The organism is Legionella quateirensis (assembly GCF_001467955.1).
In the GTDB taxonomy this organism is placed as follows: Bacteria; Pseudomonadota; Gammaproteobacteria; order Legionellales; family Legionellaceae; genus Legionella; species Legionella quateirensis.
In genome coordinates, this window is sequence record NZ_LNYR01000038.1 from 96,898 (window position 1) to 147,160 (window position 50,263).

Here is a 50,263-nt window from a genome sequence, read left to right on the forward strand (position 1 = left end):
GAGTGCAAAAAAACAAGGGTTCACCCATTTAGTAACCGGAATCCATGAGCGCGACGAACGTGCTCCGCTTCTTGCTGAGTTTCCAGGAATTCCCTATGCAGGCCGCCTTTTTTTGGTCGATTATGATAACCATGAAGACCTTGATGATCGTGTGCCTTATGTGGAGGTTGCCACGTTATGAAATACGTCATTCATTTTCTTCTTTATACGCTGATTACGGGTATTCTTTATTCTTTGGCATCGAATCATCCAATTTATGAGCCTTTTGTGATTAATGAACTGGTTATTGATAATTACATCCCCATGATTCCTCAGTCAGTGTACATTTACATGAGTTATTTTTTCTTGCTTCCAGTTTTAATTTTTGTTGCCAGAAGTAAACCGGGTTTTACTACAGTATTTTATATTGCTCTAGCTTGTGGCGTGATCAATGTTCTGATCTACACCTTCGTTCCAACCCGATTATTTGAACGAATTTGGGCTCCGGAGAATTCCTTTTTAGCTTATTTACAATCTAAAGACACTATTTTGTGTGCTTTTCCCTCTGGTCACGTGGCACTCCCATTATCCATTGCCCTGGGAGCGTTTATGATAGCCTGTCAAAAAAGGCTACCCGAAGTCACCTCATTTTGGCGCAAGGTTTCTGTATTTTACTTCATTTGGTTTTGTTTGCTGGCTTCGTCAACCTTGCTTACCAAGCAGCATTTTGTTTTGGACGTGGTTTCTGGCGTTTTATTGGCAACCATCGTTGTATTGACTGGAATGTATTATTTATATGCAAAAAACCAAAAAAAATCACTAAATGTCCGGTCCCTTTGGGCATTGGTGTCCGAATTCTCATTAATTGCATTGGCTATGACTCTAATAATAAGGTATTGGCATCCTGTGACCATTACGTTGGGAATCGTCTTTATAGCGTCTCGGCAACATGCGCTCCTGGCACTATATCATGATGCAGTGCATTACCTGATTTCTTCAAATAAGCGGTTAAATGACTTTATTATTAACTGCTTTGCTGGCGTACCTTTTTTTATGCCGGTTCATGGATATCGTTCCTTACATTTTAGCCATCATCAGCATTTGGGAACTGTAAACGATCCAGAAAAACGGTATTTATATCGAAATCAGCCCTGGAACTATCAAGCCTTGAACTCTGGTTTATTACTTAAACAACTGTTGGGTGATTTATTGCTTTGGAATTCACTCAGGATGTTGTGGCTTTTTATCAAAGATCGAATTTCCCATAATAACGATATAAAGCTGCCTGTTACCTCATATTATAACGAGCTTTATTTTCAATTTATGTTCCTTTTCGTAATGATTGGCATTAGTTATCAATATTGGCCGTCAGCGGTAATCCAAGTCTTATTCTTATGGTTTCTTCCCTATTTAACGGTTACCCAATTGTTACAGAAGATTCGCAGCTTTGCAGAACATGCACCAATGAACAGTGATGCGGATTCTGGTAGCTGTTCATGGTCACCAGGTTGGTTGGGCTCATTTTTTATTTGGCCTTACAATATTAATTATCATAAAGAACATCATCGTATTAGCAATATCAGTTGGGATGAACTGCCAAAGAGGTTTTCTAACGTGGAACAACGTCCAGGAAAATCATTAATACAACATATATGGAGTGTAAATAAATAAAATGAGAGAAACTTACAAGGTAGAAGGCATTGATGAAATCAGTCATGTTGAGCCACAATACGATTCTTTAGGGCGCTACAGCACCATGAATTTAGTCGTGCTGTCTCTGCAAATAGTCGCTTGGTTTATTTTATTAAATACCATCGATCAGCATTCCTTACCCGTTGTGGTGCGAGTAATAGCAGTATTTTTATTTTGTATGCTCATGCAGGGGGTTTTTACAATGGTGCATGAATTTTGTCACCGAAATGCTCACCAAAATAAGAAATTAAATTATTTAATAGGATGCCTTTCCTCTACTCTTTTTGGTACTTCAGCTACTTTTTTAAGGGTACAACACTGGGGGCATCATCGTCGTAATCGCACAGAAGCTGAGCGAGCAGAATTCATTCATGATGGTGAAAGAAAATGGGGGAAAATCGGACGATATTATTTTGCCATTTTAGGCGGGATTTGGATTTTGTGCTTCCTGTTCCCGATGATAACTCCATTTATCCCCTATTCTTTTGCAGAAAAAATAGCTCGTGATAAACGCTTTAACACTTATTCAGCCGCCTTTGAGGAGTTTACTCGCGCTGATTGGTTACGCATGCGCATAGAAGGCGGTTTTTTGTTTGTTTTCTGGGCTTCAGTAGTTTATTTTGGCCCTTGGCATTGGTCAACTTTAATGTTGGCTTATGGTGCCTTCGCCTTTTCATGGTCTACCTTGCAATGGGTCTATCATTTGCATACTCCCATTCATGTTGTTGAGGGGGCATATAATCTCAGAGCACCTTGGTTAGTAAGAGTGTTGTTTCTTAATTTCAATTATAACCTTACCCATCACCGCCACCCTGCAATGCCTTGGCAAGAGCTCTATCGAAAGAGCAATCAAGTAGAAACACAGCCACTTTGGTATCGTTATCTTCTCGTGTTTCGTCCGCCTGTTTTTTTTCCTCAAGATGTATCTAAATTAGAGAAGAGATACTTCTAATGGCCCTTAAAAAAACATGGAACCCTGAAGGGTTTGACACTTATTTAAGCCATTTTCCAAACACGCCTGACCTTAAGCTGGCTGCTTCACAAAATATTACACATCAGTTCTGTGATATTTGGAATTCGGGATTGACGAGTTTGGAAAAAAGCCTTGATGGATTAAACAAAAACATCACGATTGTATTTGTCAGAGGTTACTTGGGTCGTTACATGTTAAATAGTCTCAAAGAGCCTGCCAATTTATTAAGACGGTTAGGCTATGATGCAATTATAATGCAACAAACGGCAGGGGGTTCCTACAGAGACAATGTCCAGCTGATACTTCAGCAATTAAAGTCTCGTCACAAGCGGAGTCATTTTATTTTCTGTGCCCACAGTCGAGGCGGATTGGAGTGTTTGAGTTTATTAACTGAAAACGAAGACATTCGCATTAAAACGAAAGCATTAATTATGTCTCAGACTGCCCGTGGCTCATCTCATGTTTTGGAAAGCATTTTACACGGGGAACACCAAAAAACAAATTATTCATGGTACCGTTCTTTATCTGAAAAAATGCAATGGGTGATGCTCTCTGCTATCAGGGCTAAAGTGGGTGGAGAAGAGCTCACTTCCAGAATATGGCCTAATCTCATCAAGAGAGTAGAAAACCAGCAATTCAATTTTCCGGTGATTCAAACAGCCTCCTGGTCTACACAACCGACCTTGTGGCTTGATTCATTCCATGAGCGATTAAAAGAGATTCGTCCTGCATGTGCCCATGATGGCCAATTTTTCTTACAAGATTTAATTTGGCCAAAAATCAATCATGTATTGCTCCCCAATCTGGATCATGCTCAACCAGTTGTAGGCGGGTTAAATTTCAATCACAAACACTATTGGTTGACATTAATTAACATGATTATGAGAAATACGATATAAATCAAGGAGTTGTACTCATTTGGACTAGTACAAAATGAATTAAACTGAATCAATGGTACCGAGAAGAGGACTCGAACCTCCACGGGGTTACCCCCACTAGCACCTGAAGCTAGCGTGTCTACCAATTCCACCACCTCGGCATAGTGCGCTACGTTACGCAAAATATAGGGTTATGTCAATTATTTTTTTATTTTGAGTAAGGTAACCCAGCTTTAAGTATTCGTTCTCTGACACCTTGCCATTCACTTTGTTCTGGTGGCAGTTCAATTGCGATGCAGATGGCATTGGACGCGTCGGCATACCTGAGCTGGTAATATAAATCGTAGGCAGCTTTTTCAGGATTGTCAGCTAGAAGATGAAAATGGTTGATTTCCACTCCTGGAGGTTGTTGACTGGCGATAACATAAACATCGCCCTCTCTTCTCTGGCAAAAACGTGAAAGGGTTTCAAACTGGTCAAAATAGTACAGGTTTTTCTGGGGTTGATAGTGACTCTCTAACTTACCAGGAACTCGAATGGTGTTTTCTTTGGGGGCGTAACGAGTAGGAATGACCGCTGCTATTGCTTTTTCATCAATTAGACCATGACGCAAAATTTGATAAGTATCGGGATCTGTTGCATCAATTATAGTGGATTCAATGCCAATACTGCATCGACCGCCATCCAGAATTAATAATTCCTGATCTTTAAATGATTGCTTTACGTGTAAAGCAGTAGTTGGGCTGACTTTGCCAAAAGGATTTGCTGATGGAGCAACTATAGGGGTGTCGAGCTTCTGTAATAATTTTTGGGCAATCGGGTGAGCAGGGCATCTTATGGCTACGGTGGATTGGCCGCCAGTAATTAATGGGTTAATTTGGTTTTCTTTGCAACGTAATACCAAGGTAAGAGGGCCTGGCCAAAATTTTTTAATTAATAATTGTGCGTACTCAGGGATCTCCTCCACAAGCTCTTTCAAATCCCAGTGCTCTGCTACATGAACAATTAATGGATGATTTAATGGTCTGTTTTTCATGGTGAAAACAGCTTTTATAGCCTTTTCTCTATTGATCAGCGCTGCTAATCCATAAACGGTCTCTGTTGGAATGGCAACAGGTTTTCCATCCTTTAAATCAAGAATTGCTCGATTCAGTCTAGTGGTTATTAGCGACATAAATGGGTCTCATTAGTAGTTTTATATAATAAAGGAAACAGGCCGAAGAGAGTGGGTAACAACAGAGCATTATTTTTACACAGATCGCCCCGGTAATGGAATAGTAAAGAATAAAAATAACTTTAAAAGAACCCATTGTGCTCCAGATCTAATACTGATTATTAGATTAGCAGGTAAGTATATCTTAACTGATACAAAAGAAGAGGTGTTTCATCTTTTGACTAGGTATTGGATGAGCTGCTGACTTTAAGACTGGTGGATTATCAATCCACCAGTCTTAATCATGGTATTAAGATGAATGATTCATCTGAACAAAATGCCCAACCTTAATCACTTATATTTAGATATAGCTCTCGTAATGGGGAGTCCACATTGTTGCATCAATGGCTTTATCAATTTCAGTGTCGATCATCGCATTGATATGCCCTTCTTTGATGCCCTGATTGATTACGGCTTTGGCTATATGTCGGCTCACTGTTCTAATTGACGAGAGTTCCGGCAAAAGACGTCCTACTCCAGTTTCTACGGCTGGTGCCAACTCACTTAAGGCAATAGCCGCAGCCATCATCATGTTATCCGTGACTCTTTTCGCTTTACCTGCAACAACGCCCAAACCGACACCCGGGAATATATAAGAATTATTGCATTGAGCGATATCGTATTTTTGACCGTTAAACTCTATCGGATCAAATGGACTGCCGGTTGCAATTAATGCCTTTCCAGAAGTCCAGTTTAACAGGTCCTCAGGAACAGCCTCTACACGGGAGGTTGGATTTGATAAAGGAAATATTATGGGTCTTTGACAATAACCAGCCATTGATTTGATCATGGATTCAGTAAACTGTTTGGGTTGTCCTGATACACCAAGGAGAATTGTCGGTTTTGCATTGATGATTACATCGTTTAAGCTGATTTGCTCTGAATTATGTAGGTCCCAGTTTTTTAATGATTGCTGGGGTTGAGTGAATCCTTTTTGAAACGGTAACAGATCGGTCATGCCGTCATGAAGTAAGCCATTTCTGTCGACTAAATAAAAACGAGATCGGGCTTCAGCCTCTGCCAAGCCCTGGCTCATCATGGCATGAACCAGTTGTTCACTGATGCCACAACCTGCAGAACCTGCCCCTAGCAGTGCAATGCGCTGATCTTTTAAGGGAGTTCCAGCAACTCGCGTTGCAGCAATAATCGCTGCGACAGCTACGGCAGCCGTACCTTGTATGTCATCATTAAAGGTACATAATTGATCTTTATAACGTTCGAGTAATGGATAAGCATGTTGTTGGGCAAAATCTTCAAACTGGAGTAAAACGTGAGGCATATGCTTTTTGATACTTTGTACAAATTGATCGACAAAGTCGTCATAGTCTTTACCTGAAATACGTTCATGTCTCCAGCCAATGTATTCAGGATCATTCAAGCGTTCCTGATTGTTGGTTCCGACATCCAGAATAATCGGGAGCGTTTTAGAAGGCTCTATACCACCACAACTGGTATAGAGGGACAGTTTGCCAATAGGAATCCCTAAACCTCCTGCTCCTTGATCACCTAAGCCAAGGATTCGCTCACCGTCGGTGACGACAATAACGCTTATGTTTCGTGATGAGGCAATCGATTTGATTATCTCATCCATTTTATCCCGGACTGGGTAACTTAGAAATAAACCTCTCGGTTGTCGGTAAATATGAGAAAATTGCTCGCAAGCCAAGCCGACTACTGGTGTATAAATAATGGGCATTATTTCTTCCAGATTTTCAATTATAAAGCGATAAAAGAGTACCTCATTATAATCTTGAAGAACTCGTAAATAGATGTGCTTTTCTAGTGGAGTTTCTTTTAATTTATAAGCATCACGGCAGCGGGCAACCTGTTCTTCAATAGTCTCAATAGTTGAAGGAAGCAGGCCATGTAATCCATATTTATCCCGTTCCTCTGTGCTAAAGGCGGTGTTTTTGTTGAGCAGACAATCTTTTATTAATTCCATCCCATGTTTTGTTATTTTTACAGTCATTGCAACACTCCTTGTTATTATTCACAGGAATTACGAAAAACATCCAATCGCTTGATACATCTAGTGTAGTTGATTTTTATATATTTTGTAGTGATATTCTGTTTTGCCTTTTAACCTTCATCAGCATAAAATGATTTTATTTGTCATCAGAAGATAGGGATGCATAGGGTGTTACTCACGTTAACAGAAAAAATGATGGATGGCTGCTTTTCTATGGTACCAAGGCAGAAGCCACAGTCAATGCATGTTGAACATGCAAAGATAATTGCGCATAGAGGCGCCCATAATAATTCCAGAGGAATTATTGAAAACACCCATGAAGCATTCCATTTGGCAAGAAATGCAGGGTGCTGGGGAATCGAATTCGATGTACATGCTACCGCAGATGGAGTCTTTGTTGTAAATCATGACATAACACTTAATCGATTGTGGGGGCATGATGCAACCATTTCTGATTTGACATTTAACGAGTTGCGCTCTCTAGTACCGGATATTCCGTCCCTTGCAGAAGTGATTGCTGAGTACAGTAGTGATTTGCATTTATTCATAGAATTAAAATCACCATTTAAGGATGAGCTCGCTTTAATGAACATTTTGCGAGGATTGTCACCCGCCAAAGATTTTCATTTGTTAGCTTTAGACGCTTCTATTTTTGATTCATTGACTTTGTTCCCCAAAAAATCATTATTATTGGTTGCAGTCCATAATAATGTGAACCAATTTTGTGAATTGAGTATCAGGGAACAGTACGGTGGCGTTATGGGGAGTTATTTGCTTTTAACTAATAAAAAAAGAAATAAACTAAATGAAGCCAATCAAGTTTCCGGGGTGGGCTTTGTGAACTCCAAAAACAGTTTGTACAGGGAGTTAAACCGAGGAATAAACTGGATATTTACAAATCAAGCGATAGAGGTGAGTCAGTATTTGCACCAGCTACGCTCGGAAAAAAATAAATAAGTACAGTTTTGGTGATGTGCATGAAGTGGAGCCGCTTCAGGACAGTAATTTAAAGACAGGAGTGTTCGAATAAATGGTAGAAGGTATTATTCATTTTTATAAAGCGTTTAAAAACTCCTGGAATGGCCTTAAATATGCCTGTCGTTTTGAGTGGGCATTTAAATTTGAGCTGGTGCTTGTGATCTGTGCCATACCTTGTGCCTTTGTGCTGGGGAATAACGCTGTAGAGTGTATACTGTTGATTGGATCAGTCTTAATGCTTCTTGTTGTTGAGTTACTTAATTCAGCTATTGAAACCACTGTAGATAGAATTAGTTTGGAACAGCATCCTTTGTCAGGTCTAGCTAAAGATCTTGCATCTGCAGCAATTTTTGTTGTTGGGATTAATGCTGCGCTTACCTGGGGTATTATCCTCGTCTATGCGTTGTTCTGATCAAATAAATAAGGGGCATTGTAAAATGCCCCTTATTTTTAAGCGGTAAATTGATTAATGGTTCGCGTTAAACGATTGACCAGTTCATCGATTTCATCTTCACTGATAATTAAAGGCGGTAACAGCCTGACTACGGTATCTGCTGTGATATTAAACAAGATTCCATTGGCAAGACCGATAGCTCGCATGTCAGTTGCGGGTCTGTCCAGCTCTATACCTATCATATAGCCTTTGCCTCTTATGGCTTTAACATGAGGATGTTCCCCCAGGTTGCTAATCAATTTATCCATCAGCAGCCCGCTGTTTTTGGTGACTTTTTCGCAGAGTTTATCGCGTTCGATTACATTTAAAACGGTCAACGCGGTCGCGCATGCCAGAGAATTACCTCCAAATGTTGAACCATGATTGCCAGGTTTAAACAGATCTTTAGCCCTTTTACTCATGAGACAGGCACCGATGGGTATCCCATTTCCCAGTCCTTTGGCAGTAGTTAGAATATCGGGTTGAATAGCGTAATGCATGCAGGAAAACAGTTTACCGGTTCGGCCATTACCTGTCTGGATTTCATCTAAAATAAGCATCCAGTCATGTTGTTCGCAGAGCTGGGCTAATGATTTAAGGTATCCCTCTTCCGCGGGATAAATTCCGCCCTCACCCTGAATAGGCTCTAACATGACCGCAACCACGTCTTCTCTGTTGGCGGCTATGGTGTGTATGGCATCAAGGTCATTAAAAGGAGCTCGAATAAATCCGGGAACCAATGGTTCAAAACCTGCTTGAACTTTGCGGCTGCCCGATGCAGTTAAAGTAGCCATTGTTCGTCCATGGAACGCTCGCTCCATTACAATGATTGAAGGCGTTTCAATACCTTTTTTATGACCAAAAAGACGGGTTAATTTTATGGCTGCTTCATTAGCCTCAGCACCTGAGTTGGCAAAGAACACTTGATCCATTCCAGCCATAGCAGTAAGTTTTGCAGCAAGTAATTCTTGTTCTTTAATGTGAAAAGTATTAGAAGTATGCAGTAATTTTGCTGCCTGTTCCTGAATGGTCCGTGTCACTTCGGGGTGTGCATGGCCAAGCCCACAAACCGCTATACCGCTCAAACCGTCGAGATATTCTTTTCCCTGTTCATCGTACAGCCAAACTCCCTTACCATGCGTAAAGGTTACGGGCATTGGATTGTAGGTCGTAATTAAAGCCATGATGTCTCCCTTTCGTCCTTAAAAATTATTTCATATTGTTGCTAACAAAATCCCAGTTTACTAACGACCAGAATGCATTAATGTAATCGGGGCGTAAATTTCGGTAATCAATGTAATAGGCATGTTCCCATACATCACAAGTTAATAAGGCAGTTAATCCATCGGTCATAGGAGTGCCCGCATTACTGGTACTGATAATTTTCATCGCGCCAGTAGCATCTTGGACAAGCCAAGCCCAACCGGAACCGAAGGTCGTTGCTGCAGCTTGGGTGAATTGCTCTTTGAACGCTGCAAAGGTACCGAAATTTTTATTAATCGCTTCGGCCAGTTTTCCTTTAGGCTCACCGCCGCCATTTGGACTAAGACTATGCCAATAAAATGTATGATTCCACACTTGGGCAGCATTATTAAAAATCCCGCCTTTTGCCTTCATGATAATGTCTTCCAGACTCATTGTTTCAAATTCAGTGCCGACAATGAGTTTGTTTAAATTATTAACGTAGGCATTATGATGCTTGCCGTAATGGTACTCCAAAGTTTCCTTAGATATATGAGGCGCAAGTGCGTCCAGAGCATAGGGTAATTGAGGCAGGGTAAATGTCATTATAATCTCCGATTTATAAAGCGCCTAGTGTAGCAGGATGGATGCGATATTCAATGTGCTTGAAATAGCATTTTATTATCAGGACTTAAGGAAAACCCTCTCATTATCACTTCTTTTTGTCTTGACCCTAAAGTATTTCGTAAGTCCTGATTATTATTATTTGCAAAATTAGTGTATACTATTAGTCCAAATTGACTTGTTTTATCAAATAATACCCCTTATTGGTGAAAAAGCATCAGGTTGCCAGTATGGTTGATTTACTGCATCATAATGCAAATGCGAATCATTAGTTGCGACCTTGTCAGGTTTTCGCCATAATTGGTAGGATTTATTTATTTAAAAGGTGCATAAGTGGATACTTTAGATAAAATTAAAAAGCAAATTGAAGAAAATGCAATTATGCTTTATATGAAAGGAACACCCAAGATGCCACAATGTGGGTTTTCCGCGCGCGCGGTCCAGTGCATTGAAGCTTGTGGTGTAAACTTTGCCTATGTTGATATTCTTGCGAATCCAGATATCCGTCAGGTTTTACCTCAGGTTTCTGATTGGCCTACTTTCCCGCAACTCTATGTGAAAGGTGAATTGATTGGTGGTTCTGACATCATTGCTGATATGTTTCAGCAAGGTGAATTGGAGCCCATGTTACGTGATGCGATTGCTGCATAATTATAATAATAGCGTGAAGATAACTTCGCGTATTGCAATGGAGATCATAGAATGAGTGTATTAGTCGGGCGTAAGGCACCAGATTTTACTGTAGCGGCAGTAATGGGTACAGGTGAAATCGTTGATAAATTTAATTTACATGAACATTTAAAAGGTAAATACGGCGTAGTATTTTTCTATCCACTGGATTTTACTTTTGTTTGCCCATCTGAGCTGATTGCCCTTGATCATCGGATTGAAGAATTTAAAAGCAGAAATGTTGAGGTAGTCGCGGTTTCTATTGACTCTCACTTTACTCATAATGCGTACAGAAATACCCCGGTAAAAAATGGTGGAATAGGACCTGTTCGTTATACAATGGCTGCAGATATGACTCATAGCATATGTCAATCATATGGTGTTGAGCATCCTGTTGCTGGTATTGCCTTCCGCGGTGCTTTTATCATTGATACCAATGGAATGGTTCGTTCTCAAATTGTTAATGATCTGCCAATTGGTCGAAATATTGATGAAATCATCCGTACAGTAGATGCTGTTCAATATTTTGAAGAACACGGTGAAGTCTGTCCTGCTGGATGGAAAAAAGGTGATGCAGGTATGAAAGCTTCTCCCCAAGGTGTTGCCGCATATCTGGCTGAGCATTCTGATTCTTTATAAAAAGCTATAATCCGGGAACGGGAGCCATCACTTTGTGATGAGCCACGTTTCCGGATAGTGTTTCTCTCCAAATTATAACATCGACAATTTACGCCATTGATTCGTCATGACACAAAATAAATCCGCAGTCTTTTCGGCATCGTAAATAGCTGAATGAGCCTCGTTAGGATCAAATGGGATTCCTGCCGCATGAGCCGCTTTAGCCAATACGGTTTGTCCATAAATCAAGCCACCCAGAGTTGCGGTATCAAAGCAGGTAAATGCATGGAATGGTGATTTTACCCCTGTTCTTTTAATTGCTTCTTTTATGAATAATAAATCAAACCATGCATTATGTCCGACGAGCACCGCTCTTTGACAACGTGTTTTTTTTAACGCGGTGAAGATTGGTTGAAATAATCGTTCCAGAGCTACTTTCTCATCCACTGCAAAACGTAAAGGCTGGAATGGGTCGATTTGGTTAAATTCCAGAGATTTCTGGTCTAACTCTGCTCCGGAAAAGGGCAGGATGTGTTCAAAATAACTATCTCCCCGTCTTAGTTGTCCCTCGGAGTCCATGTCAACTAAAACGATACACATTTCTAAAAGCGCATTTTTATGAGGCACTAAACCGGCAGTCTCAACATCAACAACTACAGGCAAAAACCCACGGAATCGTTCTTTAATGTTGATGCTTAAAATAGTATTACTCTTGGTCATAGATACTCCAGGGCAGCGTTTGTCCTGCAGCCATTGGAACGACCTGACTCTGTCCAAAAGGCATTTCATTAGGAATGTTTTGTGGGATTTTCACCAGTTCAATCTGATCTCTATTAATTGGCAATTGATAAAATTCAGCACCGAACACACTCAAAAAATGATTGAGCTTATTTAACTGATTGAGCTCATCAAACATCTGGGTATAAAGGGCAACTGCAAACGGAGCCGAGTAAATTCCGGCACAACCGCAGGCATTTTCCTTTGTTGATATGGCATGAGGGGCGCTGTCTGTACCTGCGAAAAATTTGGGAGAGCCACTACTGATCGCAAGTTGCAGGGCTCGTTGATCCTTCTCATGTTTTAAAATGGGCAAACAATAATAATGAGGTCTTATTCCTCCGGCTAGTAGATGATTGCGATTATATAAAAGATGATGAGGGGTAATTGTGGCGGCAACGGTCTGAGGAGCTTCACTAACAAAATCAACTGCAGTTTTGGTCGATATATGCTCCAGTACCACTCTCAATTTTGGAAAGTTAGTGATTATGGGTTTTAAATATTCATCAATGAATAATGCTTCTCGCTCAAAGATATCACTATGAGTTACCTCTCCATGGATTTGTAAGACTAAATTATTGCTCTGCATGACCTCAAATAATGGATAAAGTGCATTTAATGATTTGGCACCTGCCTCAGAATTGGTTGTTGCTCCTGCAGGATACAATTTTGCGCCTAAAATATAGGGTTCTGATGCGGCTGAGTGCAGTTCATCAGCTGACACAGATTCATTCAGATAATAAGTCATATAAGGAATAAAAGAATTACCTTCAGGTATAGCAGAAACTATCCTGTTCCTGTAGTTTTGTAATAATGGCATGGTAGTAAGGGCTGGCTTTAAATTTGGCATAACCAATGCGCGTGCAAAATGTTGAGCTGTTGCTGGAACCGTATGGAGCAATTGGTCTCCGTCTCTGAGATGAACATGCCAGTCATCCGGGCGGTTAATAATTAGGGTGTGCATAATAAAGATTCCTGCATCATTGCCGATACATAAGGATATCATGAATTAGGTCATTGGGATGAGCAAAAAATGGCACTTGGACATATTTCAGGCAAAAGTATATTGGCAAGTTTAGTGAGTAGCATGCTCTATATGACGAGTGCCATAGCAGTGCCACATATAGATTATGCCAGTCCCATGGGTGATGAACAATGGAAAATGAGTGGAAATCCTCTTCGTTGTGGATTGTCACTTGTCATTCCAAATTACGGTATTGGCTATTTTGAACAATACGCAACAAAACCACCGCATTTTATTTTACGTAAATGGGATCAAGTACAGAGATCATTGCCAGCTCAGGTTTTAGCTAAACCTCCCGTTTGGAAACCACTTTTATTAAATTCCTATGTCGTTGCACGCTCCTACATTAAACCGGGTGAATATGGCATATATCTCAATCGCGAACCGGCATTAAAGTTGTTAATTTTTTTATCACAAGGATATCAGGCTAATTTCAATTACTTATCAGAGGAAGGATTTAGCGTTACTGTATCTCTTTCTCCGATTCGCTTTCAGAAAGTCTATTCAAAATATCAACAGTGTCTGGGAGGGTTATTACCCTTTAACTATGATGACGTAAAAGATACCGTATTTCATTTTGGCATTGACAGTAAATTGTTAACAGATGAAGACAAATCCCAGTTGCGCCGAATTGCTCAATATGTAGCAGCTGATATGCAGATTGATGTTATCCGAATTGTCGGGTATGCCGATGAGAGCGGTCGTAAAGGCTATAATAATGCAGTCTCTCAATTTAGGGCCGAAGCTGTAAAAAATTATTTACTATGGCTTGGAGTACCCAAAAGGAAGTTGTCTGTAACCTGGTTTGGGGCTCAAAAACCCATTGCACGTAATGATACTGATGAGGGGCGAGCAGCAAATCGACGTGTTGTCATTGAACTGATAAAAAAATAATCCAGGCGTTCATAATTTCCCATGCTACTGATAGTATTCAATTATTTTTAATTTATTCTTGACTTCTATACGGTCACTTTAGATACTCTTAAAGTTACTGACATAAACATTCAAATAAAGCATTACTGTTCAGGACTTATGAAAACACCCAGTCCACTCGTTAAGAGGAATTTTTAAATCGGTCAACTCGTTAATTAAAAATTTCTTTTACCTCGACCTAGGGTTTTTTCGTAAGTCCTGTCGTTTTGATTGTTGCGTTACATCATAATGGAATAAATAAATATTCGATGGAGAGAGACATGATGAGTTTAAAAAAGACAACAATAGCGTTGCTGATTTTAGGTAGCGGAGCATCATTTGCGGGTACAATGGGCCCCGTATGTACTCCGGGTAATGTCACTGTTCCCTGTGAAACGACTGCTTGGGATGTAGGCATAACCGCATTGTATTTACAACCAGTTTACGATGCTAACTGGGGTTATAACGGTTTTGTTGATGTAAATAATTACAGACATTGGCATGATTTTGATGGTGATTGGAACTGGGGTTTTAAACTTGAGGGTTCTTATCACTTTAATACAGGTAATGATATCAATATCAATTGGTCTCATCTGGACGCTGATACAGATCACTGGGCTTTTATCGATCAGCTGTATCAATATAACACCAAATGGGATGCCGTTAATGCTGAACTAGGTCAATTCGTTGATTTTAGCGCCAACAAAAAAATGCGCTTCCATGGTGGTGTTCAATATGCGCGCCTTAATACACAGGTAAATCGTCATTTAAACGGAGCCTATGTCGATGGTTATCATTCCGAGTTTAATGGTTTTGGACCACGAACCGGAATTGATATGAATTATGTATTTGGTAATGGATTCGGTATTTATGCAAAAGCTGCTACAGCAATTCTCGTTGGTACCAGTAAATTCAATGATGCCTGTGTGGTTTGCGGCAATTCATATGGTTCTAAAAATGCGATGGTACCTGAAGTTGAGGCTAAATTAGGCGCTGATTATACTTATGCTATGGCACAAGGTGATTTAACTTTGGATGTTGGTTATATGTGGTTTAATTACTTCAACGCCTTACATAATAATGCAGCGCGAAATGTAGGACTTCCTGGTAGTTTTGAGACCGACTTTTCAGCTTCCGGTCCTTACATTGGTTTAAAATATGTGGGTAATGTTTAATCGGACGGTTTTTTGCAACAGATAAAATGATTGAGGCATCCACTTTGAAGTCAATTCAAGTGGATGTTTTTTTTGTGGGAAACAGAGTTGATTTGGCAGTACTAATCATTTGCACCAAACACTTATATGGAGACAAGGTATGTTTCATCTAAAAAAATTGGCAGTAACGGTTTTTCTTTTAAGCAGCAGCGCCGGTTTTTCAGGTACCATGGGGCCTGTTTGTAGTCCAGGAAATGTAACCGTTCCTTGCGAGAGCACGGCCTGGGATGTTGGTTTAACCGCATTGTATTTACAGCCCATAGAGGATGCAGACTGGGGTTACCGCAGTATTGTACCAGTGGCCGGATATGATCATTATAATGATTGGAATCATGGTTTTGACTGGGGGTTCAAACTGGAGGGCTCTTATCATTTTAATACAGGCAATGATCTTACTGTTAACTGGATGTATTTAAATCCTGTAACTAATGGTTATTACGGTATCGCTAATCGTACGTTTCATCATGAATTGAAATGGAATGTAATTAATGGCGAGTTAGGTCAGTTTGTTGATTTTAGTGTGAACAAGAAGATACGTTTTCATGGCGGTGTTCAGTACGCACAAATTAAAGGCAGTCTTGATAATTATAGAGGCGGTGTGTTTTTTAGTCATGCTGATTCAGAATTCAGCGGATTTGGGCCTCGCACTGGTATTGATATGAATTATGTGTTCACAAATGGACTTGGCGTCTATGCTAAAGCGGCAACTGCTGTATTGGTCGGAACCAGTCGGTTTTATGATGGGGTGTTCTTCAATTACGGCTCAAAGAACGCGATGGTTCCTGAAGTTGAAGCCAAGCTGGGCGCTGCTTATACTTATTCGCTGGCTCAAGGTGATTTGATTCTGGATGCAGGATATATGTGGTTTAATTATTTCAATGCATTGCACAATACAATTGCTATTCCTATTGGCGGGATTGAAGGTGATCTTGCAGAATCGGGTCCTTATCTCGGTTTGAAATATGTGGGGCATGTCTAGATAGCGGTATATCATCGTTCCAGCCACTCAGTTGAACTCATGATCAATTGAGTGGCTCTCCATTCAAAATAATTTGATGTAAGACACAAACTATGAAAAAGAGCTAATGCGGCACCTTAAAAATAGAGCAATTCATGTTTTGTTTAACGTAGTTTAGAAAATTGACATATGCTCAAAAATTACATTACGTGCCCAAAAAAATGGTATCCCCATGAAAATATTCACTTTTTTTACCAAAATTCTTGACATCTTTAAAATCAGTGCTGATACTCATATCGTTGCATGCTTCGAAGCTGAATGACGAATGCATGCTATTGACAACTCTAAAAGGTGAGTTATCAATAAAATGGGAACTCAATAATAATTTAGTGGAGACAAGGCATGTTTAGTTTGAAAAAAACAGCAGTAGCTGTTCTTGCTTTAGGTAGCAGTGCAGTGTTCGCTGGTACTATGGGACCAGTTTGCACTCCAGGTAATGTAACCGTTCCTTGCGAAAGAACTGCTTGGGATATAGGTATTACAGCCCTGTATTTACAACCAGTATATGATGCTGATTGGGGATATCGTGAAATCGTTCGTTTTAACGGTTTTGATCACTACCAGGATTTGAATCAAGATTGGGATTGGGGCTTCAAATTAGAAGGCTCTTACCATTTCAACACTGGAAATGACCTTAACGTTAACTGGTATCATTTGGATACAGATAACAACGGCTATTATTCTAATCTGGTTGATCATTATCGTCACAATGACAAATGGGATGCTGTTAACGCTGAGTTAGGTCAATTTGTTGATTTCAGTGCTAACAAGAAAATGCGTTTCCATGGTGGTGTTCAGTATGCAAGAATCCAAATGGATCACAATTTTTACACCGGTGGTTTCTTCTTTGCCAACGCAAACTCTGAATTTAGCGGTTTTGGACCACGTACCGGTCTTGATATGAATTATGTATTTGGTAATGGTTTTGGTATCTATGCTAAAGGAGCTGCAGCAATTTTAGTTGGTACCAGCAAGTTCAATGATGGGCTTAACTTCGCTTATGGTTCTAAGAACGCGATGGTTCCAGAAGTTGAAGCTAAGTTAGGTGCTGATTACACTTATGCAATGGCTCAAGGTGATTTAACTTTGGATGTTGGTTACATGTGGTTTAATTACTTCAATGCTATGCACAACACAGCATCTCCAGCAGGCTTTGAAAGCGATTTCTCAGCTTCTGGCCCTTACATTGGTTTGAAGTATGTTGGTAATGTGTAATTTGTTAACTTTTTAAGAAATTTCAGCAATACTGTTGACTTTATTTAAGTCCGGCTGGATAATTTATCTAGGTACGCTCTCGATTAGAGCGAAGAATGCGTACTGTTGCTGATTACTATTAAATTGGTAACGAACGGAAATTAATAATAAAAAAGTGGAGATAAGCATGTTAAATTTGAAAAAAACAGCGGTAGCTGTTCTTGCTTTAGGTAGCAGTGCAGTGTTCGCTGGTACTATGGGACCAGTTTGCACCCCAGGTAACGTTACTGTTCCTTGCGAAAGAACTGCTTGGGATATCGGAATTACAGCCCTGTATTTGCAACCAGTATATGATGCTGATTGGGGATATCGTGAAATCGTTCGTGTTAACGGTTTTGATCACTTCCAAGATTGGAATAATGATTGGGATTGGGGCTTCAAATTAGAAGGTTCTTACCACTTCAACACTGGAAATGACATCAATGTTAACTGGTATCATTTAGATACTGATAACGACGGTTATTTCTTCGGTGCGGTCAATCATTATCGTCACAACATCAAATGGGATGCTGTTAACGGTGAGTTAGGTCAATTCGTTGATTTCAGTGCTAACAAGAAAATGCGTTTCCACGGTGGTGTTCAATACGCAAGAATCAAAATGGATCACAACCGTTACACAGGTAACGTTTTCTTCGCTAACGCAAATTCTGAGTTCAGCGGTTTTGGACCACGTACCGGACTTGACATGAACTATGTATTCGGCAACGGTTTCGGAATTTACGCTAAAGCAGCTACTGCAATTTTAGTTGGTACTAGCAGTTTCAATGATGGAATTAACTTCGCTTACGGTTCTAAGAATGCGATTGTTCCAGAAGTTGAAGCTAAATTAGGTGCTGATTACACTTACGCAATGGCTCAAGGTGATTTAACTCTGGATGTTGGTTACATGTGGTTCAACTACTTCAATGCTATGCATAACACAGCATCATTGACCGGTTTCGAAACTGATTTCTCAGCTTCTGGCCCATACATTGGTTTGAAGTATGTTGGTAATGTGTAATTTCTTATTAATTTAAGAGTTATTTTAGAGCCCGTCATTAAGGTGATGGGCTTTTTTTTTACGTAAGGGAGTATTTATGTTAAAAAAGACGACTTTAGCTGTATTAGGATTAGCAGCAAGTAGCTTTGCGGCTGCTGGTACGATGGGACCAGTGTGTACACCCGGAAATGTTACTGTTCCATGCGAAGCAAGACTTTGGGATATTGGTGTTCAGGCCCTTTATCTAAGACAAGTATATGATGCTGATAAAGCTTATCAACATGATATTCTGCCTTTTAGGGGATTTCGTGAAGTTAATAATGAATGGGATTGGGGATATAGGCTAGAAGGTTCCTATCATTTTAATACTGGTAATGATGCAACAGTAACCTGGGTACATTATCAAAATGATTCAAACCGGGATGGCTTTGTTGGTTTAATTCCATTTTCACAACAAGTTGCACCACTATCTTCACCTTACCGAATTGAAGATGATACCTACTTTAATCAGGTGAATCTGGTGTTGGGTCAGCATGCAGATTTTGGTTTGGTTAAAAAGATGCGTTTTTATGGTGGTTTGCAGTATGCCAGTATAGACGATAATGCAGCCTCCTATTTTTACCGTTCACCAAGACAGTTAATTCCAGCCGGAATTGGAGCTGTTTATCAATATGAAAAAACAGACTTTAAAGGGGTTGGTCCTGTAGTAGGAATTGATTATTCATATGATATTACCAGCGCATTCAGTGTTACAGCTAATGGCGCAGGGTCAATTCTTTATGGAACAAGTCGCTTTAATTACGGTTTTGCTGGTACACCTGTAGGGGCAGTATTGTTGGATCGCTATGGCAGTAAAAAAGCAATTGTTCCCAGTTTAGAAGCTAAACTCGGATTAAATTATGCTTATGCTATGGCTCAAGGTGTATTGAATATTGAAGGCGGTTATCAAGTAATGAATTATTTCAATGCCTTACAAACAGTTGGAATTGGTGGTTTTACCACAGTTCAGGCTAATAACAGTGATTATGGTCTCTATGGCCCATATTTCGGTGTTAAATATGTAGGTAATGCATAATAGTTCAATTATTGATAAAAAGCCCATTGTATATGGGCTTTTTTTTTATCATTATCAAGCTGAATAGTACATGGAACAGTACTGAAGAAAGTACGTAGTGAACATGCACTAAATGAAGCACTTCTTCATAAAAATTGATTTATTCATTTCATCAATTAAAAAACCTATGTTCCTTGATTTAAATAAACTAAATATTCCTGTGTTCAAGAGCCTTTCGTAATCTGCATATGGATCCGGATTTAACTCTAGCCATCAAGAAATTGCCACGATATAATCCATCGTCTATTCGATGTTGATGTAAAAATAATACACAGGAGTACCCCGCATGAAGTTCAAGAAAATCATATTGGCCCTGGCCTGTTTATCAACCCCCTTATATGCGGAAAATGACCAACAACTTCAACGTGAAATTCAACGTTTGCAACACCAGGCTCAAGATTTGCAGACTCAACTTGATAGATTGCAAAAGCAACTGGTATCACGTAATAAATCTCATGAACCTGGTACAGTAAAACCTGCAGCGAAAAAAAGTACTCCTCAAGCAGCTCCTGCAGCGACGAAAGGTAAGAAAAAAAGAGATAAATATTATTCAACTCATGTAACGGTACATGCTCCTGAAGCACATCCCGAATCAATAGGGTTCTATCCAACTGCACTTGTCGCTGATGATCGGGTCGTAACGTATATTGCTGGTACTCCTGTAGTTAGCTCACCCTATTTGGGAGATCGTCCGGCGTTTGATGGTTCTGATTATATAGTCAATATTTCGAGTATCAACCGGGATATTCGCTTGATGCAACAACGTCGACGTCTCTACAGAGCATATCAGAGTATTGGCTACCCCGTACCACAGATGCCCATTATTGCGTTGAGTGGAAAGTCAGAACCTGTAGGTGTAATCAACAACCCCTTTAGAAGTAATACGAATGGTGATCTAACCCTGGGATCAAGTGAGCTGGATATCGCTGCTGCACTTAATCAGAATGTTGAAGCCTATATCGCTATTGCCTACGATGAGAGCCCTCCAGCAGTAGGTCCTCGAATTAATAATTCGGCATTTAATCTGAATATGGGCTTTGTGAATATAGGTAATCTGGATAAAACTCCGCTGTATTTTACAGCAGGACAGCTGTATGTGCCTTTTGGCCGTTACTCAAGTTCCATGATCAGCGCCCCTTTAACTATGAATGTCGCACGTACCAAAACAAGACCATTTATTTTAGGGTATAAATCTCAGGAAGATAGCGGTCCATTTGCTGCAGTCTATGCCTATAGAAGTGACACTATATTAGGGAGGTCAGGAGTAGGCGGTGTAAATCTGGGATATATATTTGAATATCAAGAAGTGACAGGTGAAATTGGTGCGAGTTACATTAGTTCGATAGATGATGCGGCAGGCATGCAAAGCACGGGCTCCACTGTAGGCACCACATTTGGTGGATTTGGTTCAATTACCAACGGTAACGAAGCAGTAAGAAAAACTCAGGCCATGGATGTACACGGTAATATAGGGTACGACCGATACAATTTCACTGCTGAATGGGTGGGGGCTACCCAGGCTTTTAGGCCGCAGGATTTGAGTTTTAATGGTAGAGGCGCAAGACCACAAGCTGCTCAGGCTGAAGTGGGCATGACATTTAGAGCATTTAACAGACCTTCATCAATTGGTCTTGGATATCAATGGTCTAAAGATGCTTTAGCTTTGAATTTACCGCAACAAAGGTTCGTTGGTGTATTCAACATATCAATATGGAAAGATACTGTTGAAAGTCTGGAATATCGACATGATATAGATTATGGTGCAACACAATTTGCTAATGGAGCAGCCCCTGCTGGATTTGTAAATCTTCCTACCCTGGGAACTGGACGTTCAGCAGATACAGTGTCAGCCCAAATCGGCGTTTATTTCTAGAACTGATCTTATTCAATACCGCAGTCTGTCAAAATGAATCCATTTTCAGACTGCAATAAAACTCCCGTTTAAAAATCAAAACATCCCAAGTTACTGGGATCTGTTGACAATTCAGTGTGTTAATTCTTCGTAAAGGCCCACGTACCGCGGCTTGTCCGCGGTATGCAGAGATCTGCTGGATGGCGCGAACAAGCCGCGCCACGTAGGTGTTATACAGCAATTTTCAACAGACCCTGAATAATCTGTGCTATCTTTTATCTTATATTACCCGCATAAAAGGATTAGAGCATGCGAAAAACCTCTACCATGCATAGGAATATTGTTTTAAGTGATCCATCTAAAGTAGGTTCGATTCGCATGATCTGTTCCATAATGATATTTATACTTTTAATAATCATAGGGACTCCAAAAGCAAATGCAGCAAAAATTACAGAATTAAATATAAAAGGTCCTATAGGTCCGGCAACGGTAGATTATATTGAACGCGGTATCAACAGTGGGCAGAATGCCGATTTGATCCTGGTAATAATTGATACACCGGGTGGTCTTGACGATGCAACACGATTGATTATACAAAAATTCTTAACTTCAAAAGTTCCTATAGTGACCTATGTAAGCCCGAATGGAGCGCGTGCTGCCAGTGCAGGAACCTATTTATTATATGCCAGCACTGTAGCCGCCATGGCACCAGGAACTCAATTAGGTGCTGCAAGTCCCATCAGTTTAAGTTCTGGATTATTACAGGACAGTAACGCCAATCAAGTAACAACAACTATGAATAAAAAAATGACTAATGATGCAGTTGCTACAATTCGCGCTCTGGCACAATTAAGAGGAAGGGATCCTGATTTTGCGCAAAATGCAGTGATTAATGCCACTACATTAACATCGATTGAGGCACATGACTCAGGTGCTATTAACTATATTGCTACCGATAAATACGATTTACTTTCTCAATTAAATGGCATAACAGTAGTGCAAAATAATCATAAAATGACGCTCAATACGGATAACCCGCAAATTGAACAAATCAATCCTGATTGGCGAACACGCCTTTTATCAGTGATAACAAATCCGACTGTTGCATATCTGTTAATTCTACTGGGAATTTATGGTATTTTCTTTGAGTTTTTAAACCCCGGATTTGTTCTACCTGGTGTGGTTGGTGCGGTTTCAATGCTCCTGGCTTTGTATGCTCTTCAACTACTCCCTGTAAATTATGCTGGATTATTATTAATTGTTTTGGGTATGGCATTTCTTATTGCTGAAGCATTTACTCCAAGTTTTGGGGTTCTCGGTGTGGGCGGAACAATTGCTTTCGTGCTCGGATCCATCATGTTAATGAATACTGACTATGCGGCGTTTCAAATAGCTTGGTCTGCTATTTGGGCTATGGCGTTTTTGAATGTTCTATTATTCATTGTTGTTTTGGGTATGATAATAAAATCACGCCGTCAAAGGGTACGAAATGGATTGATTATGCTGGTGGGTGCAAAAGGAAGAGCATTAGGTGACATTAATCCAGATGGGCAAGCTGTAATACGTGGTGAGATTTGGAGTGTTCGGGCAAAAGAGCCCATTGCGGCAGATAAAAATATCAAAGTGATATTAATCCAGGGCTTATTATTGGAAGTAGTAGAGGATTTAACTGCTGAATGAACCTCGGTCATAGGGATTCAATAATTCTAGGGAGACGATGATGGGCGCTTTTTTGGGCGTACTAGTGATAATACTTGGTTTGCTGCTTGTTTCAGCAGTTAAGGTCTTCAGAGAATATGAACGGGGCGTAGTGTTTATGTTGGGACGCTTCTGGAAAGTGAAAGGGCCCGGTTTAGTGTTGATTATCCCTGTTGTTCAGCAGGTTGTTCGTGTTGATTTACGCACTATAGTAATGGATGTACCCAGTCAGGATGTTATTTCCAAAGACAATGTGTCAGTACGTGTTAATGCAGTAGTGTATTTTCGGGTAGTGGTACCTGAAAATGCAATTATTCAAGTGGAAAATTATTTCGAAGCTACAAGTCAATTAGCCCAGACTACACTGCGATCCGTACTTGGACAACATGAGTTGGATGAGATGCTGTCGGAACGAGAACGATTAAATAGTGATGTGCAGAAAATATTGGATTCTCAAACGGACAATTGGGGTATAAAGGTATCCAATGTTGAGATAAAAAGAGTAGATTTGGATGAGAGCATGATTCGGGCCATTGCCAAGCAGGCAGAGGCTGAGCGGGACAGAAGAGCTAAAGTAATCCATGCTGAGGGCGAACTGCAGGCTTCTGAGAAACTATTACAGGCTTCACAAGTACTTGCTCAACAGCCTCAGGCAATGCAATTGAGGTATTTGCAAACCTTAGCTGCGATTGCTGGAACAAATAATTCAACGATTATATTCCCCATGCCCATGGAGCTGGGCGAACTATTATCCCATATGGCTTCTAAAAAAAATAAATGATTTTTCAGAGTTCAAACTTTCGTTTGAGCAGTTTTTATGATAGAACTCTATTTTTTAGAAGCAATGAGGTTTAACAGTGTCAATTAAGTCAGATAAATGGATTGAGAAAATGGCGCGTGAGCATGGTATGATCTCCCCATTTCAATCAGGACAAGTAAGGGAAAATGAAGGTGGCCGGATCATTTCTTATGGCGTATCGAGCTATGGATATGATGTTCGTTGCTCTAATGAATTCAAGATTTTTACAAATATAAACTCCGCCATTGTCGATCCAAAAGCATTTGATGAGAACAGTTTTGTTGATGTGACATCCGATGTGTGTATCATACCGCCAAATTCATTCGCATTGGCGAGAACAGTTGAATATTTTCGAATTCCCCGAAATGTACTGACTATTTGTTTGGGGAAATCTACTTATGCTCGTTGTGGAATCATCGTGAATGTAACACCATTAGAACCTGAGTGGGAAGGACATGTGACTCTGGAGTTTTCAAATACCACAACATTACCTGCTAAAATTTATGCAAATGAAGGCGTGGCGCAAATGTTGTTTCTGGAAGCTAGCGAAGTTTGTGCTGTTTCTTATCGTGATCGTGGTGGAAAATATCAGGGACAAACTGGTGTGACTTTACCACGTACTTAAGCACCAATTTGAATTGTTATCCCGTATTCACAGATAATACGGGATAAACGATGCTTACATCGAATTGGTTCCTGGCTCTTATAAAAAGTTAATCATCTTCTGGCAATGGGCTCGTTGCTCGAGAGGCATCGACACGTTCGCGAAGCTCTTTGCCTGGTTTGAAATGAGGACTGTGTTTTGCTTCAGTCACTACTTTTTCTCCAGTCTTGGGATTATGAGCATTTCGCGGTGGCCGATAATGCAGTGAAAAAGATCCAAATCCCCTTATTTCGATTCGTTGGCCATTAATGAGCGCTTCACTCATTAATTCCAATATTCTATTTATCCCATCAGCTACTTGTTTTTCTGAAAGATGCGTCATTCGAGCAGCGATGTGTTCAATGAGTTCCGATTTAATCATACCCACCTCGTTTTGTCGCGTGTTCTAAAGTCTGCTACCAAGACACATCAGGCGCTGACAATTTTCCTTTGTTTTATAAGTATAGACTGGGTAATAAATTATTCAATGTTTTCAAGCCAGTTAGTTTAAATTTGTTTTCGTGCATGAATAAACACAGGGACAACCCCCCAACTCATTTGTAATTTTGTGCTGTTTATCCGTGTAAAATCACTGCTTTTTAAAGGCTTGCTCGTTGTAATTACCGTTTTGATTAGTGGTAAATGACTGAGCCGTGAATTGAGTTTATTCCAGGTCGTACCAAAGAACGTTGTGGAATTAATAAAAATAAGCGTTGCTTCTCCTAAATCTAAATCGGCATCCAGAATATCGCTCTTGATAATCTGTATGTGTTCTGTTCGCTCCCTATAGTCAGGATTTGCCGCCAGTTTTTGGACTTGAGTACAAGCACTTGCATAGAGTTCAGGCAGGATTTCTACCCCAACACTTTTGCGTACGGGATAAACCATGCCACAAGCGATTACCGCTTTTCCTACTCCGCACCCCAAATCATAAAATACAGTATCACAATCAGGATTGACCAAGGATAATAGTGCTACAAAGGGCAAAAATTCGATTTCGCCATAGGTATATTCAATTGCGTCTTCAACCTGGTTTTGCCTTGCAAGACGAGACAGTGAGAATCCATCCACAGCAGCGTATAACTGGTTAAAAACTTGAGCGTGCTCTGTCAGGTTTAATGAATCCTGCCAATTTTGAATTCTCGATCGCCTTATTTTTTGCTGAACATAATGAAAGAGCAATAAGAATACAATGAATAAAATCACCAGACTTGCTATACCATGCAGGAAATGAAATCTCTCATCAACCATGCCGTAAACCGTCATCATTTAAAATTTTTTCTTTTTCTTCCTGACTTAAATTGGGCCATGCCTGGAGTAACACTTTTCCTGCTTCTCGTTCATTCATGGCTTGATGATGCATTTCCCAAGGAAGTTCATCACTAAGATAAAGTACAATAACAAAAGCAGTTAAGAGCGTAGTAAAGACGGCAAAGAGTCCAAATCGTAACTGAAACATGCTCAGTAGTTTATTGCTCTTGTTTACTGCATCATTTGCAACTCGCTCGACATGATCACAACTTTCGCTGGCAATGCGATGAAATTGATGAACGTCATATCGAGCCAGTTGGGCAGCAATAGTTTGCGTTGCTTTGGTTGTGTGTTTTTCAATTTTATCGATACAATGCTCTGTTAACGTTTTGAGCTTTTCCTGGTGCTGCTGAAAATTAAGAGTGAATTGATTACAGCTACGCTCCAAAGTATGCAGATTGGCTTCCCCTTGGGCCAGTGCTTTTTCTGCCGTTATTCGAAACTTTGCTGCCCCAGCCTGTGATAACAATTCGTTAATTGATGCCAGTTCATTATGCAGCGTTTGAGTACAGTGCAGTAACCTGGTATTTTGTTGTTCAATTTCTTCCCGCCATTCCAACATCTTGGTTTCGGCAAGTTCAAAGTATGCGATAAATTCGCCTGTATGTCGCAGTAACTCTTTGACGCGGACTATATCATCATCTTGATAATGCTCCATGCGCGCTCCTTTTAGATCCATCTTTTCCAGTAGAATGCTGTATACACATTTCCTTTACGATTCTAAGTCAGGTATCACTATGAGTTCCCTGATCTGGGCTTATGGTGTTATATACCTAAGTATCTCGGGTATGGATCATTCTATAACTATAAAAATATTTTTGGAACGGCAAAATTGGAACTTGATTGGTATCTTTAATCAATCTGAACTTGTTCCCTACGGTATTGGTACGCAATTCCGTACTGGTTTATTCCTTGTATTTGCAGCAATTTATACGCATCAGTGGTTATGGACTCTCTTTTTATATAGCAAAAGTCCTATTGATAGTGGCATGTATTATGCTTAGTGTATGAACGTATCCATGTTTTTATTATTCAAGACCTGTTAAATAACTTTAATTAAGCGAAAGCAAAATGTATTAGAGTTGATTTAATAAGCATTTTGCCTTTAATTGATTCGCCCTAGTGACAAAAAATACTTTAAATTGTAAAAAGGTTGTTAATATTTCCTTAATATTGATTCATTAGAATGGATATATATATTAGGGGTGGGAGAGAACCATGGTCGGAAACAGCTTTTTTGATAGGGCTCCTGCGAAACACGATAAAAAGCAGGCCTCATCAGAAGATACCTTTATTAATGTTGGTGGAAAGCAGTTTCAAGCTTTGGCTGTAGCTTTTATTGATTATTTTAAACATTCCACTCGTGTTAATGATTATACTTTAAAGAAAATATTAGAACGTTTTTACGCTCATTATCCCAAATTTATTTCGAATCAGGCCTATCTGAATCCTACGGATCGCATGGGAATTTTAATTAACAGCGCGCGTAAATCTGAAGTGGTTGAATGTCTGGCTTATGTTTTACACCAAATCACCATAGATGAAGTGTACGCTCATCCATTAAATTACCGTGAAGCTTTTGATGGTCTTGATGTACATACATCCAAAGCTTTTCTGCGCCAACCTGGTACAACAGTTCCTTCTAGTGTCCTTCGAGCTTTATCTCAAGCTTTAGGGATAACTATAGTGCTCTTTTTTACAGAACATGGAAAAGAACTGCGGCTTAGAACTATTTATTCCAATGGCGCACCTAATATGTTTAAAGTGGAATTATTTTTACAAGTTAATGAAGGAAACTATTTTCCCAGAGTCAAAAATGAAGCGGATTATGCTTATGTAGGTCAATTGGCAATTAAACCGCCTGAACCTGTTGTAAACGACGAACGCAATAAAGGTACAATTGCCGAAATGCTCGATCAGATTAAAACGGATAATAAACAGATTTTAAGAACATACAATCAATGGAGGCAGAATTTGTTAATGGAAGGCCTGACCAGAGAAGATCTGATAACGCTTTATATTAAATTTTTGCCATTACAAAGTTCTATTATCCCGGATCCCAAATTATTTTTCTCAAAATTAACCGCCCCAGAAGGTAAAGTAGTTAAAGTTGAGGAAATTAGTAACGAACAATACGTTAATGAAGAATTAGCTGGAACATTGGCGGAGTGGATTAGTATCAATCAGGTAGATCCTGATCTATTGCTGGATTATATGGATAAACCGGGTATGCGAACAGCCAGCCCAGCCGCGTGATCTGTTGGGTGATGTTTTGAGTTAAACCGGTCTGTGAGAACTCTGAGCGCTAAATCCTTGATATAGTGAATTGACTCCGGAGTGGAGCCAATTTCAACATGCACCGTGTTCAGTTTATAGGAAACCCTGTTGTTTCATCCATTCATCATTAGCAAATTTTGACATGTAGTTACGAATGGAATCCGGTAAAATGACCAGGCATTTTTGTCCTTTTATTAAGGATTTTGCAGCCTCTAATGCAGCCCACATAGCCGAACCGCATGAGCCTCCTACGAGTAATCCTTCTTCACGAATTAATTGTCTTGCCATGTGGAATGAATCCGCATCATTTGTCTTAACATAGGCATCAATTAAATTATTATCCAAAACGTCAGGAAAGAAATCATAGCCTATCCCTTCAACTAGATAAGATTTGATTTCAGTGCCGCCACCCAGTATTGAGCCTTCCGGGTCTACACCAATAATCTGGATTTTTGGATTATATTCTTTTAATCGTTTAGCTATGCCTGTTATTGTACCCCCTGTTCCGACTCCTGCGACCACCATGTGTAAGTCCATACCAAACTCATCAATTATTTCCTGGGCTGTTCCATGATAATGGGCATTAGGATTATTGGGGTTTGAGTATTGATCAAGAATATGAGAATTCGGTATTTTTGCTTTTAAATCTTTTGCCAGGGAAATGTGGCTGTCTGGGTCGTGTGATGCAGCCTCAGTCCGCGTTCTGTATATTTTTGCCCCCAGGAGCTCAAGAACGGATTGCTTTTCCTGACTCATTTTTTCCGGCATGGTGATAATAACTTTATAACCTAAAACGGCTCCAGCCAGTGCGATGCCTATTCCTGTATTTCCCGAGGTTGGTTCAATCAAGGTGTCACCGGGTTTAATCTTTCCTTCTCGTTCAGCCTGAATAACCATCTCATATCCGATACGGTCTTTAACCGAGCCACCGGGATTGAAAAATTCACATTTGGCATAGAGTTCACAATTTAAATGGCGACCCAAGCGATTTATTTTTACCACTGGTGTATGTCCTATGGTGGCCAGAATATTAGGGTAAATCATGTTAGTCCCTTTTTAATGAGAAGAGATTCGATTATAAGCATATAGGAAGAAAATGCAAAACTGTTGCATTGGGCTTTTAATGATTAAATGAATGAGGCCCTAAGTAATGATTGATACTTACAGGCCTCAATTGAAACAAGCAATCAAGGGGTAACGATCATATCAAAAAATATCGTTGTTGTATTAGACCCTTTTACTGGAATGGTTCTTAGACTATGCGGGCTAGAGGCACTGCTGCTGAGCTCAAAAATCAATGAACAGGATTCTCCAGCTTTTAATACCTCACATATGGAGGTTTGTACTACATCACCATTCCAATCTGCAGGCAGGGTTGCCATTACATTTAATGCATCAATTTTTGAATAATTTAGAATATTTACATAACCTGTGTTGGGATTTGTAAATGTCATTGTCACAAGACAGTTGGCCAAAGTATTGCGACATGATACTAATCCGGATCCAGGATTTGATGGAGCAATGACGGCTTGTATTGATAACTGTGCTTGTTCATTCGAATTATTGGGTTCGGATGCGTGCAAGACTCCAAAAGTGAGCGAAGCCAGCATGAGAATGATGACACGTTTAAATCGAAATAAATTCATAAATCCATCCTTAGTTTTTAATTATAATAGAGTTCGGGGTTGGCTTAGAGCTGAAATTAAATCAATCTTCTCAAAATTTCTGAATAAAGAATAGAGTGGGCTGTATTTAAATAGTGTTTACTCCAGTTCGGGCAGTATTTAATGTTCGATTTGAAAGTAAAATCTGGAAGTTTATATGTAATTCTGACATGATAATGTGACCAAAATCTATATAATTTCATGCAGTTTATTAGTGTAACAGTTGTTTCTCAATAAGTTCGAGATAACGTTTACTGGGGTTTATTGAGCGGTTACTTGTAAAATCTCTATTTCCTCTGATTTATATAGTTGTTTGCATCTCATCCAAATTGAATCATTTCAAGTGAGTTTCGAAGAAAGAGATGTTGATGAAGGTGTAATCACCAAAATTACTTGATGCAGACATGATTCATCAATGGTATTGAACATTACAGGAGTTTTAATATGCAAAGATATTTAACCTATAAATATGGCCGCTGGTCACTATTGTTCGTGGTATTCGGACTTTTGGGTTGTCCATCCCCCAATGTTGCGCCTCAATTAACACCAGAACAGTTGGCTGCTAATCATGTGACTCAGAATCAGGTAAATGAATGGAACGCAAATAATGTAGCCAATGCTAATCCGAATGCGATCGCAACTCTTGCTATTGTTGGTTGTGGGCAAGTACCTTTGGTTTAAAGAATTTCTATTTTGGGATTGAGCCGAGCTAAGGATAATTAGAATTAATTTTTATAAGGGAATGTAATGAGAACCAAGATATTTTTGACTGTTCTGATGTTATTCGTATCAACAGCATATTCCAAAGTTCAGGCGGTTGAATCAACGACTGGTGTTAAGAGTAAACAGGAAATAGAACAATTAATTCAACTCTATTTAAAGCCTAAAGGGGTTTTTAATACTTCTTATGATGAATTTAAATTTTCTTCCTATCAAGGGGCTGCATTTAATCATTATTCTGGCCATAGCAATTTTATATCTGCTGGCGCGGACAATCTGAACTTCTATAATTTTTATTGGGGAATAAATGCATACAACATCACTACCAATACGAATACAACCTCAAGATTAACTAATGATTTAAGTCAAAGTCACGGTTCAATTGAGGATAATGGAGTGTTTTTACACGTGATGAAGCAGGTTGTTTTTCCCGTATTTGTTGATGTGTTCGCCAGTTTTGGCAGGGATCGATTCAAGCAGACTAATTTAGTGAATGGTGATACGGCTAATGCTGTGACTGGCAGAGCTCATTATTACGGTCATGACAGCACCGTTGGGGCGCGAACTTTTTTTGGACAGTCTTATAAGCAACTGTATTTACAAGGTTATTTAACCTATTTTTACAGCACGTTTTATCAACCAAATTTTATTTTTGAGTATCCCATTGATAATGTTTCTGTTCCATCTTTGACTTCAAAAGTAGGTACATTAATTGAGCACGCACGTTTATACTATCAAGTGAACGAGCATTTCTCTCCCTTTGTCAGCGGAAGCTTGATTCAGATAACAAGCCGTTCATTCAGCAGACCACTTGTTGATCAGAACCTTGCAACTATCTCTGCACTTCCACAATTGCTTCTGGCTAAAAATGGATACAATTATGGCGTTGGTGTGGATTATCACTATAAGACCATCCGTGTAACACCATCTTATGTGCATACAGTTCGTGGCAATACCTTCTCTGATAATTATGTGAGTGTTAATTTTGAGTTAACCGGTTTGGATTGATTCAGTGATAATGCGAGTTTAAAAAGCTAAATCATAAATAAGTTCTAGAGATTCAGGGTTTGAAAATTTCGTAGACGCCTATTGGGGATATTGATACTATGGGCTGAAAATTCCAGATCAGGAATATTAATAATAACAAGGAGTTTTGGTGATTATGTTGCACTATGTCAGGAAAGCCAGTTTTGTAAGTTTAATAATGGTCAGTAGTTCATTATCCTTTGCTGGTGTTATGGGTGAGGTTCAGGATGACAGTAAACGGTTTTTTGGTTATGTGGCGCCAATATACGGATCATTAAGTGATGAAGGTATCAATAGAACACCGTATGCAGAAGCGATTACTGGCGGTGCAATAACAGAACATATGATGAATCCGGATTCACGCTGGGGTTATAGTTTAGGTTTGGGTTATCAATTTGGTCCAGAAAAAGGCCATGATGTGGTTTTAAGTTATACCAATTTAAAAAATCGAGGTACAGATGCAGCTGTTATTACCAGTCCAAGCGATGTGCTGGTTAATCGATTAAGCCAGATTGTACAATCTCAATTCGATGATCCCGATTTTATGGCCTCATCAGGTGGTCAGGACATGGTGGGACCAGCAAGCGCGGTGGTGAGCTCACATTATGACTATCAAACTGCTGATTTAATAACGCATCGAAATTTTTTAAGCGGATTTTTGAACTATGTCCATTTTTCTCGTTATTACGGTATTAAAGCATCAGAGTTTAAAAAGGGGTTTTCTGCCCAATATGCTGGAAATTTTGTGTCAATTGATCCCCGGTTTTTTAATACAACAATTCAACCACTGACAAACCAAATCGATTATGAAGCGAAATTTTTCGGAATTGGCCCTCGTATTGGAATGGGCGCGGCATGGGATTTAAATCGATTTTTTAGCCTTGTTGGCGATGTTTCTGCCTCACTATTGGGAGGATCCTATAAAACCACCTGGAACGAAGCATTAATTACTACAACAGATGCGTTTATTCCTAACTTGCCAAGAACCGGCAGATTCAGTTTTACCCAGAATAGTAATAACAGATTATGGTCATCATTAGTTATTGGCTCCAATTTGGCAATTGCAACTCATTTTGATTTAAAAAATGGCAGTTCTGTGGGGGTTCAGGGTGGTATTAATACAGAGCAATATTGGACGGCTACCACACCGGATTCAATTCGTAGTAGCAATACCGCTAATAGTGTTTATTTTAGTCAGCGAATTGCTGTTCGTGATGTATTCATTAAACTCAGTTACTTGGCTTAATCATTTTGGAGACATGATTTGAAATCATTTTCAAATTATGTCGACAGTTTTATGGTGTTTTTCTAGGGGCTGTTGACATTTCCGATTTCGACGTCCCGCGACTTGTTCGCGGGATCCAGTTCAATCTTGATGAATACAATATGATTGTTAATGATACTCGATCTCTGGATCCCGCGAACAAGTCGCGGGACGTTGGAAATAAATAGATGAATTGTCAACACACCCTAGTGTTCATCCAAAGAGTAAACGATATTTTTTGAAAGAGTATCAGGGAAGTTCTTTCCCGATGATGCAGTTTTTTTAGTATTAAGTTAATGGTGTTGTGGAGGTAATATCATGCTTGTGAGTCCGTTAGATCATGCCCATGTGCCCAGTTCTATTATCTCATCTCCTAAGGGAATTCACCCTACCGCATTAATCGCTCCAGGAGCAAAAATTGGTTCTGATGTAACAGTTGGTCCTTATTCAATAATTGGTGAACATGTTCGAATTGGCCAAGGTACAACGATTGCTTCTCATGTTACGGTTGAAGGCTGGACTCACATTGGTGAACGGAATTATATTGGAATTGGTTCCATAGTAGGCGGCATTCCTCAAGACCTTAAATTTAAAGGTGAAATCAGTAAGGTATTTATTGGTAATGATAATGTTATTAGAGAATATGTTACGATAAACCGTGGAACAGCCGGAGGTGGCGGTGAAACATTTATTGGGAATAGTAATGTTTTTATGACCTATGTTCATGTTGCTCATGATGTTTCCGTTGGAAATAATAATATTTTTTCTAATTCTTCAGGGATTGCAGGTCATGTAGTCATTGAAGATAATGTAACTGTAGGTGCCTTTTCCGTTCTTCATCAATTCATCAAATTAGGGCGAATGTCGATGATTGGCGCACTTAGTTTGATAACTAAAGACGTTACACCATTTGCTTTGGTTTCAGGTAATCCTGCGAAACGATATGGGCTTAATGTAGAGCGACTTCGCCGTAGTGGATATAATCCTGAAGCACGAATTGCGATACAACGTGCTTATAAGATACTGTTTAATCAGGGATTATCTATGAAAAAGGCTATTGAACAGCTTGAGAGTGAATTTCCTGAAAACCTGGATATTCAATGTCTCATCCAATTTCTTCACAATTCAACACGTGGTATCTATCGTTAATTTTATTGATAAAGGTTTTTATGATCGCTCATCGATTCTCCATTCCTCGTGGACCATTCAGCCTATCCGAACTGGCTGAGATTTCAGGAGCTGCTTTATTAAATGAAGCCGAAGGTTCCTTTATGGTTGCTGATATTACAACGCTTGCCGAGGCTCAATCGACCAGCCTGGCTATGTTGCATCAAAAAAAATATGTGAAGGCGTTAAAACATTCGAAGGCCGGAGCTTGTATACTGGCTCCCGAACACCAAGAGCATGCTCCTGAACACATGCATTTATTGCTTCATAAAAATCCCTACAAAGCCTATGCCTTGATTGCTCAGGTTTTTTATCCTTTTGAACAAATGAAGCGTTTTATCGCACCAACAGCCTATGTTTCATCAAGCGCAGTAATTGGCAATGATTGCCAAATTGAACATGGTGCCTATATAGGCGATAGGGTTCGTATTGGCGCGCGTTGTAAAATTGGGGTTAATTCATACATCGGAGAAGGCGTTACCCTGGGAGATGATTGCCGTATCGAAAGTAATGTCTCCATAAGCAATACCATCATGGGAAATCAAGTCATCGTTTACCCTGGTGCACGCATTGGGCAAGATGGTTTTGGCTTTGCAAGTGATGCAAATGGACATTATAAAATTCCTCATAGAGGCGGTGTAATTATAGGTAATGATGTCGAAATTGGAGCTAATACCTGCATTGACAGAGGATCACTTGATAATACCGTTATTGGCGATTGTTGTCGTTTGGATAATCTGATACAGATAGGGCATAACGTTAAAGTGGGACGAGGTACGATTATTGTTGCTCAGGTAGGTATTGCCGGCAGTACAGAGTTAGGTGAGTGGGTCACCTTATCGGGTCAGGTTGGTGTAATTGGTCATTTGAATATAGGCAAAAAGGCAACAATTTTGTTTGGAAGCAAGGTACTTAAAGATGTTCCTCCAGATGCTAGAGAGGGAGGGTTTCCTTCTATGCCGTCACGTGATTGGTTAAGACAGGTCTTTTCATTAAAAAAAGAATCAGGCAGATGCGATGGCAAGAATCTTTAGAACCGCTAATGCTGCTTTTTCACTGGCATTCTGGCGCAATTCTTTGTGAATTTCTCTGAATTGTTGGATTAACTGATCCTGTATTGGCTTTTGGAGAAAATGCAGAACCTGTTGCGCGATGGGTTGTGCACGTGCTTTTGTTTGAACAAATTCGGGAACCAGTTCACGATTAGCTAATAAATTGGGCAGAGAAATAAAGGGTATTTTAAGCTGAGGCGCAATAAGGGCATGGTTAAGCGCTCCCCATTTAAAAGCTACTACCATCGGTTTCTTTAACAGCATTGCTTCCAGGGTAGTTGTGCCGGATTTTGCTAATACCACATCCGCTGCAGCCATTACATCTCGAGCACTTTGAGTGGTTATCTGGACATTAGCCTTAATACCTGAACTGTCCAGTTGCTTTTGAAACATGTCGCGTAAATTTGCATTAGCTAATGGCACCATAAATTGAACCTGTTGGTTTTGTAAACTGATTTCTTGCATGACATCAAGAAACAATGGCCCCATATATTTTATTTCACCCACCCTGCTGCCAGGTAATACGGCAATGTGTTTGTCCTGGGAACTCAAGCCCAGCTGACTTTTTTTATGCCTCGTATCCATTTCCATCTCAATCTCATCAGCCAGCGGATGGCCAACAAATTGAGCAGGTACTTCAAACCGTTGATAAAACTCTTCTTCAAAAGGAAAAAGGGTGAGAACCATGTCAATCGTTTTTTTAATGTGATAGACCCTCTTTTGGCGCCATGCCCAAACTTTAGGACTGACGTATTGTACGGTCTTTACGCCCCTTGGCTTTAGTTTTTTTGCAAGCCATAAATTGAAATTGGAATAGTCTATACCTATAAAAATATCAGGTGGATTGAGTACCCATTGATTGAGTAGTTGTTGCCTTATTCTGTAGAGCTCTGGATATCGTTTGAGCACATCTCCTATCCCCATAACGGACAAGCGTTCTATATTGATGAAGGATTGCATTCCTTCCTGAATCATTTGTGTGCCGCCTATGCCTTCAAATACTAATGGCACGTCATGTTTTTTTAATTCCCGGATCAAACCCGCTCCGAGCAGATCTCCTGATGGCTCCCCAGCTATTATTGCAATACGTAAAGGACGCTTTAAACTCACTTTTATCCTGGATTAATTGAATGGTTCAATGCGAGGGATGTTAGCTCAAATGCAAGTCAATGACCAAGTACTATTTTACTTTGGAATTCACTCCTTGTAGACTTCTTTCCGGTTCAGATTTTTTTCACTTAATCAATGAACTGGACAGTCTGCATGCATAATAGGATAAACTATTCTATGGTCAAATTAACACGTGGTTTAAAGACACTTCCCGTGACATTGATGGGGTGGATTGTCTATTTAATTATTCCATTCAAAAAGAGCATTGCACAAAAAAATATAGAGCGAGTTTTTGAAAACTCAATGAATTCTCAAGAAAAGAAACGCCTGGTTATCGCTTATTATTCGCATCTGATGACCAGTATAAAGGAGTTGATTTTATACGCTTTAGTCAGTAAAAAACGTTTGGAGAAGCGAGTAAAAACAATAGGTATGGAGCATCTCTATAACGCAATGAACCAAGGTAAAGGAGTACTTGTGCTAACCGGACACTTTGGAAGTTGGGAATTTTCTCCTTTGTTTTTTCTGGATAATGTTGAGGGTAATAAAGACCAATTTTATTGCATCAGGAAGTCATTACGGTTTGCATTTTTGGATAATATTTTTTTACGTCGATATGAAGCGGCTGGTTTTAAGCTTATTAATAAAAAAAATGCCATTCGGGAAGTGTGTAAAGTATTACAAAAGGGAGGAGTCGTATTTTTTCCATTCGATCTTCGACCATCTTATAAAGATAATAATAAAATACTGACGAATTTTTTAGGTCAGAATACAAGTACTTATACTAGTTTGGCCTATTTGGCGGAACGTTATAATTCCCCTGTATTATCAACAAGCTATTATCGTATTAATAAAAAACAGCATGTGAATCAATTTTATCCTGAAATTCCAAGAAATATGAGTGTCGATAAACAGGATGCGATCCTGAAAAATACCCAAAACTACAATAAACGACTTGAAGAAATGGTACTAGAACATCCTGAGCAATGGCTTTGGTCTTATAAGCGGTGGTAATTTTTAAGGCATGATGATGACTGACAACATTTTTTCCAATCTTCGTATTACTCTTTGGGGGCGATTAATGCATCGAATGTTCCCTTTGAGAAAAAACATCATTATCAACAATATTGATCGGGTCTTTAAAGATAAAGCGACTTCTTTTGAAAAGACCAGATTGCTAAAAGCGTTCTACTCTCATCTGGTTATAGTCCTTAAGGATATCCTGCTTGTGGGATGGCTGAGTACAGACAGTATGAAACGTAGAGTGGAAGTTCGTGGCATGGAGCATTTATTAGACGCAGTGAACCAGAATAAAGGGGTGTTAATATTAACAGGTCATCTGGGCAGCTGGGAGTTCGCTGTTCCCGCAGGTATTCTTCATTTAGATTCATTGATTGATAAAATACATATTATTAGACGTCCTATTCGTAAGAAATGGTTAGAGCATTTGATATTTCAACGTTTTCAGAGATGGAACATTAAATTGATTAGCAGCATTAATGCCCCAAAATTGGTCAGTCGCGCACTAAAAAAGAAGGAGCTCGTGTTCTATTTTTTAGATCAGCATACCAGTATAGAAAAAAACTCAGGTCTAGCTGTTGATTTTTTTAATGTCAAAGCCGGAACTTATCGCAGTCTGGCTGTTTTTGCATCTAAATATGACAGTCCTGTGGTGCCTTTATCCTGCTATCGAGCAGAAAAAGGGAATCATGTTTTTGAATTTTTCCCTGCGCTTGAATGGCAGGAACATCCCGATAACGCTCAGGCCATATACAATAATACAGTGATCTATAATCAAATCCTGGAACAAATGATATTGGCTCACCCTGAACAATGGTGGTGGGTGCACCGCAGATGGAAATTATAAATGATTCGCTTAATAGTTCTCGCTAACGATAATGGGATCGCAGAAATGATCAATTCAGTACTATAATCATCTCATAATCCAATCGCGGAATGTTGAGAATAAATTGATCCTTTGTCAACACACCCGTGTGTATCTGTAATTCAAGTGAATATAATTTAAGGCCATTCAATGTCTAAGTCGATACAGGGAGTGATTGTTTGGTTTATTTCTACATTATTTGTTATCTATGCTTTTTGCCTTAATACGGCGGGCGCCGTTTTTTCGGAGTCGATCAAGTCAGCACTGCATAGTTCAGATATGGGCGTTTCGTTTGCTGCAGGATCGTTTATTCTTGGATTTGCCTGCATGCAAATTCCAGCGGGTTATCTACTTGATCGCTATAATGCCCGATATATAGTGAGTAGTGCTTTATTTTTGGTTGCTTCAGGAAATGTAGCCATTTCATTTTCTACTAACATCTATACTTATTGTCTGGCTAATCTTATTCAAGGCATGGGGGCATCTTTCGATTTCATTGCAGCGAGTATTCTTGTGGCTCAGTGGTTTCCCCGCAATATGTTTCCTATTTTAACCGGACTGATTGAAACCTTGGCTTTTATTGCCAGTGGCCTGATTCATTATTTTTTAATGATTAAATTACAGACGTACTCCTGGAATCAAATCTATCAATATTTTGCAGTTTATGGGTACTGTTTGTTTATTTTGGCAATGTTCTGGGTAAAAACTCCGGAAGATTTTCAATTCGCGAGAAACATTTCTTTAAAGGCTTCATTAACTATCGTCTGTAACAATGGACAAACCTGGTTATGTGCTTTTACTGCTGCAACCTCTTTTGGCATTTTGTTGGCATATGGTGGTCTTTGGTATTTGCCCATTCAGGAATATTATTCAGTAAACAGCAGTACAGCAGTTTTAATTGGTGGTATGGTATTTTTTGGAATTGGAGTGGGAACTCCATTGCTGGGCTGGATCTCCAATCGTATTAAATCAAGAAAACTGGTTCTGCATCTTACTTTGGTACTGGGGACTATGGGTTTGCTGATGGCAGTTTATCTGCCGCATTATATGATTAATAATTATTATATAATTGAAGCGGTATCCTTTTTTACCGGTTTTATGCTTTCTGGATCCATGTTGATTTATACCATGGTGAGCGAAATGTCTTCGAACAGTACTCGTGGTATAGCCATCAGTATTACTAATTCCTCAGTTTTTTTATTTAATACACTATTATTATTTATACCGTATTTATTTATTACCAAAGAATCGCCTCATTTTTATACTTTTTTATGGGTATTACCGTTTTGTGCCATTGTTTCTATAATGCTGTCTTTCTTTATAAAAGAGACTTATAGCGCAGATTAAATGATTAGTTTGCTGCGATATAAAAGTTATTGGTTATTGTGGTTAATTATTGATTTTTAAACTATATTAATTGCGGAAGTAAAAATTATTTTGGTTTCAATTTATTAACTTATGCAGGAAGCTAATTATGAACAATATTAAATTTTTGAAGTGGGGATCTGCTGTTGCTTTAGTTTTAGGTTTGTCAGGTTGCTATATGGATGGACAAAGCGCTCAAGAGTCAACTTATTCAACTGGAAACTCAACCCCCAGCAATCAATCCGCTACAGGTGCACCACAAGCCAAACAAAAAAGTTATGCATCAAAAGAGCCTACCCAGAAAGCAACTCCAGGCCCTAAACAAACTGCCGCCCCACAATTGCCTGTCATTCAGTAATTAAGTCATTTTCATAAGGTTCCCTCTTATTTTCAACAAGATAAGAGGGAATATCTTAATCCAATCATTCACTGGAAATATTCGAATTATGAACTAGTATTTATCATGAGTATTGCTCTTAATTTGGTCAATCAATTCAAGTTATAGTCACCTTTGTTTGTTCTATTGGGTTGGTATTGATAACTCATATACAGGGAGTGGTTAAGATGATTAATTATAAATCATTTAATTGGCGTTATGGTCTGGTCACGGTGTTGGTCTTTGGCTTATCGAGTTGTGCTAATAAACCGGTAGCAACACAAACCGAAGCTGCTAACATTAAAGTACAAAAATTAAATACTGCCAATCAAGTGGATATTGAGTCCAGTACGGCTAAAAATCCTGTACTGATCAGCTCTCCGGAAACATCGAGCAGTCCAACGCCTACACCTGCTCCAGTTGAATCAATGTCTCCAGACTCAGGCCTTTCTGACGTAAATCCAGATGTTGAGTAGAATGTGTTGACAATTCACCAAAATATTCCCAACGTCCCGTGACGTCGAAATCGGAATTGTCAACACATCCTGGAATTAAATAGATACTTTGAGTCTTTAAACGAGAATTGTTGGGCTTATACGGAAGATGGTGGTTGAATTTGAGTTATGTATTTAATCCCGGCTGAGAACAGCCAGGATTAATCATCTGATTAAATTAGAAGAACCTATTGCGGTGCAATCATTTCTTCTGGTTTTACATATTCCGCGAACTGTTCGGCAGTTAAATAACCCAGTTTCACAGCTGCTTCTTGTAAAGATGAGTTATCATGATGAGCCGTTTTAGCTATTTTTGCTGCTTTATCATAGCCTATATGTTGATTCAGCGCTGTTACCAGCATTAGGGAGTGATGTAAATAATAATCGATTACGGGTTGATTGGCTTCTATCCCTTCCGCGCAAAATTCCTGAAATGAATGACAGGTATCGGCCAACAGGTTTAATGAATGCAACACATTAAATATGATGACGGGCTTGAACACATTCAATTCGAAATTGCCCTGGCTGTCTGCAATTCCTACTGCAGTATCATTACCTAAGACCTGGGCACATATCATGGTCATAGCTTCACATTGTGTTGGATTAACTTTTCCAGGCATGATGGATGAGCCGGGTTCATTTTCCGGAATGGTTATCTCACCTATGCCACAGCGAGGTCCTGAAGCCAGCCAACGAATGTCATTGGCTATTTTCATTAAAGCGCAGGCCAGAGTTTTCATGGCACTGTGTGCAAAAACCAAAGGCTCGTGCGAGGCTAAGGCAGCAAATTTATTAGGCGCTGTCACGAACGGTAATTGGGTAATGCTGGCAATGTGTGCCGCGACTTTGACTGCGAATTGTGGATGAGTGTTTAAACCCGTTCCAACTGCTGTGCCCCCTGCCGCCAATTCATAGAGTTCGGGTAAAACCTCTTCTAATCTGTGGATGCAGGCATCCAGTTGGGCAACATAGCCGGAGAATTCCTGGCCTAAAGTAATGGGGACAGCATCTTGTAAATGAGTTCTGCCAATTTTTACTATATCCTTAAAGGCTGCCATTTTAACCGCGAACGCATCTCTTAAATTTCGAACCGCAGGCAATAATTTTTCATTTATCGCAATAGCGGCAGCAATATGCATGGCAGTTGGGAAGGTATCATTTGAGGATTGAGACATATTGACATGATCATTGGGATGTATGGGGGTTTTACTGCCCATTGTCCCACCGGCCATTTCAATGGCTCGGTTGGAGATCACTTCATTGGCATTCATATTGGATTGAGTGCCGCTACCTGTTTGCCAGACATGCAAAGGAAAATGATCGTCCAGTAAGCCCTTACTGACTTCATCAGCTGCTTTAACGATTAAATCTGCTTTGTCTTTTGGTAATTTACCTAAGTCCAGATTAGTCAGTGCCGCTGCTTTTTTTAGGATTCCAAAAGCATGGGTTACTTCGCGGGGCATAATGTCTTTACCAATGTTGAAATGATGCAGAGAGCGTTCAGTCTGGGCGCCCCAATATTTATCTGCGGGTACTTCAATTTCACCCATACTGTCTGATTCAATACGCGTTTTGTTCATCATGGATTATTCCTTGGATTAGATAATGACGTTCGAAATAAAATAATAATTCTAGCATAGCAGACGTTATTAAGTAATTTTTGTTATAGTGTCAGCTCATGATTTTTGGTGAATTAACCGTGAGAGAAATTCGTATATACCAACCTGGTGATTATCAAAGTGGGCAACTGGTGGAGTTATCACCAGAAGCGGGTCAACATGTGGCTGTGGTCTTGCGCATGCAACCAGGCGACCCTTTGACTCTGTTTTGTGGGGACAATCGTGAATTTTCGGCGGTCATTGAGCACGTTAAAAAAAAACAGGTTAAGGTTTTGATTGAGTCGGTTAACGAAAAAAATAGGGAATCACCTTTGAGCATCCATCTGGCTCAGGCCATCTCTAAAGGAGATCGTATGGAGATGGTAATGCAAAAATCAGTTGAATTAGGGGTTGCATCAATAACTCCTTTAATCACGGAACGATGTGCGGTAAAGCTCGATAAAGAGCGAATGGCGAAAAAACTGCATCAATGGCAAAACATAGTTATTGCTGCATGTGAGCAATCCGGTCGCAATGTTATACCGCCAGTGCATCCGCCAGTCCCATTAGATGAATATTTGAGCTTAGGGCACTCCGCATTTAAATTTATTTTACACCCGGAAGGCAATAAAACGTGGCGGGATTATGCAATAAATCAATCAGACATTACACTTATCATCGGACCCGAGGGTGGATTGACTGATGAAGAAATTAAATTGGCTTGTAAATCGGATTATTTACCCTTATCTTTGGGGCCAAGAATTTTACGGACAGAAACAGCGGCCATTACCGCATTAAGTGTGTTGCAAGCCGTTGGCGGTGATCTATAATAATATTTTGGATTATAAATAGTTGAGGAATACTCATGAGTGATAATATTAAAGCTGTGACAGACGCAAGTTTCGATCAGGATGTAATTAATTCCAGCAAACCGGTTTTGGTTGATTTTTGGGCGGAATGGTGTGGCCCATGCCGAGCTCTGACACCTATTCTAGAAGAAGTAGCCGCAACCCACAGTAACGATATTAACTTTGCAAAAATTAATATAGATGAAAATCCTCAAGCGCCTTCAAAATTTGGTGTTATGAGTATTCCTACTTTAATTTTATTCAAAAATGGCCAGGTTGTAGCCGTTAAAATGGGTTTGTTATCTAAATCCCAATTAAGTGCATTTGTTGAAAGTCACATCTAATTTTATTTGAGTGATGGTTGATACTGAGCGGAAGCAATGCACAACTATCACTCATATAGAGTATTGATTAAATTCCTGGTTTGCATTACAAAGATTTTCTTTTAATTTTAGTATGAAAAAGTTGGATCTTGTTTGAAAGCTGTGATAGCCTGTTAGCAATATGTGACATACTATAAAGCAAGTATGCTGCATAGGCAGTCGAATCCTTAGCTGCTATTCCCTAACAAAAATTTTCTCGGATATTCAATTCGTTTAAACAATAAATCAAGTGAGAAGTATGAATCTTAGTGAACTTAAGCAATTAGCTATTGCTGACCTCGTTAATATCGCCCAGGAGATGGGAGTTGAAAACACCTCCCGTTTGCGCAAACAAGACATTATTTTTGCTATTCTTAAGGCCCATGCTTTAAAAGGCGAAGACATCCACGGTGATGGTGTTTTAGAAGTTTTGACTGATGGTTTTGGTTTCTTGCGATCCGCGGATGGCTCTTATTTAGCCGGGCCAGATGACATTTATGTCTCACCGAGCCAAATCCGACGTTTTGGTCTTCGTTCTGGTGATACCATTTCTGGTAAAATCCGCCCACCTAAAGACAGTGAGCGCTATTTCGCTTTATTAAAAGTTGATCAGATAAATTATGACACACCAGACAGTGCAAAACGTAAGATATTATTTGAAAACTTAACTCCTCTATTTGCTACGCAACGATTAGTGATGGAGCAAGGTAATGGCAGTACCGAGGATTTAACAGCCAGAGTTGTTGATCTTTGTGCACCATTTGGTCGTGGTCAGCGAGGTCTGATTGTTTCTCCGCCAAAAGCGGGTAAGACACTGATGCTGCAAAATATTGCTCGTTCTATAGAAAAGAATTATCCGGAATGTTACCTCATTGTATTGCTTATCGATGAGCGTCCTGAAGAAGTTACCGAAATGCAGCGCTCTGTGAAGGGTGAAGTAGTTGCCAGTACTTTTGATGAGCCAGCAAATCGTCACGTTCAAGTGGCTGAAATGGTTATTGAAAAAGCGAAACGGTTGGTTGAACATAAACGAGATGTTGTTATTCTGCTTGATTCCATTACCCGTCTGGCACGAGCTTATAATACTGTTGTTCCTTCCTCAGGTAAGGTCTTAACCGGTGGTGTTGATGCGAATGCATTACAACGTCCCAAACGCCTGTATGGTGCTGCACGAAATATTGAAGAAGGTGGTAGTTTGACTATTATTGCTACGGCTTTGGTAGACACCGGTTCAAAAATGGACGAAGTGATTTATGAAGAGTTCAAGGGTACCGGTAATATGGAGATCCATTTGAGCCGTAATATCGCTGAGCGTCGTGTATTCCCAGCAATTAACATTAACCGTTCTGGAACGCGTCGTGAAGATTTGTTATTAAGTCCAGAAGATTTACAGCGTACCTGGATATTACGTAAAATCCTGCAGTCTATGGATGAGTGTGATGCCATTGAATTCCTCTTGGAGCGTATGAAAAATCATAAAACGAACGCTGAGTTTTTTGATGCAATGAAAAGACAAGAGTAATTAAAAGTATTGTTAGCACAAGCAAGAACTCGGCGTTGGTGGTAAGTTCACCGCCAACTGCGCCGGGTTCCACCCTAGTGTATACATTACTGAGTAATGTATAGGAACAAAATAGTGTAATCCTTTTGAGTTAAATCACTAATGAACTACTCTGATCTAAGAGACTTTATCGCACAACTCGAATCACGTGACCTATTAAAGCGAATTGATTATCCGGTATCGCCTTATCTTGAAATGACTGCCATCAGTGATAGAGTGCTGCGTTCTGGTGGTCCTGCTCTGCTCTTTACTAATACTCCTAATCATCGAATGCCGGTTTTGACCAACCTGTTTGGTACGGTTGACCGTGTTGCAATGGGCATGGGTGAGGAGTCGATCACCGCACTAAGGGATGTTGGTAAATTATTAGCAGCTTTAAAAGAACCAGAACCTCCCAAGGGGATTAAAGATCTGTTCAGTAAGTTGTCTTTATTAAAACCTGCCATGACTTTGGCACCCAAATATGTAAGCGGCGCTGAATGTCAGACTCATGTATGGGAAAAGGATGAAGTGGATTTAACTATGCTGCCCATCCAAACCTGCTGGTCTGGTGATGTTGCACCTCTAATTACATGGGGAATGGTCACTACAAAAGGTCCGAATCAAACCCGTGAAAATATGGGGATATATCGCCAACAATTATTGAGTAAAAATAAATTAATCATGCGCTGGCTTTCTCATCGAGGCGGTGCATTAGACTATCAGGCCTGGCAGAAATCCAATCCAGGCGAGCGTTTTCCTGTTGCTGTGACTCTGGGCGCTGACCCGGCAACTATTCTGGCTGCTGTGACCCCGGTTCCAGATTCTCTGTCTGAGTATGCTTTTGCTGGTTTGTTGCGAGGTCAACGCACTCGATTGACACGATGTATTGGTAATGAATTGCATGTTCCAGCCAGCGCGGAAATAATATTGGAAGGGTATCTTGAACCAGGTATAGAAGCACCCGAAGGTCCTTATGGAGATCACACGGGTTATTTTAATGAAGTACAATCCTTTCCGGTTTTTACCGTAGAGCGGATAACACATCGAGATAAACCCATTTATCTGAGCACCTATACTGGAAGACCACCCGATGAACCCGCAATATTAGGTGTTGCGTTAAATGAATTGTTTATTCCGTTATTACAAAAACAGTTTCCTGAAATAGTCGATTTTTATTTACCGCCAGAAGGCTGTTCTTATCGTTTGGCTGTTGTCACAATTAAAAAAGAATACCCCGGTCATGCTAAGAGAGTTATGATGGCCGTCTGGTCTTTCTTGCGACAATTCATGTACACCAAATTTGTCATTGTATGTGATGATGATGTGGATGCCAGAAATTGGCAGGATGTGATTTGGGCCATTACTACACGAATGGATCCAGCACGTGATACAGTAATGATTGAGAATACGCCTATAGATTATCTGGATTTTGCTTCTCCTGTCTCTGGTTTGGGATCAAAAATGGGAATGGATGCAACCAGTAAATGGGCTGGAGAAACGCAAAGAGAATGGGGAAGGCCAATACAAATGGATGAGGAAGTTTTAAAAAAGGTGAATGGATATTGGTCTTCACTAGGATTAGATTAATGAATGAAAAAATAGTTCAGGCTCAGGTTGAAACCATTTCTCCATTGACAGACAGTATCATGCAGTTGGTTTTAAACCCTGCTGAATACGTTTCATATCAGGCTGGCCAATACCTGCAGATTCTTTTTAGTGATGAGGAATTGAGTTATTCCATTGCCAATGCCCCATTAGGTTCACATAAATATGAATTACATATTCGTCATAGTCTGGAAAATCCGTACAATCAACGACTGTTTTCCCATATAAAAGAGCATGGAGAGGTAACTATCCGCCTGCCTTATGGTAACTGCAGCATTAATGATTTAGATAGCGATAGGCCCATTTTATTTATAGCCGGAGGTACAGGTTTTGCACCGGTTAAAGCAATGATTGAACAACTGTTAGCAACTACAGATGCTCGATCCTTTGAGTTAATTTGGGGGGCTCGATCACGAAGTGATTTGTATATGGATGAAAAGGTGACTCATTGGCAGAATCATGCCAGTAGATTCAAATATTTTTCGTTATTATCTGATGAAAGCAATGAGACCCTTGCTTCTTGTGCGCTGACTCGACATGCAAATGATCTGAATGATTGGCAAATAGTACTGAGTGGTCCTTTTGACATGGTCTACAGTACGCGTGATGTGTTAGTGAGTAATGGTGTATCGCCTGCTCACCTGTTTTCAGATGCCTTTGCTTTTGAATCCAGGTAAAGCAATTTAAAGATAATCGGGAAAATTAAAGGAGAGGATTGATGCAGACTTTATATCAAATTTTAGGAGTGATAGGCGCAATAATGATCGTATTTGTTTTGTATCGCGTCATTAAGGGAAGTCCTGATCAATTCAGTAAAGAAAATTTGAGTAAAAGTGCGTTAACCATGGGTGTATTAGCGCTGATCTTAATTGGTTTTATCGCATTGTTGGTTCTGATGTTGAGGAGTACCTAAGTCGCTTCGCAATTCGTCCGACCAACGTCATCTCCAACTCAGTGAGCTATCTCCTGAGAGTGGCACAGTGCCTGCATTTGGAGATCCTTCACTACGTTCAGGACGACGAAACAAGGAACCACGTCATCTCGAACACAGTGAGAGATCTCCTGCAATTGGAACGGTGCCTGCTTTTGAGCTCCTTCACTAAGCTTACATCGCACTTAATGTTTGGCATTGGTAATACGATAACTCCCTTCCTGTTCTCTCAAATAATGATGAATATTGGGATTATTGATGGGCAGGTGGCTGGGATCCGCAATTAACATGCACTCTTCAACATAGGTTACCTGACTGCTGTCATCAACCAATAAACGATACCATGGATTACGTGTAGCAAATTCACGTTGGCTTGCCTGTGGATTGTAGGTTCCTGAAGCCTGGAATATAGGATCTATATCCACCACAATAGCTCTGTAACGGATGCGTTTATGAATAACCAAATCCCCAATGTTAAATTTAGCAATTTTATCCATCGTCAGCACCTTTTTTGAGCGTCGTGATGAATATATCGGTAAATTGTTCAATAGCTTGAATTAATTTGCAGGAGTTACGATAAAGTTCCAATCTCTTCGTTAACTTTGGGGTTTACGTAAGTTCTAAATATATTCACGCGAACATAATGGCCAGAATGATGCCCAGCTCATATAAAACACACAAGGGTAAAGCCAGCATTAATTGCGACAACACATCCGGGGGGGTAAGCAGCATTCCCACAGTGAAGGCACTTACTATAACGTAAGGTCTGATATTTTTAAGTGTGATTACATCGATTAAATTTAAACGGACAAGTACAAGGCAAATTAATGGCACTTGGAAGCTAAAACCAAATAACATTAACATTCGAGTAATAAAATCCAGGGTATAAGCCATATCCGGCATCAAGCGTACCCCTTCGGGAAGGGCATGAGCAAAAAATTGAAACATAAATGGTAGAATCAGGAAAAAACAGAATATCACCCCGATAGCGAACAACACCATACTGATAACGATTGCGCCACCTAATTGATCTTTCTCATTTTTATAGAGTCCAGGACTGATAAAGCGCCAAATGTGGTATAGAGCAAAAGGAGCGCTGAGTAATATCGCAGTATCAGCAGCAAGTTTAAGTGGGGTAAAGACAGAAGAGGTAATCTGAGTTGCGATTAGCCCTTCCTGCTTAGGCAGGGATTTGAGTAATGGTGATACTAAAAAGTGAAACAGATCCGCTGCCATGAAAAAAAATAAAAAGAATAGGGCACCGAACCAGATTAAGGTATAAAGCGCGCGGCGTCTTAATTCAATCAGATGAATTAACATGGATTTTGTTGGCCTGGATAGAATAGATAATAGAATAAACTATAAATCAGTATCTTCCTATTGCCTGCATAAATCGGGCAATAGGATGAACAGCATGTTACACCATAGCGCAGGAGCTTCTATTTTTAACCCCAACGACTTCGGGTCTAATTTCTTTTAAGCGATTAAACTGATCCACAAACACTACTGTAGGTACCAGCGCGGCACAGTCTTCTTCCAACACTTGGGTGAATGAGGCAATAATGACCAAGTCTCCAGGGGTCACCAAATGAGCCGCGGCACCATTAACACAAATATCGGTTGAACCTTTTTCCCCGGTAATGGCATAGGTTTCAAAACGGGTTCCTGCAGTGATATTCCAGACATTTACTGCTTCATAAGGAAGAATGTTTGCTGCTTTTAGTAATTCTGGAGAAATGGTGATACTGCCTTCGTATTCTAAATCGGCTTGAGTTACATAAGCACGGTGAATTTTAGATTTAAGCATTTTTCTATATGCCATGGTACAAATTCCTAAAATGAGTGAGAATAAAAGGATGATCACATCAGCCTTGTTCATTTTGGCCGATTTTACATCATTATCCGTTGCCTAGGCCAGATAAATTTTGCTGATTATGCAATTCAATGATTCGTGTTGCAGGTCATACGCAATTTAGGAAACTGTTTCATGGAATGTACATTATGAGTTTCTTAAGGTCTATTGATAATTCGATTTTTATATATCACCCTCTGCAGCCCATCTCCGTCGCCTTTAGCACTCCATTCTCGTCACCTTCCACACCCAATTTCCGGTACCCTTTGCAGCCCATTCCCGGTACCCTCTGCAGCCGATTCCCGTCACTCTCTGCACCTCATCCCCGTCACTCTCCGCATTCCATTCCCGTCACCCTCCGCATTCCATTCCCGTCACCCTCCGCATTCCATTCCCGTCACCCTCCGCACTCAATTTACGTCACCCTCCGCACCCAATCTACGTCACCCTCCGCGAAGGCGGAGGGTCCATATATGGTCCGTCCAATACCGAAAATCATAAAAAAATTCATATCAATACATTGCAACCAATAAAAAAGGAAACGATATTTTCTCGTAGTATATTAAATTTTATTAAAAGGATTGGGGGACTCACGGATAATGTACTGATGTGAATGATAAAGAATGGACCCTCCGCCTTCGCGGAGGGTGACGGACTGCAGCCGATTCCCGCCACTCTCTGCACCTCATCCCCGTCACTCTCCGCACTCAATTTACGTCACCCTCTGCACCCCATCCCCGTCACCCTCCGCACTCCATTCCCGGTACCCTCTGCAGCCCATTCCCGTTACCCTCTGCACTCCATTCCCGGTACCCTCTGCAGCCCATTCCCGTCACTCTCTGCACCTCATCCCCGTCACTCTCCGCGCTCAATCTTACGTCACCCTCTGCACCCCATTCCCGTCACCCTCTGCACCCCATTCCCGTCACCCTCCGCACTCCATTCCCGTCACTCTCTGCACCTCATCCCCGTCACTCTCCGCGCTCAATCTTACGTCACCCTCTGCACCCTATCCCCGTCACCCTCCGCGAAGGCGGAGGGTCCATATATGGTCCGTCCAATACCGAAAATCATAAAAAAATTCATATCAATACATTGCAACCAATAAAAAAGGAAACGATATTTTCTCGTAATATATTAAATTATATTAAAAGGATTGGGGGACTCACGAATAATGTACTGATGTGAATGATAAAGAATGGACCCTCCGCCTTCGCGGAGGGTGACGGGGATAGGGTGCAGAGGGTGACGAGAATTGGGTGTGGAGGGTGACGAGAATTGGGTGTGGAGGGTGACGAGAATTGGGTGTGGAGGGTGACGA

52 protein-coding genes and 1 tRNA gene (1 of these 53 cut by a window edge) are annotated in these 50,263 nt (G+C 40.0%); 36 read left to right on the forward strand and 17 right to left on the reverse strand.

What is annotated here, in order from left to right:
* The 4 genes in view from Lqua_RS13765 to Lqua_RS13780 are tightly spaced (at most 1 nt apart) and all read left to right on the forward strand, a layout consistent with a single transcriptional unit that may run on beyond the window.
* On the forward strand, positions 1-181 hold the 3' end of the coding sequence (locus Lqua_RS13765) for a hypothetical protein (RefSeq protein WP_058474856.1). It extends 863 nt beyond the left edge of the window; the window shows 181 of its 1,044 coding nt (coding positions 864-1,044); its start codon lies off the left edge, out of view; the stop codon is at positions 179-181.
* Positions 178-1,650, forward strand: coding sequence for a fatty acid desaturase (locus Lqua_RS13770; protein ID WP_058474857.1), 1,473 nt, complete (start codon positions 178-180; stop codon positions 1,648-1,650). Before Lqua_RS13765 ends, Lqua_RS13770 begins: the two co-directional genes overlap by 4 nt.
* Position 1,651: 1 nt before the next feature.
* Positions 1,652-2,623 (forward strand): fatty acid desaturase family protein, encoded by a 972-nt coding sequence (locus tag Lqua_RS13775; RefSeq protein WP_115148800.1) that lies wholly within the window; start codon positions 1,652-1,654, stop codon positions 2,621-2,623.
* On the forward strand, positions 2,623-3,543 hold the full coding sequence (locus tag Lqua_RS13780) for a lipase family protein (protein WP_058474858.1): 921 nt from the start codon (positions 2,623-2,625) through the stop codon (positions 3,541-3,543). The genes Lqua_RS13775 and Lqua_RS13780 overlap by 1 nt, the downstream gene beginning before the upstream one ends.
* Positions 3,544-3,596: 53 nt before the next feature.
* Here Lqua_RS13780 and Lqua_RS13785 read toward each other — a convergent pair.
* The 3 genes from Lqua_RS13785 to Lqua_RS13795 all read right to left on the reverse strand — a co-directional run bounded on the left by Lqua_RS13785 (position 3,597) and on the right by Lqua_RS13795 (position 6,704).
* A tRNA-Leu gene (locus tag Lqua_RS13785) sits at positions 3,597-3,683 on the reverse strand.
* A 47-nt stretch (positions 3,684-3,730) separates the two neighbouring features.
* Positions 3,731-4,696: an L-threonylcarbamoyladenylate synthase gene (locus Lqua_RS13790; RefSeq protein ID WP_058474859.1), complete on the reverse strand. Its 966-nt coding sequence runs from the start codon at positions 4,694-4,696 to the stop codon at positions 3,731-3,733.
* 340 nt (positions 4,697-5,036) lie between these two features.
* Positions 5,037-6,704 carry an NAD-dependent malic enzyme gene (locus Lqua_RS13795; RefSeq protein WP_058474860.1) on the reverse strand — a complete coding sequence of 556 codons (1,668 nt, stop codon included), beginning with the start codon at positions 6,702-6,704 and terminating at the stop codon, positions 5,037-5,039.
* Between the two features lie 168 nt (positions 6,705-6,872).
* On the opposite strand from Lqua_RS13795, the gene Lqua_RS13800 reads away from it, so the two are divergent.
* Together Lqua_RS13800 and Lqua_RS13805 are read left to right on the forward strand one after the other, a co-directional pair.
* Entirely contained in the window at positions 6,873-7,661 is a 789-nt protein-coding gene (locus tag Lqua_RS13800; RefSeq protein ID WP_058474861.1) for a glycerophosphodiester phosphodiesterase, read from the forward strand.
* A gap of 73 nt (positions 7,662-7,734) precedes the next feature.
* The gene (locus tag Lqua_RS13805; protein WP_058474862.1) at positions 7,735-8,094 is read left to right on the forward strand and encodes a diacylglycerol kinase; all 360 of its coding nucleotides are present in this window, start codon (positions 7,735-7,737) and stop codon (positions 8,092-8,094) included.
* 38 nt (positions 8,095-8,132) lie between these two features.
* Here Lqua_RS13805 and Lqua_RS13810 read toward each other — a convergent pair whose 3' ends face one another.
* On the reverse strand, positions 8,133-9,299 hold the full coding sequence (locus Lqua_RS13810; protein WP_058474863.1) for an aspartate aminotransferase family protein: 1,167 nt from the start codon (positions 9,297-9,299) through the stop codon (positions 8,133-8,135).
* A gap of 25 nt (positions 9,300-9,324) precedes the next feature.
* Positions 9,325-9,903 carry a superoxide dismutase [Fe] gene (gene sodB, locus Lqua_RS13815; RefSeq protein WP_058474864.1) on the reverse strand — a complete coding sequence of 193 codons (579 nt, stop codon included), beginning with the start codon at positions 9,901-9,903 and terminating at the stop codon, positions 9,325-9,327.
* A gap of 399 nt (positions 9,904-10,302) precedes the next feature.
* On the opposite strand from sodB, the gene grxD reads away from it, so the two are divergent.
* Together grxD and Lqua_RS13825 are read left to right on the forward strand one after the other, a co-directional pair.
* Positions 10,303-10,572: a Grx4 family monothiol glutaredoxin gene (gene grxD, locus Lqua_RS13820; protein WP_238400571.1), complete on the forward strand. Its 270-nt coding sequence runs from the start codon at positions 10,303-10,305 to the stop codon at positions 10,570-10,572.
* Positions 10,573-10,623: 51 nt separating this feature from the next.
* Positions 10,624-11,229 (forward strand): peroxiredoxin, encoded by a 606-nt coding sequence (locus Lqua_RS13825; protein ID WP_058474866.1) that lies wholly within the window; start codon positions 10,624-10,626, stop codon positions 11,227-11,229.
* A 72-nt stretch (positions 11,230-11,301) separates the two neighbouring features.
* Here the strand turns inward: Lqua_RS13825 and rnt are convergent, their stop codons facing one another.
* Entirely contained in the window at positions 11,302-11,928 is a 627-nt protein-coding gene (gene rnt / locus Lqua_RS13830; protein WP_058474867.1) for a ribonuclease T, read from the reverse strand.
* On the reverse strand, positions 11,915-12,949 hold the full coding sequence (pyrC, locus tag Lqua_RS13835) for a dihydroorotase (protein ID WP_058474868.1): 1,035 nt from the start codon (positions 12,947-12,949) through the stop codon (positions 11,915-11,917). The genes rnt and pyrC overlap by 14 nt, the downstream gene beginning before the upstream one ends.
* Before the next feature lie 123 nt (positions 12,950-13,072).
* Here pyrC and Lqua_RS13840 point away from each other — a divergent pair, with 123 nt between their 5' ends.
* The 10 genes from Lqua_RS13840 (at position 13,073) to dcd (ending at position 24,474) form a co-directional block, all read left to right on the forward strand.
* A complete protein-coding gene (locus Lqua_RS13840; protein WP_338011281.1) occupies positions 13,073-13,903 on the forward strand; it encodes an OmpA family protein in 831 nt (276 codons plus the stop codon).
* Between the two features lie 299 nt (positions 13,904-14,202).
* The gene (locus tag Lqua_RS13845) at positions 14,203-15,096 is read left to right on the forward strand and encodes an Lpg1974 family pore-forming outer membrane protein (RefSeq protein ID WP_058474870.1); all 894 of its coding nucleotides are present in this window, start codon (positions 14,203-14,205) and stop codon (positions 15,094-15,096) included.
* A gap of 139 nt (positions 15,097-15,235) precedes the next feature.
* Positions 15,236-16,114 (forward strand): Lpg1974 family pore-forming outer membrane protein, encoded by an 879-nt coding sequence (locus Lqua_RS13850; protein ID WP_058474871.1) that lies wholly within the window; start codon positions 15,236-15,238, stop codon positions 16,112-16,114.
* 381 nt (positions 16,115-16,495) lie between these two features.
* Entirely contained in the window at positions 16,496-17,368 is an 873-nt protein-coding gene (locus Lqua_RS13855; RefSeq protein WP_058474872.1) for an Lpg1974 family pore-forming outer membrane protein, read from the forward strand.
* 166 nt (positions 17,369-17,534) lie between these two features.
* Positions 17,535-18,407, forward strand: coding sequence for an Lpg1974 family pore-forming outer membrane protein (locus Lqua_RS13860; RefSeq protein WP_058474873.1), 873 nt, complete (start codon positions 17,535-17,537; stop codon positions 18,405-18,407).
* Between the two features lie 76 nt (positions 18,408-18,483).
* A complete protein-coding gene (locus Lqua_RS13865; RefSeq protein WP_058474874.1) occupies positions 18,484-19,461 on the forward strand; it encodes an Lpg1974 family pore-forming outer membrane protein in 978 nt (325 codons plus the stop codon).
* Positions 19,462-19,786: 325 nt separating this feature from the next.
* A complete protein-coding gene (locus Lqua_RS13870) occupies positions 19,787-21,373 on the forward strand; it encodes an LbtU family siderophore porin (RefSeq protein WP_058474875.1) in 1,587 nt (528 codons plus the stop codon).
* Between the two features lie 357 nt (positions 21,374-21,730).
* Positions 21,731-23,032 carry an NfeD family protein gene (locus Lqua_RS13875; protein ID WP_238585590.1) on the forward strand — a complete coding sequence of 434 codons (1,302 nt, stop codon included), beginning with the start codon at positions 21,731-21,733 and terminating at the stop codon, positions 23,030-23,032.
* A gap of 40 nt (positions 23,033-23,072) precedes the next feature.
* Positions 23,073-23,831 carry a slipin family protein gene (locus Lqua_RS13880; RefSeq protein WP_058474876.1) on the forward strand — a complete coding sequence of 253 codons (759 nt, stop codon included), beginning with the start codon at positions 23,073-23,075 and terminating at the stop codon, positions 23,829-23,831.
* 76 nt (positions 23,832-23,907) lie between these two features.
* Positions 23,908-24,474, forward strand: coding sequence for a dCTP deaminase (dcd, locus tag Lqua_RS13885; protein ID WP_058474877.1), 567 nt, complete (start codon positions 23,908-23,910; stop codon positions 24,472-24,474).
* Positions 24,475-24,562: 88 nt separating this feature from the next.
* Here dcd and Lqua_RS13890 read toward each other — a convergent pair whose 3' ends face one another.
* The 3 genes from Lqua_RS13890 to Lqua_RS13900 all read right to left on the reverse strand — a co-directional run bounded on the left by Lqua_RS13890 (position 24,563) and on the right by Lqua_RS13900 (position 26,461).
* Positions 24,563-24,874, reverse strand: coding sequence for an integration host factor subunit beta (locus Lqua_RS13890; RefSeq protein WP_058474878.1), 312 nt, complete (start codon positions 24,872-24,874; stop codon positions 24,563-24,565).
* A gap of 125 nt (positions 24,875-24,999) precedes the next feature.
* Positions 25,000-25,743 carry a class I SAM-dependent methyltransferase gene (locus Lqua_RS13895; RefSeq protein WP_058474879.1) on the reverse strand — a complete coding sequence of 248 codons (744 nt, stop codon included), beginning with the start codon at positions 25,741-25,743 and terminating at the stop codon, positions 25,000-25,002.
* A complete protein-coding gene (locus Lqua_RS13900; protein ID WP_058474880.1) occupies positions 25,736-26,461 on the reverse strand; it encodes a periphilin-like transcriptional regulatory Lge1 domain-containing protein in 726 nt (241 codons plus the stop codon). The genes Lqua_RS13895 and Lqua_RS13900 overlap by 8 nt, the downstream gene beginning before the upstream one ends.
* A 79-nt stretch (positions 26,462-26,540) precedes the next feature.
* On the opposite strand from Lqua_RS13900, the gene Lqua_RS13905 reads away from it, so the two are divergent.
* Both Lqua_RS13905 and Lqua_RS13910 read left to right on the forward strand, forming a co-directional pair.
* Entirely contained in the window at positions 26,541-26,807 is a 267-nt protein-coding gene (locus Lqua_RS13905) for a hypothetical protein (RefSeq protein WP_058474881.1), read from the forward strand.
* Between the two features lie 214 nt (positions 26,808-27,021).
* Positions 27,022-28,059, forward strand: a complete 1,038-nt coding sequence (locus Lqua_RS13910; RefSeq protein WP_238585587.1) for a hypothetical protein — start codon at positions 27,022-27,024, stop codon at positions 28,057-28,059.
* A gap of 114 nt (positions 28,060-28,173) precedes the next feature.
* On the opposite strand, the gene Lqua_RS13915 is transcribed toward Lqua_RS13910, so the two are convergent.
* Together Lqua_RS13915 and Lqua_RS13920 are read right to left on the reverse strand one after the other, a co-directional pair.
* Positions 28,174-29,124: a pyridoxal-phosphate dependent enzyme gene (locus Lqua_RS13915; protein ID WP_058474882.1), complete on the reverse strand. Its 951-nt coding sequence runs from the start codon at positions 29,122-29,124 to the stop codon at positions 28,174-28,176.
* Positions 29,125-29,267: 143 nt separating this feature from the next.
* A complete protein-coding gene (locus Lqua_RS13920; RefSeq protein ID WP_058474883.1) occupies positions 29,268-29,726 on the reverse strand; it encodes a hypothetical protein in 459 nt (152 codons plus the stop codon).
* Positions 29,727-30,188: 462 nt separating this feature from the next.
* Between Lqua_RS13920 and Lqua_RS13925 the strand changes: the two genes are divergently transcribed.
* From Lqua_RS13925 to lpxD, 5 genes are all read left to right on the forward strand, one after another.
* Positions 30,189-30,425 (forward strand): hypothetical protein, encoded by a 237-nt coding sequence (locus Lqua_RS13925; RefSeq protein ID WP_058474884.1) that lies wholly within the window; start codon positions 30,189-30,191, stop codon positions 30,423-30,425.
* Between the two features lie 66 nt (positions 30,426-30,491).
* Positions 30,492-31,472 (forward strand): hypothetical protein, encoded by a 981-nt coding sequence (locus tag Lqua_RS13930; protein ID WP_058474885.1) that lies wholly within the window; start codon positions 30,492-30,494, stop codon positions 31,470-31,472.
* Between the two features lie 154 nt (positions 31,473-31,626).
* On the forward strand, positions 31,627-32,736 hold the full coding sequence (locus tag Lqua_RS13935; RefSeq protein ID WP_058474886.1) for an Lpg1974 family pore-forming outer membrane protein: 1,110 nt from the start codon (positions 31,627-31,629) through the stop codon (positions 32,734-32,736).
* Between the two features lie 336 nt (positions 32,737-33,072).
* The gene (gene lpxA, locus Lqua_RS13940) at positions 33,073-33,903 is read left to right on the forward strand and encodes an acyl-ACP--UDP-N-acetylglucosamine O-acyltransferase (RefSeq protein ID WP_058474887.1); all 831 of its coding nucleotides are present in this window, start codon (positions 33,073-33,075) and stop codon (positions 33,901-33,903) included.
* A 20-nt stretch (positions 33,904-33,923) separates the two neighbouring features.
* Positions 33,924-34,955: a UDP-3-O-(3-hydroxymyristoyl)glucosamine N-acyltransferase gene (gene lpxD, locus Lqua_RS13945; protein ID WP_058474888.1), complete on the forward strand. Its 1,032-nt coding sequence runs from the start codon at positions 33,924-33,926 to the stop codon at positions 34,953-34,955.
* Here the strand turns inward: lpxD and lpxB are convergent.
* Positions 34,926-36,083, reverse strand: a complete 1,158-nt coding sequence (gene lpxB / locus Lqua_RS13950) for a lipid-A-disaccharide synthase (RefSeq protein WP_058474889.1) — start codon at positions 36,081-36,083, stop codon at positions 34,926-34,928. The genes lpxD and lpxB overlap by 30 nt on opposite strands.
* 177 nt (positions 36,084-36,260) lie before the next feature.
* On the opposite strand from lpxB, the gene Lqua_RS13955 reads away from it, so the two are divergent.
* The 5 genes from Lqua_RS13955 to Lqua_RS13975 all read left to right on the forward strand — a co-directional run bounded on the left by Lqua_RS13955 (position 36,261) and on the right by Lqua_RS13975 (position 40,185).
* The gene (locus Lqua_RS13955; protein ID WP_058474890.1) at positions 36,261-37,097 is read left to right on the forward strand and encodes a lysophospholipid acyltransferase family protein; all 837 of its coding nucleotides are present in this window, start codon (positions 36,261-36,263) and stop codon (positions 37,095-37,097) included.
* 10 nt (positions 37,098-37,107) lie between these two features.
* Positions 37,108-37,950, forward strand: coding sequence for a lysophospholipid acyltransferase family protein (locus Lqua_RS13960; protein ID WP_238585589.1), 843 nt, complete (start codon positions 37,108-37,110; stop codon positions 37,948-37,950).
* A gap of 168 nt (positions 37,951-38,118) precedes the next feature.
* Positions 38,119-39,315 (forward strand): MFS transporter, encoded by a 1,197-nt coding sequence (locus Lqua_RS13965; RefSeq protein ID WP_083501344.1) that lies wholly within the window; start codon positions 38,119-38,121, stop codon positions 39,313-39,315.
* A gap of 127 nt (positions 39,316-39,442) precedes the next feature.
* Complete coding sequence (locus Lqua_RS13970) at positions 39,443-39,691, forward strand: hypothetical protein (protein ID WP_058474893.1); 249 nt, start codon at positions 39,443-39,445, stop codon at positions 39,689-39,691.
* Between the two features lie 206 nt (positions 39,692-39,897).
* Entirely contained in the window at positions 39,898-40,185 is a 288-nt protein-coding gene (locus Lqua_RS13975; protein WP_058474894.1) for a hypothetical protein, read from the forward strand.
* Between the two features lie 206 nt (positions 40,186-40,391).
* On the opposite strand, the gene fumC is transcribed toward Lqua_RS13975, so the two are convergent.
* On the reverse strand, positions 40,392-41,783 hold the full coding sequence (gene fumC, locus Lqua_RS13980) for a class II fumarate hydratase (RefSeq protein WP_058474912.1): 1,392 nt from the start codon (positions 41,781-41,783) through the stop codon (positions 40,392-40,394).
* A 119-nt stretch (positions 41,784-41,902) separates the two neighbouring features.
* Here fumC and Lqua_RS13985 point away from each other — a divergent pair, with 119 nt between their 5' ends.
* The 6 genes from Lqua_RS13985 (at position 41,903) to Lqua_RS14010 (ending at position 47,072) form a co-directional block, all read left to right on the forward strand.
* Positions 41,903-42,631 (forward strand): 16S rRNA (uracil(1498)-N(3))-methyltransferase, encoded by a 729-nt coding sequence (locus Lqua_RS13985; protein WP_058474913.1) that lies wholly within the window; start codon positions 41,903-41,905, stop codon positions 42,629-42,631.
* Between the two features lie 35 nt (positions 42,632-42,666).
* Complete coding sequence (gene trxA / locus Lqua_RS13990) at positions 42,667-42,993, forward strand: thioredoxin (RefSeq protein WP_058474895.1); 327 nt, start codon at positions 42,667-42,669, stop codon at positions 42,991-42,993.
* A gap of 277 nt (positions 42,994-43,270) precedes the next feature.
* Positions 43,271-44,533, forward strand: coding sequence for a transcription termination factor Rho (rho, locus tag Lqua_RS13995; RefSeq protein ID WP_028382861.1), 1,263 nt, complete (start codon positions 43,271-43,273; stop codon positions 44,531-44,533).
* Between the two features lie 141 nt (positions 44,534-44,674).
* A complete protein-coding gene (gene ubiD, locus Lqua_RS14000; protein ID WP_058474896.1) occupies positions 44,675-46,141 on the forward strand; it encodes a 4-hydroxy-3-polyprenylbenzoate decarboxylase in 1,467 nt (488 codons plus the stop codon).
* The gene (locus Lqua_RS14005; protein ID WP_058474897.1) at positions 46,141-46,836 is read left to right on the forward strand and encodes an NAD(P)H-flavin reductase; all 696 of its coding nucleotides are present in this window, start codon (positions 46,141-46,143) and stop codon (positions 46,834-46,836) included. The genes ubiD and Lqua_RS14005 overlap by 1 nt, the downstream gene beginning before the upstream one ends.
* A gap of 41 nt (positions 46,837-46,877) precedes the next feature.
* Positions 46,878-47,072: a hypothetical protein gene (locus Lqua_RS14010; protein ID WP_058474898.1), complete on the forward strand. Its 195-nt coding sequence runs from the start codon at positions 46,878-46,880 to the stop codon at positions 47,070-47,072.
* A gap of 203 nt (positions 47,073-47,275) precedes the next feature.
* On the opposite strand, the gene hspQ is transcribed toward Lqua_RS14010, so the two are convergent.
* The 3 genes from hspQ to panD all read right to left on the reverse strand — a co-directional run bounded on the left by hspQ (position 47,276) and on the right by panD (position 48,912).
* On the reverse strand, positions 47,276-47,587 hold the full coding sequence (gene hspQ, locus Lqua_RS14015; RefSeq protein ID WP_058474899.1) for a heat shock protein HspQ: 312 nt from the start codon (positions 47,585-47,587) through the stop codon (positions 47,276-47,278).
* A gap of 133 nt (positions 47,588-47,720) precedes the next feature.
* Positions 47,721-48,410 (reverse strand): twin-arginine translocase subunit TatC, encoded by a 690-nt coding sequence (gene tatC / locus Lqua_RS14020; RefSeq protein WP_058474900.1) that lies wholly within the window; start codon positions 48,408-48,410, stop codon positions 47,721-47,723.
* Positions 48,411-48,507: 97 nt separating this feature from the next.
* Positions 48,508-48,912, reverse strand: a complete 405-nt coding sequence (panD, locus tag Lqua_RS14025) for an aspartate 1-decarboxylase (RefSeq protein WP_058474901.1) — start codon at positions 48,910-48,912, stop codon at positions 48,508-48,510.
* Positions 48,913-50,263 lie beyond the last annotated feature (1,351 nt).

Excerpts from the sequence above, each read along its gene's own strand:
- fumC (WP_058474912.1), bottom strand. The coding sequence starts at position 41,783 with ATGAACAAAACGCGTATTGAATCAGACAGTATGGGTGAAATTGAAGTA.
- Lqua_RS13850 (WP_058474871.1), top strand. The coding sequence starts at position 15,236 with ATGTTTCATCTAAAAAAATTGGCAGTAACGGTTTTTCTTTTAAGCAGC.
- Lqua_RS13920 (WP_058474883.1), bottom strand. The coding sequence starts at position 29,726 with ATGAATTTATTTCGATTTAAACGTGTCATCATTCTCATGCTGGCTTCG.
- Lqua_RS14010 (WP_058474898.1), top strand. The coding sequence starts at position 46,878 with ATGCAGACTTTATATCAAATTTTAGGAGTGATAGGCGCAATAATGATC.
- rnt (WP_058474867.1), bottom strand. The coding sequence starts at position 11,928 with ATGACCAAGAGTAATACTATTTTAAGCATCAACATTAAAGAACGATTC.
- Lqua_RS13915 (WP_058474882.1), bottom strand. The coding sequence starts at position 29,124 with ATGATTTACCCTAATATTCTGGCCACCATAGGACATACACCAGTGGTA.
- panD (WP_058474901.1), bottom strand. The coding sequence starts at position 48,912 with ATGGCATATAGAAAAATGCTTAAATCTAAAATTCACCGTGCTTATGTA.
- Lqua_RS13855 (WP_058474872.1), top strand. The coding sequence starts at position 16,496 with ATGTTTAGTTTGAAAAAAACAGCAGTAGCTGTTCTTGCTTTAGGTAGC.
- Lqua_RS13925 (WP_058474884.1), top strand. The coding sequence starts at position 30,189 with ATGCAAAGATATTTAACCTATAAATATGGCCGCTGGTCACTATTGTTC.
- lpxA (WP_058474887.1), top strand. The coding sequence starts at position 33,073 with ATGCTTGTGAGTCCGTTAGATCATGCCCATGTGCCCAGTTCTATTATC.
- Lqua_RS13970 (WP_058474893.1), top strand. The coding sequence starts at position 39,443 with ATGAACAATATTAAATTTTTGAAGTGGGGATCTGCTGTTGCTTTAGTT.
- Lqua_RS13890 (WP_058474878.1), bottom strand. The coding sequence starts at position 24,874 with ATGATTAAATCGGAACTCATTGAACACATCGCTGCTCGAATGACGCAT.
- trxA (WP_058474895.1), top strand. The coding sequence starts at position 42,667 with ATGAGTGATAATATTAAAGCTGTGACAGACGCAAGTTTCGATCAGGAT.
- Lqua_RS13810 (WP_058474863.1), bottom strand. The coding sequence starts at position 9,299 with ATGGCTTTAATTACGACCTACAATCCAATGCCCGTAACCTTTACGCAT.
- ubiD (WP_058474896.1), top strand. The coding sequence starts at position 44,675 with ATGAACTACTCTGATCTAAGAGACTTTATCGCACAACTCGAATCACGT.
- Lqua_RS13895 (WP_058474879.1), bottom strand. The coding sequence starts at position 25,743 with ATGGTTGATGAGAGATTTCATTTCCTGCATGGTATAGCAAGTCTGGTG.
- Lqua_RS13825 (WP_058474866.1), top strand. The coding sequence starts at position 10,624 with ATGAGTGTATTAGTCGGGCGTAAGGCACCAGATTTTACTGTAGCGGCA.
- Lqua_RS13930 (WP_058474885.1), top strand. The coding sequence starts at position 30,492 with ATGAGAACCAAGATATTTTTGACTGTTCTGATGTTATTCGTATCAACA.
- Lqua_RS13870 (WP_058474875.1), top strand. The coding sequence starts at position 19,787 with ATGAAGTTCAAGAAAATCATATTGGCCCTGGCCTGTTTATCAACCCCC.
- rho (WP_028382861.1), top strand. The coding sequence starts at position 43,271 with ATGAATCTTAGTGAACTTAAGCAATTAGCTATTGCTGACCTCGTTAAT.
- Lqua_RS13905 (WP_058474881.1), top strand. The coding sequence starts at position 26,541 with ATGAGTTCCCTGATCTGGGCTTATGGTGTTATATACCTAAGTATCTCG.
- Lqua_RS14005 (WP_058474897.1), top strand. The coding sequence starts at position 46,141 with ATGAATGAAAAAATAGTTCAGGCTCAGGTTGAAACCATTTCTCCATTG.
- Lqua_RS13975 (WP_058474894.1), top strand. The coding sequence starts at position 39,898 with ATGATTAATTATAAATCATTTAATTGGCGTTATGGTCTGGTCACGGTG.
- Lqua_RS13845 (WP_058474870.1), top strand. The coding sequence starts at position 14,203 with ATGATGAGTTTAAAAAAGACAACAATAGCGTTGCTGATTTTAGGTAGC.
- Lqua_RS13805 (WP_058474862.1), top strand. The coding sequence starts at position 7,735 with ATGGTAGAAGGTATTATTCATTTTTATAAAGCGTTTAAAAACTCCTGG.
- Lqua_RS13840 (WP_338011281.1), top strand. The coding sequence starts at position 13,073 with ATGCTCTATATGACGAGTGCCATAGCAGTGCCACATATAGATTATGCC.
- Lqua_RS13780 (WP_058474858.1), top strand. The coding sequence starts at position 2,623 with ATGGCCCTTAAAAAAACATGGAACCCTGAAGGGTTTGACACTTATTTA.
- Lqua_RS13795 (WP_058474860.1), bottom strand. The coding sequence starts at position 6,704 with ATGACTGTAAAAATAACAAAACATGGGATGGAATTAATAAAAGATTGT.
- Lqua_RS13900 (WP_058474880.1), bottom strand. The coding sequence starts at position 26,461 with ATGGAGCATTATCAAGATGATGATATAGTCCGCGTCAAAGAGTTACTG.
- grxD (WP_238400571.1), top strand. The coding sequence starts at position 10,303 with ATGCTTTATATGAAAGGAACACCCAAGATGCCACAATGTGGGTTTTCC.
- Lqua_RS13955 (WP_058474890.1), top strand. The coding sequence starts at position 36,261 with ATGGTCAAATTAACACGTGGTTTAAAGACACTTCCCGTGACATTGATG.
- Lqua_RS13860 (WP_058474873.1), top strand. The coding sequence starts at position 17,535 with ATGTTAAATTTGAAAAAAACAGCGGTAGCTGTTCTTGCTTTAGGTAGC.
- sodB (WP_058474864.1), bottom strand. The coding sequence starts at position 9,903 with ATGACATTTACCCTGCCTCAATTACCCTATGCTCTGGACGCACTTGCG.
- Lqua_RS13790 (WP_058474859.1), bottom strand. The coding sequence starts at position 4,696 with ATGTCGCTAATAACCACTAGACTGAATCGAGCAATTCTTGATTTAAAG.
- tatC (WP_058474900.1), bottom strand. The coding sequence starts at position 48,410 with ATGTTAATTCATCTGATTGAATTAAGACGCCGCGCGCTTTATACCTTA.
- Lqua_RS13960 (WP_238585589.1), top strand. The coding sequence starts at position 37,108 with ATGATGATGACTGACAACATTTTTTCCAATCTTCGTATTACTCTTTGG.
- Lqua_RS13770 (WP_058474857.1), top strand. The coding sequence starts at position 178 with ATGAAATACGTCATTCATTTTCTTCTTTATACGCTGATTACGGGTATT.
- hspQ (WP_058474899.1), bottom strand. The coding sequence starts at position 47,587 with ATGGATAAAATTGCTAAATTTAACATTGGGGATTTGGTTATTCATAAA.
- Lqua_RS13875 (WP_238585590.1), top strand. The coding sequence starts at position 21,731 with ATGATCTGTTCCATAATGATATTTATACTTTTAATAATCATAGGGACT.
- Lqua_RS13910 (WP_238585587.1), top strand. The coding sequence starts at position 27,022 with ATGGTCGGAAACAGCTTTTTTGATAGGGCTCCTGCGAAACACGATAAA.
- Lqua_RS13880 (WP_058474876.1), top strand. The coding sequence starts at position 23,073 with ATGGGCGCTTTTTTGGGCGTACTAGTGATAATACTTGGTTTGCTGCTT.
- Lqua_RS13775 (WP_115148800.1), top strand. The coding sequence starts at position 1,652 with ATGAGAGAAACTTACAAGGTAGAAGGCATTGATGAAATCAGTCATGTT.
- Lqua_RS13865 (WP_058474874.1), top strand. The coding sequence starts at position 18,484 with ATGTTAAAAAAGACGACTTTAGCTGTATTAGGATTAGCAGCAAGTAGC.
- Lqua_RS13935 (WP_058474886.1), top strand. The coding sequence starts at position 31,627 with ATGTTGCACTATGTCAGGAAAGCCAGTTTTGTAAGTTTAATAATGGTC.
- Lqua_RS13965 (WP_083501344.1), top strand. The coding sequence starts at position 38,119 with ATGTCTAAGTCGATACAGGGAGTGATTGTTTGGTTTATTTCTACATTA.
- lpxD (WP_058474888.1), top strand. The coding sequence starts at position 33,924 with ATGATCGCTCATCGATTCTCCATTCCTCGTGGACCATTCAGCCTATCC.
- pyrC (WP_058474868.1), bottom strand. The coding sequence starts at position 12,949 with ATGCACACCCTAATTATTAACCGCCCGGATGACTGGCATGTTCATCTC.